This is a genomic window from Ruminococcus sp. AM31-15AC (genome assembly GCF_003462045.1).
GTDB classification, from domain to species: Bacteria; Bacillota; Clostridia; order Oscillospirales; family Ruminococcaceae; genus Hominimerdicola; species Hominimerdicola aceti.
In genome coordinates this window covers 57,672-108,075 of sequence record NZ_QTYG01000003.1, presented here as the reverse complement: position 1 = coordinate 108,075, position 50,404 = coordinate 57,672, and the positions used below count along the sequence as shown (strand labels likewise).

Annotated in this window: 41 protein-coding genes and 2 pseudogenes (1 of these 43 running past the window's edge); 30 read left to right on the top strand and 13 right to left on the bottom strand. The window is 41.9% G+C overall.

Annotated features, from left to right (window positions below; translation table 11 throughout):
* Positions 1 to 131: 131 nt before the first annotated feature.
* The 5 genes from jag to rpmH all read right to left on the bottom strand — a co-directional run bounded on the left by jag (position 132) and on the right by rpmH (position 3,460).
* Positions 132 to 1,028, bottom strand: a complete 897-nt coding sequence (gene jag, locus DW793_RS01810) for an RNA-binding cell elongation regulator Jag/EloR (protein ID WP_117863649.1) — start codon at positions 1,026 to 1,028, stop codon at positions 132 to 134.
* A 42-nt stretch (positions 1,029 to 1,070) separates the two neighbouring features.
* Positions 1,071 to 2,408: a YidC/Oxa1 family membrane protein insertase gene (locus DW793_RS01805; RefSeq protein WP_118156897.1), complete on the bottom strand. Its 1,338-nt coding sequence runs from the start codon at positions 2,406 to 2,408 to the stop codon at positions 1,071 to 1,073.
* Positions 2,409 to 2,473: 65 nt separating this feature from the next.
* On the bottom strand, positions 2,474 to 2,722 hold the full coding sequence (gene yidD / locus DW793_RS01800; protein WP_022287185.1) for a membrane protein insertion efficiency factor YidD: 249 nt from the start codon (positions 2,720 to 2,722) through the stop codon (positions 2,474 to 2,476).
* Position 2,723: 1 nt separating this feature from the next.
* Positions 2,724 to 3,098 (bottom strand): ribonuclease P protein component, encoded by a 375-nt coding sequence (rnpA, locus tag DW793_RS01795; RefSeq protein WP_038672794.1) that lies wholly within the window; start codon positions 3,096 to 3,098, stop codon positions 2,724 to 2,726.
* A gap of 227 nt (positions 3,099 to 3,325) precedes the next feature.
* Positions 3,326 to 3,460, bottom strand: coding sequence for a 50S ribosomal protein L34 (gene rpmH / locus DW793_RS01790; RefSeq protein WP_022287187.1), 135 nt, complete (start codon positions 3,458 to 3,460; stop codon positions 3,326 to 3,328).
* 538 nt (positions 3,461 to 3,998) lie between these two features.
* On the opposite strand from rpmH, the gene dnaA reads away from it, so the two are divergent.
* The 8 genes from dnaA (at position 3,999) to gyrA (ending at position 13,864) form a co-directional block, all read left to right on the top strand.
* Positions 3,999 to 5,360, top strand: coding sequence for a chromosomal replication initiator protein DnaA (gene dnaA, locus DW793_RS01785; protein WP_117877494.1), 1,362 nt, complete (start codon positions 3,999 to 4,001; stop codon positions 5,358 to 5,360).
* Positions 5,361 to 5,805: 445 nt separating this feature from the next.
* On the top strand, positions 5,806 to 6,912 hold the full coding sequence (gene dnaN / locus DW793_RS01780) for a DNA polymerase III subunit beta (RefSeq protein ID WP_117863646.1): 1,107 nt from the start codon (positions 5,806 to 5,808) through the stop codon (positions 6,910 to 6,912).
* Positions 6,913 to 6,916: 4 nt separating this feature from the next.
* Positions 6,917 to 7,141: an RNA-binding S4 domain-containing protein gene (locus DW793_RS01775; RefSeq protein ID WP_022287190.1), complete on the top strand. Its 225-nt coding sequence runs from the start codon at positions 6,917 to 6,919 to the stop codon at positions 7,139 to 7,141.
* A 1-nt stretch (position 7,142) separates the two neighbouring features.
* Entirely contained in the window at positions 7,143 to 8,273 is a 1,131-nt protein-coding gene (gene recF / locus DW793_RS01770) for a DNA replication/repair protein RecF (RefSeq protein WP_118156896.1), read from the top strand.
* The gene (gene remB / locus DW793_RS01765) at positions 8,273 to 8,479 is read left to right on the top strand and encodes an extracellular matrix regulator RemB (RefSeq protein ID WP_390624595.1); all 207 of its coding nucleotides are present in this window, start codon (positions 8,273 to 8,275) and stop codon (positions 8,477 to 8,479) included. The genes recF and remB overlap by 1 nt, the downstream gene beginning before the upstream one ends.
* Before the next feature lie 158 nt (positions 8,480 to 8,637).
* Complete coding sequence (gene gyrB, locus DW793_RS01760; RefSeq protein WP_118156900.1) at positions 8,638 to 10,566, top strand: DNA topoisomerase (ATP-hydrolyzing) subunit B; 1,929 nt, start codon at positions 8,638 to 8,640, stop codon at positions 10,564 to 10,566.
* A 15-nt stretch (positions 10,567 to 10,581) separates the two neighbouring features.
* The gene (locus DW793_RS01755; protein WP_118156895.1) at positions 10,582 to 11,271 is read left to right on the top strand and encodes a YcxB family protein; all 690 of its coding nucleotides are present in this window, start codon (positions 10,582 to 10,584) and stop codon (positions 11,269 to 11,271) included.
* Positions 11,272 to 11,317: 46 nt separating this feature from the next.
* Entirely contained in the window at positions 11,318 to 13,864 is a 2,547-nt protein-coding gene (gene gyrA / locus DW793_RS01750; RefSeq protein WP_118156894.1) for a DNA gyrase subunit A, read from the top strand.
* Between the two features lie 157 nt (positions 13,865 to 14,021).
* On the opposite strand, the gene serS is transcribed toward gyrA, so the two are convergent.
* On the bottom strand, positions 14,022 to 15,305 hold the full coding sequence (gene serS / locus DW793_RS01745; RefSeq protein WP_118156893.1) for a serine--tRNA ligase: 1,284 nt from the start codon (positions 15,303 to 15,305) through the stop codon (positions 14,022 to 14,024).
* Between the two features lie 315 nt (positions 15,306 to 15,620).
* On the opposite strand from serS, the gene DW793_RS01740 reads away from it, so the two are divergent.
* The 5 genes from DW793_RS01740 (at position 15,621) to DW793_RS01720 (ending at position 19,640) form a co-directional block, all read left to right on the top strand.
* On the top strand, positions 15,621 to 17,003 hold the full coding sequence (locus DW793_RS01740; RefSeq protein ID WP_117856982.1) for a preprotein translocase subunit SecD: 1,383 nt from the start codon (positions 15,621 to 15,623) through the stop codon (positions 17,001 to 17,003).
* On the top strand, positions 16,996 to 17,976 hold the full coding sequence (gene secF / locus DW793_RS01735) for a protein translocase subunit SecF (RefSeq protein ID WP_117863640.1): 981 nt from the start codon (positions 16,996 to 16,998) through the stop codon (positions 17,974 to 17,976). The genes DW793_RS01740 and secF overlap by 8 nt, the downstream gene beginning before the upstream one ends.
* 88 nt (positions 17,977 to 18,064) lie before the next feature.
* A complete protein-coding gene (locus DW793_RS01730) occupies positions 18,065 to 18,751 on the top strand; it encodes a helix-turn-helix domain-containing protein (protein ID WP_118156892.1) in 687 nt (228 codons plus the stop codon).
* A gap of 14 nt (positions 18,752 to 18,765) precedes the next feature.
* On the top strand, positions 18,766 to 19,329 hold the full coding sequence (locus DW793_RS01725; protein ID WP_118156891.1) for an IS3 family transposase: 564 nt from the start codon (positions 18,766 to 18,768) through the stop codon (positions 19,327 to 19,329).
* A 98-nt stretch (positions 19,330 to 19,427) separates the two neighbouring features.
* Positions 19,428 to 19,640 carry an IS3 family transposase gene (locus tag DW793_RS01720; RefSeq protein WP_181988263.1) on the top strand — a complete coding sequence of 71 codons (213 nt, stop codon included), beginning with the start codon at positions 19,428 to 19,430 and terminating at the stop codon, positions 19,638 to 19,640.
* 216 nt (positions 19,641 to 19,856) lie between these two features.
* Here the strand turns inward: DW793_RS01720 and DW793_RS01715 are convergent, their stop codons facing one another.
* Positions 19,857 to 20,552, bottom strand: coding sequence for a JAB domain-containing protein (locus DW793_RS01715; RefSeq protein WP_022287199.1), 696 nt, complete (start codon positions 20,550 to 20,552; stop codon positions 19,857 to 19,859).
* A gap of 260 nt (positions 20,553 to 20,812) precedes the next feature.
* On the opposite strand from DW793_RS01715, the gene DW793_RS01710 reads away from it, so the two are divergent.
* On the top strand, positions 20,813 to 22,147 hold the full coding sequence (locus tag DW793_RS01710) for an MATE family efflux transporter (protein ID WP_118156889.1): 1,335 nt from the start codon (positions 20,813 to 20,815) through the stop codon (positions 22,145 to 22,147).
* 252 nt (positions 22,148 to 22,399) lie between these two features.
* Positions 22,400 to 23,877, top strand: a pseudogene (guaB, locus tag DW793_RS01705) (IMP dehydrogenase).
* A 113-nt stretch (positions 23,878 to 23,990) separates the two neighbouring features.
* On the opposite strand, the gene DW793_RS01700 reads toward guaB, so the two are convergent.
* Positions 23,991 to 24,440 (bottom strand): C-GCAxxG-C-C family protein, encoded by a 450-nt coding sequence (locus tag DW793_RS01700; protein ID WP_118156888.1) that lies wholly within the window; start codon positions 24,438 to 24,440, stop codon positions 23,991 to 23,993.
* Between the two features lie 293 nt (positions 24,441 to 24,733).
* On the opposite strand from DW793_RS01700, the gene DW793_RS01695 reads away from it, so the two are divergent.
* The 10 genes and pseudogenes from DW793_RS01695 to cbiB all read left to right on the top strand — a co-directional run bounded on the left by DW793_RS01695 (position 24,734) and on the right by cbiB (position 36,209).
* Positions 24,734 to 25,285, top strand: coding sequence for an NADH peroxidase (locus DW793_RS01695; protein ID WP_118156887.1), 552 nt, complete (start codon positions 24,734 to 24,736; stop codon positions 25,283 to 25,285).
* A gap of 188 nt (positions 25,286 to 25,473) precedes the next feature.
* Positions 25,474 to 25,815: a hypothetical protein gene (locus tag DW793_RS01690; protein WP_117877510.1), complete on the top strand. Its 342-nt coding sequence runs from the start codon at positions 25,474 to 25,476 to the stop codon at positions 25,813 to 25,815.
* Positions 25,812 to 26,767: pseudogene (locus tag DW793_RS01685) on the top strand (D-2-hydroxyacid dehydrogenase). Before DW793_RS01690 ends, DW793_RS01685 begins: the two are co-directional and overlap by 4 nt.
* A gap of 108 nt (positions 26,768 to 26,875) precedes the next feature.
* Positions 26,876 to 27,583, top strand: a complete 708-nt coding sequence (proB, locus tag DW793_RS01680) for a glutamate 5-kinase (protein WP_390624594.1) — start codon at positions 26,876 to 26,878, stop codon at positions 27,581 to 27,583.
* 5 nt (positions 27,584 to 27,588) lie between these two features.
* Positions 27,589 to 28,842 carry a glutamate-5-semialdehyde dehydrogenase gene (locus DW793_RS01675; RefSeq protein WP_022287219.1) on the top strand — a complete coding sequence of 418 codons (1,254 nt, stop codon included), beginning with the start codon at positions 27,589 to 27,591 and terminating at the stop codon, positions 28,840 to 28,842.
* A gap of 134 nt (positions 28,843 to 28,976) precedes the next feature.
* Entirely contained in the window at positions 28,977 to 29,591 is a 615-nt protein-coding gene (locus tag DW793_RS01670) for a TIGR04100 family radical SAM protein (protein ID WP_242989158.1), read from the top strand.
* 140 nt (positions 29,592 to 29,731) lie between these two features.
* Positions 29,732 to 31,495 (top strand): RNA polymerase sigma factor, encoded by a 1,764-nt coding sequence (locus DW793_RS01665; RefSeq protein ID WP_118156886.1) that lies wholly within the window; start codon positions 29,732 to 29,734, stop codon positions 31,493 to 31,495.
* A gap of 237 nt (positions 31,496 to 31,732) precedes the next feature.
* Complete coding sequence (locus DW793_RS01660; RefSeq protein ID WP_181988262.1) at positions 31,733 to 33,862, top strand: RNA polymerase sigma factor; 2,130 nt, start codon at positions 31,733 to 31,735, stop codon at positions 33,860 to 33,862.
* A 90-nt stretch (positions 33,863 to 33,952) separates the two neighbouring features.
* A complete protein-coding gene (gene hisC / locus DW793_RS01655) occupies positions 33,953 to 35,014 on the top strand; it encodes a histidinol-phosphate transaminase (RefSeq protein WP_117957359.1) in 1,062 nt (353 codons plus the stop codon).
* A 223-nt stretch (positions 35,015 to 35,237) separates the two neighbouring features.
* On the top strand, positions 35,238 to 36,209 hold the full coding sequence (gene cbiB / locus DW793_RS01650) for an adenosylcobinamide-phosphate synthase CbiB (RefSeq protein WP_118156884.1): 972 nt from the start codon (positions 35,238 to 35,240) through the stop codon (positions 36,207 to 36,209).
* Between the two features lie 135 nt (positions 36,210 to 36,344).
* Here cbiB and DW793_RS01645 read toward each other — a convergent pair whose 3' ends face one another.
* Entirely contained in the window at positions 36,345 to 37,979 is a 1,635-nt protein-coding gene (locus DW793_RS01645) for a cellulase family glycosylhydrolase (protein WP_181988261.1), read from the bottom strand.
* Between the two features lie 716 nt (positions 37,980 to 38,695).
* On the opposite strand from DW793_RS01645, the gene DW793_RS01640 reads away from it, so the two are divergent.
* Complete coding sequence (locus tag DW793_RS01640; protein WP_022287226.1) at positions 38,696 to 39,436, top strand: ABC transporter ATP-binding protein; 741 nt, start codon at positions 38,696 to 38,698, stop codon at positions 39,434 to 39,436.
* Entirely contained in the window at positions 39,423 to 40,745 is a 1,323-nt protein-coding gene (locus DW793_RS01635; RefSeq protein WP_118156882.1) for an ABC transporter permease, read from the top strand. The genes DW793_RS01640 and DW793_RS01635 overlap by 14 nt, the downstream gene beginning before the upstream one ends.
* Positions 40,746 to 40,898: 153 nt before the next feature.
* Here the strand turns inward: DW793_RS01635 and DW793_RS01630 are convergent, their stop codons facing one another.
* The 4 genes from DW793_RS01630 to DW793_RS01615 all read right to left on the bottom strand — a co-directional run bounded on the left by DW793_RS01630 (position 40,899) and on the right by DW793_RS01615 (position 45,011).
* Positions 40,899 to 41,669: a hypothetical protein gene (locus DW793_RS01630; protein ID WP_118123806.1), complete on the bottom strand. Its 771-nt coding sequence runs from the start codon at positions 41,667 to 41,669 to the stop codon at positions 40,899 to 40,901.
* Positions 41,670 to 41,750: 81 nt separating this feature from the next.
* The gene (locus DW793_RS01625; protein ID WP_118156881.1) at positions 41,751 to 42,968 is read right to left on the bottom strand and encodes a pyridoxal phosphate-dependent aminotransferase; all 1,218 of its coding nucleotides are present in this window, start codon (positions 42,966 to 42,968) and stop codon (positions 41,751 to 41,753) included.
* 1 nt (position 42,969) lies between these two features.
* The gene (locus tag DW793_RS01620; protein ID WP_117877532.1) at positions 42,970 to 43,338 is read right to left on the bottom strand and encodes an MmcQ/YjbR family DNA-binding protein; all 369 of its coding nucleotides are present in this window, start codon (positions 43,336 to 43,338) and stop codon (positions 42,970 to 42,972) included.
* Positions 43,339 to 43,547: 209 nt separating this feature from the next.
* Positions 43,548 to 45,011 (bottom strand): S1C family serine protease, encoded by a 1,464-nt coding sequence (locus tag DW793_RS01615; protein WP_118156880.1) that lies wholly within the window; start codon positions 45,009 to 45,011, stop codon positions 43,548 to 43,550.
* Positions 45,012 to 45,755: 744 nt separating this feature from the next.
* Between DW793_RS01615 and DW793_RS01610 the strand changes: the two genes are divergently transcribed.
* The 3 genes from DW793_RS01610 to DW793_RS01600 form a co-directional block, all read left to right on the top strand.
* Positions 45,756 to 46,499: an ABC transporter ATP-binding protein gene (locus DW793_RS01610; protein WP_353845070.1), complete on the top strand. Its 744-nt coding sequence runs from the start codon at positions 45,756 to 45,758 to the stop codon at positions 46,497 to 46,499.
* Positions 46,492 to 47,436, top strand: a complete 945-nt coding sequence (locus DW793_RS01605; RefSeq protein WP_252969609.1) for an ATP-binding cassette domain-containing protein — start codon at positions 46,492 to 46,494, stop codon at positions 47,434 to 47,436. Before DW793_RS01610 ends, DW793_RS01605 begins: the two co-directional genes overlap by 8 nt.
* A gap of 131 nt (positions 47,437 to 47,567) precedes the next feature.
* Positions 47,568 to 50,404 carry the 5' portion of an extracellular solute-binding protein gene (locus DW793_RS01600; protein ID WP_252969608.1) on the top strand. It continues 130 nt past the right edge of the window, so 2,837 of the gene's 2,967 nt are visible here — the first part of the coding sequence; the start codon lies at positions 47,568 to 47,570; the stop codon falls past the right edge of the window.

Genomic DNA, 50,404 nt, shown 5'->3' with positions numbered 1-50,404 from the left:
CCCTTTTTTCAAGATTAGATAGTTCTTTTTTGCTGTGTGATATATTAAAGCCCGTGGGCTTCCATATCGAGGGAATCCACGGGCTTTGTTGCGCTTTTTTTACAGCGTCTTTTCTTATTGTCATTTTTAATTTAGAACTCTATCTTTGAGTAAAGACCTGAATCCTTCATTGTGTCCTCTGGCTTTGGCTTCTTGTAGTCCTTTTCAAAGCTTGTTGTTATGTCAAAACCCTTTGAGCGGCGATTGTTATTGTTTCTTCTTCTGCCACCGTTCTTCTTGTAGCCGCCTCTGTTGTCATACTTTCTAGGTGTTGTAGAGCTGATTATTACCTTTCTCCATGGCTCTTCACCCTTTGACTGAGATGTTACACCCTCGATCTCTGATACAGCAGCGTGAATGATTCTTCTCTCATATGGATTCATTGGCTCGAGAGCTGATGAACGACCACTTCTCTTTACGTTGTTTGCTATCTTTCTTGCAAGCTCTTCAAGCTGGGTCTTTCTTCTTGCCCTGAAACCATTGCAATCTGTGGATATTCTGAAATATTCTCTGTCTATCCTGTTGCATACAAGTGATGCAAGATACTGAAGTGAATCGAGGATATCGCCCTTCTTGCCGATAAGTTTCTCGAACTCTTCGCTCTTTATCTCAAAAAGTGCGCCGTTTTCAAGCTTTGTTACCTCGATCTCTGTGTCTTCTATGCCCATTGCCTTTATAACATTGAGTATATATTCCTTTGCACAGTCAGCCTTTTTCTGCAAAGTGTCGCTCCACTCTGCCTCTGCCTTGACTTCTTCCTGAACTTCTGCCTTTTCTTCAACAGCCTCTGTTTTTTCAGTTACAGTTTCTACCTTTGTTTCAGGCTCATATTCAGCTTCTACCTTTGCCTCACCCTTGATCTTTCCGAAAAAGCCCTTTTTAGGCTCTTCAAGAACTGTGAAAGTGATCTTTTCTACTTCTGTTCCAAATTCAACTGCCGCCTTGTTCTTTGCTTCGTCTACAGTTGCGGCTGTAAAGATCTGTTTCATTTTTTCTGCTCCTCTCGCTAAAAAAGTTTAGTCAACAACAGGTCAATCCTGTGAATCGTCATATTCGTCGCCATATTTCTCAGCCATTCTCTTTCTGGCTTCGTTAAGACGTCTTCTCTGCTCGTCTTTAAGCTCCGTCTTTGTTTTCTTTTTAGGCTCATCGTAATCCTCATCGTCAGAAAGTGACTTTCTGATCTCAGCAGGATCCTTACCAGCCTGTATCATCTGAGCCTCAGCCATTTTTTCAATAAGAGTAGGCTTGCCCTTCTTTTTCTGCTTTGCTATATCCTTCTGAACAAGCTCTGCAACGTGTTCAGGTGTATATATCTTATTGAGTACGATAGTCTGTCCAAGTGCAAACAGTGAAGAATAGCACCAGTAAAGACCAAGACCTGCCGGATAGCTGAAACCGATCCACAGTGAGAAGATAGGCATACCATAAAGCATTATCTTCATTCCCATTCCGCCCATATTAGCGGCGTCAGGATTGTTCTTCTTTGCAAAATGCTGTGAAACGAATGTCACTATAAGCTGCAAAAGTGCTGATACAATAGGGATAATGCAGGAAAGATCCTTCATTGTTGGTATCTTTCCAAGGAAAAGTCCGAAAATGCTGTAGTTGAAATCTTCAGCCGCAGCCTTTACGCTTGTTGGAAGCACATCTGCATACTGTCCGCCCTCTTTTTCAGTGAAAACGAAAGTCATAAGCTCAGGTCTTGACTGAATGAGGTTTGTGGAGAAGTAATTCTCGTTAAGAATAAAAGTATCTATATCATTATGAGCCTTAATAGCATCCATAACGTTCGATATCTTGTTGTCATTAGAAAGTGCCTTTGCAGACTTTGGATACTTGTCCTTGTCTGTAAAAAGCTTTTCAAGCTTATCATAAGCTTCGTCCTCAGTAGCACCGTCTTTCTCAAACTTTTCAATAAGCTTTTCTATAGTAGTATCCTTGCTTTTTACCTCAGCACTGACAACATAAAGATTTGATATCATGTTGTTTGAGTCTGTAAGCTCCTCTTTATCTGCGTTTGAAACGTAGGTAAGAGGTCCGTAAATAACAGGGATAAGAGCAAACAGAATTACCATTGTGATGACCATTGGCAAACAGCTTGCCATAGGGTTTACGCCCGCCTTGGCGTAAAGGTTCATCTGCTCTTCCTGCATCTTCTGCTGGTTTTTAGCGTATTTCTTCTTTATCTTTTCAAGCTCAGGCTGAAGCATGGTCATTCTTGCCGTGCTCTTCTGCTGCTTGACGTTAAGCGGAAATACTATAAGTCTTGTAAGGATAGTGAAAAGCAGCAGTGCTATTCCGTAGTTCTTGCATACAAAATAGCAGCCCTTCATTATCCAGCCCAAAGGGGTCGCAATAATACCCATTTAATATCCTCCAGATCAATTATTTGTCATATTGATAACCTATATATCTGATTAAGCTCTCAGGCTTATTTTTTTCTGATTTTAAAATACTCAGTGGTAAGCTTGTCAGGAACATAGTCAACCCCTCCCAGACTCCACGGGTTGCACCTAAGCAATCTCCATACAGTGAGCAGCGTGCCTTTAAAAAAGCCGTGTTTTCTGTAAGCCTCCAGCGCATATGCCGAACAGCTTGGATAATACTTGCACCTTGGTCCGAAAAGAGGACTTATAAATCGCTGATAAAACCTTATCAGCAGCTGAGCCAGTTTACTCATTTTACTTTCTCTTTGCCCTGCCTGACCTGTTATTCTTTGGAACAGGCTTATTCATCTCTTTTATGAGTCTTTTTTTTATAAATCTTTCAATATCCTGAGTTTTCTTTTCCCCTATATCATTTCTTCCCACAAAAACTATATCATAGCCCAGCGGAAATTCCGCCTCGTTAAGTCTGTAGGCGGCTCTTACTATTCTCTTTATCCTGTTTCTCGTTACTGCGCAGCCCTGCTTTTTGCCCGCCGTTATTCCAAGCCTGTTGTATGGGCTGCCGTTGGGATAAAAATATGCTGCTACAAAACTGTCTGCACAAAATCTTCCCTTTTTATAGCACCTTAAAAATGCCTTGTTATCCTTTAAAACCGTTGTGAACAGCATCTTCATTTCCCCATTGTGTACTGTTTTTACTCTTTTCGCCTTTTCACGGCAATTTTGCCAAAAAAAGATAAAGACCCAATACCATGCAAATCAATGAATGGTATATAGGTCATCTGAGGCAGCGTCCAACGACGCTTAAATACAACTGCCTAGGGACATCGATTCAGGCGTAACTAACCGCCTGAATAATGCCTGTCAGACTTATCATCAGAAACTGCCTGTATCTCTTAGTAGCTGAGTCTAGCTCTGCCCTTTGCTCTTCTTCTTGCGAGTACCTTTCTGCCGTTAGCAGTAGACATTCTCTTCATGAAGCCGTGAACTTTCTTTCTCTGAAGCTTTTTAGGCTGATATGTTCTTTTCATCGAATTCTCCTCCTTCCGCTTTCAACACTCCGTCATTTTATACAAAAAAACGTCCTCGGAGATGTTTAAACTTATAGGGTCACAGCAAATTACAATATCGCTATGAAAAAAGCCCTTGTAATTTAATATTATAGCTCATTCACACACCATTTGTCAAGCCTGTTCATAATATTTTTATATTTTTTTTGATATTATTTTTCTTTGCTTTGAGGGGCTTACTGTCCGAAAAACCTGCCGCTTACGTCCTCATTTTTTATGAGCATACAATATATTGTGTGCCAAATATAAATTTTATCTGTATTAAGTGTTTTTTCTTATCTTTGAAAAACATACTTTTTATCCTTATTTCTTTCCTTATATATAATATATAGGACTTGAAATTTTAAGTCAAGTGTGCTATAATAGTATAGAATTGATTAATTATGCCTGTTTATATATTTTTTAAAACTCTGACCTGCCGTCTGTTTGACAGGGGTCACGGCGGACAGCGGAAACACCGCACAGGCAGAGCTATTTTCTAGGAGGTTATGGAGAAACAATGGATTCCTTTAATGACGTATTTCAGGAGGTCCTGAAATATTGCCGAAACTGCAAAAGTATCAGCGAGCCGGGATACAACAAATGGATAAAGATACTTGAACCGATGAAGCTTGAAAACAATGTGGCTTATTTGCTCACTGATTCTGATTTTTCAAGAGATATCACTATGAACGCCTATGAGAATCTTTTAAAAGAAGCTTTTCTCAACACTTTGGGCTTTGAGGTAGATATAAAAATACTTGTTAAAGACAAAGAAGAAGTTAATGAAACTGAGGAAAAGGATATAGAAGTCAAGGTGGCTGACTTTTCTGATGAAGAAAACAACAATCTTACCTTTGATAACTTTATCAAAGGTAAATCGAATGATCTTGCCTATGCTTTCAGCACGGCTGTCGCACATAAGTATGACGAAGATCAGAAAACACCGTCTAACACAAATACTATATTCAACCCTCTAATCATATACGGTGATTCGGGACTTGGAAAAACTCACCTTATGAAAGCTATCGAGCATGAGGTAAAGAAAAATCACCCTGAGCTGAAAATTATTTACACCACAGGTGAATCCTTTATAAACCAGCTCGTTAAAGCTATCGAGTCAAAGGAAACTAATAAATTTCATGATAAATACAGGAATGCCGACTATCTTATGGTAGACGATATACAGACCATTGCAGGCAAGGAGCGTATGCAGGAGGAATTTTTCCATACCTTCAACGATCTTTACAATGCGGGCAAGCAGATAGTTCTCACATCGGATATTGCACCGTCAAAGATATCGAAGCTTCAAAACAGGATACTTACCAGATTTTCACTGGGCGTTCAGGTAGACGTTACACCGCCTGATTTTGAAACAAGAATGGCTATCGTAAAGAAAAAGGCTGATATGCTGGACTTACAGCTTTCTGACAATGTCGTAAGGATAATAGCAGAGAAGATAAAGACGAACATACGTCAGCTTGAGGGAACTGTAAACAAAATAAAGGCTCTTACCATTTATACAAATGAAAGCCCATCCATATCTATGGCTCAGAGGATAATCAAAGAAATAATCATTGAAAATCACCCTGCTGAGATAACGGTTGACAGGATACTTCAGGAGGTAGCGGCAGCATTTGACGTTACTGCTGACGACATAAAATCAACAAACAGACGTGCAAACGTATCCCTTGCAAGAAAAATAGCAATCTATATCTTCAAGGACGTAAAGGGCATGACTTTTATACAGATAGGAAATGTGCTTAACAAAAACCATTCAACTATGACAATACACTATCAGGACGTTGTTAAAAATCTTAAAGAGAACAAACAGCTAAAAGATACCGTTGACGACATAATCAAAAACCTCAAGGACAATTAAACGGACTATTTCAACATTTTCAACATAGTTTTCAACAATTTTGTTGAATATCCGGACTTGGATATATAAAGCTTTGCGGAATGTTTTTCAAAACTTTGCACAATGAAGTTTAAACCATGGTGTTATAAAATCAAACACCGATTTTCAGGTTTCAACATTTTTTGCGATAATAATAAACATTCAACAAACATTTTTTCAACTTTTCAAACACAAAAAAAGTTTTTGAAAACACAGTTGAAGTGATGTTAAAATAAACTTGAAAAGCAAAACAAGTCTGCAAAAGGCTTTGAATGACTTTTCAACCATTTCAACACACTCTACTACTAATACTAATTTAATATTGATTTATTTATATATTATCAGAGCAAAAAATATAAATTTGAGAAATTCATATGTTGAAAAAACAAAAGTCAGATAAATGTAATTTTTTAGAAAGGAAATTGCTATGAAAATTCTGTGTAATAATGCTTCACTTTGCGGAGCAGTAACAAATGTTTCAAAAGCAGTGTCAGAACGTGCTGCACTTAAATCTCTTGAGGGAATAAAATTCAAGCTTGAAAACTCAGTGCTGGAGCTTACCGGCTATGATCTTGAGATAGGTATAAAAACTGTTATTCCGGTAAAGAGCGACGATTCGGGAGAATTTATACTCAATGCAAGACTTTTTGCTGAAATGATAAGGAAAATGCCTTCTGAAGAGATCCTGATAGAGGTTTCTGAAAATTTTCAGGTAACGATCTCAGGAGGAGTTACCACATTCAATATCCCTGCAACGTCAGCAGAGGAATATCCTGCACTTCCTAAGAAAGAGGAAGAAAACAAGATAACTATTTCTCAGCCTGTTCTTAAGGATATGATAAATCAGACAAAGTTTGCCGTGGCTGTTACAGACCTTAAGCCTGTTCTTAAGGGCGAGCTTTTTGAGATTGAAAACGGTACTCTTACTCTTGTTGCCCTTGACGGATATAGACTTGCTGTGAGATATGAGCCTATAAAGTATGACGGAAGTCTTAAATTCGTCGTGCCTGCAAAAACTCTCTCTGAGATAGCAGCACTTCTGGGAGATAATGACGAAGAAACAGCCTCCGTTTATCTCTCAAAAAATCATGTTGTGTTTGAATTAAACGGCTATCTTGTTTATTCAAGACTTATCGAGGGCGAGTTCCACCCTTATAAGTCAGCTATACCAACTACTTGCACAACTGAGGTCATTGTTGACAGGAAAGAGCTTATTGCCGCTCTTGAAAGAAGTTTGATACTTATAAGTGACAGAACACCGTCACCTGCAAGATGCTATTTTGAAAATAATTCTATAAAAATAAACTGCTCAACAAGCGTTGGAAAGATAACAGACGAGATAAAGGCTGATATAGCAGGTCCTGTTATCGAGATAGGCTTCAAGTGCAAATATCTTCTTGACCCTCTGAAGGTCATAAAGGAAGATAAGGTCAAATTGCAGATGAGCGGAAGTCTGCTGCCTATGAAGATAGTTCCGTGTGAGGGCGATGCTTATACTTACCTCGTTCTCCCTGTAAGACTAGCAAAGGAATAAGAATATGAAATATCAACAGATAGATGTAAATATAAAATCAGAGTTTATAAAGCTCGATTCTCTGCTTAAATATGCAGGCGTTGTGGAAACAGGCGGCATTGGCAAGGAGATAATCCTCGAGGAGAGAATTAAAGTAAATGGTGAGGTCTGCACAATGAGGGGAAAGAAGATCCGCCCCGGGGATAAGGTGCAGATAGACGAGATAGCTACAGAGATAGTGGTAAAATAAAATGGTGATAACCAAAATTTCCGCAGACGGATTTAAAAATCTCAAAAAAGTCGAGATATATCCTCATGAGAAAATGAATATTTTCTGCGGAAAGAATGCTCAGGGCAAAACAAATCTTATAGAAGCTATATGGCTTTGCAGCGGAGTGAGGTCTTTTCGCAACACAAAAGACAGAGAAATGATAGATATAAACGGACAGGTCATGAATATCGACATTTCATTTAAAAACAGCTTTCGCAGTCAGGATATACATTTTGCAATGGCAAGACCTAATGTGAGAGAAAAAAACGTCACCTTGAACGGCGTAAAGCTGAAAACTCCCTCAAAGCTTTTCGGAAGCCTTGATTGTGTTATCTTTACTCCTGAAGATCTGGAGCTTTCAAAAGGCTCTCCCGAAAACAGACGGCAGTTTCTTGACCTTTCAGTGTCACAGATAAAAAATTCCTACAGCTCTGTTATCTCAAAATATGATGATCTTATAGAGCAGAGAAATATATTGTTAAAAAATATCTGTTACGGCAGATCAAAAAAAGAAGAGCTTGAAGTGTGGGATATCCAGCTTGCTCAGCTTGGGGCTTATATCTCGCTTTTAAGATATAATTATACCAAAAAGCTCGATATGTTCGCAAAAAAGCTTTATGAGGATATATCAGAGGGCAGAGAAAGGCTGGAGCTTGAATATTATTCCACTGTGTATTCAAATCTGGAGGGCAGAAAAGATTATGCAGGAGAAATGGCTGAAGAGTATCTAAGCTGTCTGCAAAATAATCTTGATGACGATATAAGAGCAGGATTTACACAGAAAGGCGTTCACAGAGATGATCTTGCGGGAAAAATAAACGGACTGGCAGTTAGACAGTTCGCTTCTCAGGGACAGCACCGCTCTCTCGCACTTATTTTGAAGCTTTCGCAGGCTTATATACTTGCCGAGGAGATAGACGACAGCCCGTGCATACTTCTCGATGATGTTTTGAGCGAGCTTGACCTATCAAGGCAGAAGTTCGTTATCTCGAAAATACACGATATGCAGGTCTTTATAACCTGCTGTGACAGGAATATCCCCTTTGACGAGAAAAGCCATGGAAAGATATTCAATATAGAAAACGGAATGATAGTTCAGGAGAATAAGTGATGTTTCTGCATTTAGGAAATAACTATTTAGTCAATACTAAAGATGTGATAGGCATTTTCGATATCGAAAATACCTCTGTGTCTGCCAACACAAAGGAATTTCTTAATTTTGCGGCAAAAAACAGACGTGTTGTGAACTGCACATATGAAATGCCTAAAAGCTTGTGGTGTGCCTTGATAAAGACTTTACGGAAACTGTGTATATAAGTCAGATGAGCTGTGCCACACTTTTGAAAAGAAGCAAAAGAATGCCTGAATGATGAATCAAAGATATAAGATGATAAGATAAAAAAACCAAGTGATGAGGGGGTTATTTTTTGGAAAATAACAACGAGATCGAGATCCAGAACACCGAGGAAATATCCATGGTGGATAAGCAAAATGATTATAATGAAAATCAGATACAGGTGCTGGAGGGTCTTGAAGCGGTAAGAAAAAGACCTGGTATGTATATCGGATCAACAGGTCCAAAGGGACTTCACCACCTTGTCTACGAGATAGTTGACAACGCTATCGATGAGGCATTGGCAGGATATTGCACTGAGATAGAAGTAGAGATACTTCCCGGGGACATTATCAGAGTTACCGATAACGGACGTGGTATCCCTACAGGTATACACCCAAAGGAGAAAATATCTGCTGCAACGGTAGTTTATACCATTCTCCACGCAGGCGGAAAGTTCGGCGGCGGCGGATATAAGGTAGCAGGCGGACTTCACGGTGTTGGTGCGTCTGTAGTAAACGCCCTCTCGGAATATCTTGAGCTTACAGTTTATGACGGAAAACATATCCACTTCCAGAGATTTGACAGAGGTAATTATTCAGAGCCGCTGAAAATAATCGGCGATACTGATAAAACAGGTACTTCCGTTCTCTTTAAGCCTGACCCTGAGATTTTTCAGGAAACAACGGTGTTTGACTATGAAACACTGCTTAAAAGACTTAGAGAACAGGCATTCCTTAATGCTGGTATAAAGATAATATTCACTGATAAGAGAAATGAATCAGAGCCTGTGGGCGAAACTCTCCATTATGAGGGCGGTATAAGACAGTTTGTGGAGCATATCCACAAAACAAGAGGCGTTACTCCGCTTTCTGAGGAAGTTATCTACGTCAACGGCATGGAGGGCGATACTTTTGCCGAGATAGCTTTGCAGTATAACGATACTTATAATGACCTTATACTTTCATTTGCTAATAATATCCATACTCCTGACGGCGGTACTCATGAAACAGGTTTCAAGAACGCTCTTACAAAGGTAATAAATAACTACGGTAAGAAGTTCGGCTATCTTAAAGACGACGATAAGCTTCTTGGCGACGATGTAAGAGAGGGTCTGACAGCTATAGTATCCGTTAAGCTCACAAACTGTGAGTTTGAGGGACAGACAAAAGGCAGACTTGGCAATCCTGAGGTAAGACCTTTCGTTGACAAGATAGTTACCGAAAAGCTTATGAACTACTTCGAGGAAAACCCTACTGTAGCAAAGGCTATATTTGATAAGTCCGTTCAGGCACAAAAGGCAAGAGAAGCCGCAAAGAAAGCAAGAGAGCTTACAAGAAGAAAATCTGCTCTTGAATCCTCTTCATTGCCTGGCAAACTTGCAGATTGCTCAGAGAGAGATGCTTCACTCACCGAGATCTATATCGTCGAGGGAGATTCTGCGGGTGGCTCTGCAAAGGAAGGCAGAGATAGAAAATATCAGGCTATACTTCCTTTGTGGGGAAAAATGCTCAACGTTGAAAAAGCCAGGATAGATAAGGTATACGGCAATGAAAAGCTTATGCCTGTTGTTACCGCATTAGGAACATCAATAGGCGAGGACTTTGACATTTCAAAGCTCCGTTACGGCAAAGTTATCATCATGGCCGATGCCGATGTGGACGGTTCTCATATCAGAACGCTTCTGCTTACATTCTTCTTTAGATTTATGCGTCCTCTTATCGAGGAGGGTCATATCTATCTTGCTCAGCCGCCGCTTTTCAAAGTCGCAAGGGGCAAACAGGTCAGATATGCTTTCTCAGACGCAGAGAGAGATCAGTATATTTCTGAGCTTTCGGGTGAAAACAATCTGAAGGTAAACGTTCAGAGATATAAAGGTCTTGGTGAGATGGACCCTGAACAGCTTTGGGAAACCACCATGGACCCTGAAAGAAGAACTATGATAAAGGTGACAATGGAGGACGCTGTTAAGGCGGACGAGATATTCACTATTCTTATGGGCGATAAGGTCGCACCGAGAAAAGAATTTATAGAGAAAAATGCAGAGTATGTAAAGGATCTTGACGTTTAAAGAAAGGATACTGCTTTGGATAACAACGAAAATAAAAATCAGGAAACAGAGCTTGAAGAGGTAAAGACAGAGGAAGCTGTTGAAACGGCTGAGAAAGCTGTGGATAATGCTGATGAGGCAGAAGAAGCACAGGTAGAAAAAGAGCCTGTGCTGAGCTTTGAGTATGATGTGAAAAACGAGGAGGAGGAAAAAGCTTTTTTAGCCTTTCAGAAGAAATTCGTTTATGCGCATAACTGGAAGATAACAGCGGCTTTCGGCGTTGTTGCGGTGCTTTTTATAGTGTCCATAGTGAGAAACCCTTCGGGATATCTTAACTGGGTGCTGGCGTTCATATGCCTTGCAATAATCGTTCTCACATGGTATAACACTAGAAGAATAAGAAAATATCTTATGCAGGCACTTAAACCTCTTGAGGACGACAAGTATGTTTTCACCCTCTATGATGACAGCTTCAAAATAGAAACGCTGCCGACAGAAGAGGAAAAGCAGGAAGAGGACTTTACTCCTGTTCCACCGAGGATAGTTGGTTTTGAGGATATCTCACTGAACGTTTTGGAAAATGACGAGATGTTTATTATAATACTCAAAAAAGAAACTATTTATGTGCTTGCAAAAAGAGTTATGAACGAGCAGCAGCAGGAAACCCTGAGAAAAACTTTTTCAGAGCTGCTTGATAGCGATTATGAAATGATAGATAATAAATAAGAACAGGATATGTTCTTTTCAAAGTAAACCGAAAGGTTAAAAAGGAGTGGATAAAGTGAGCGATTATAACGTTATTGACACTGATGTTGAAGCGATAATGAAAGAATCTTTCATTCAATATTCAATGGCGGTAATTGTATCCAGAGCCTTACCTGATGTAAGGGACGGACTTAAACCTGTTCACAGAAGAATTTTATATACCATGTATGAAAATGGTCTTACACCTGATCAAGCTTACAGAAAATGTGCAGATACGGTCGGATCTGTGCTTGGTAAATATCACCCACACGGTGACGCATCAGTTTATGACGCACTTGTAAGACTTGCTCAGAAGTTCTCAATGAGATATCCTCTTGTTGACGGTCACGGAAACTTCGGTTCTGTTGACGGCGACCCTCCGGCTGCCTACCGTTATACTGAGGCTAAAATGGCTAAGATGTCAGTAAATATGCTGACAGATATAAACAAAACAACTGTTGATTTTCAGTCAAACTATGATGACAGACTGAAAGAGCCTGTTGTGCTGCCGTCAAGATTTCCAAATCTTCTCTGTAATGGCTCTGTAGGTATCGCTGTTGGCATGGCAACGAATATCCCTCCTCATAACCTTCATGAAGTTATCGAGGGCATGAAAACTGTCATGAAAAACCCTGACTGCACACTTGATGAGCTTATGCAGAGCATAAAGGGTCCTGACTTCCCTACAGGCGGTATCATCATGGGCAGGTCCGGTATCAGAGCGGCTTACGGTACTGGCCGAGGCAAGATAACACTGCGTTCAAAGACCTCTATCGAGGAGATAAAGGGCAGAAACTGCATTATTGTCACTGAGATACCTTACATGGTAAACAAGGCAAGACTTGTTGAGTCTATCGCTGATCTTGTTAAGGAAAAGCGTATCGACGGAATACATTATATAAACGATGAATCCGGCAAGGACGGAATGAGGATCGTTATTGAGCTGAAAAAGGACGCTAATCCGCAGGTAGTTCTCAACAAGCTGTTCAGCTATACACAGCTTCAGGATACTGTGGGCGTTATAATGCTCGCTCTTGTGAACGGTATCCCTAAGGTGCTGACCCTCAAGGAAATGCTTGAGCAGTATATAGACTTTCAGGTCGATGTTATCACAAGAAGAACTAAGTTCGATCTTAACAAGGCTAAGGAAAGAGAGCATATTTTAAAGGGTCTTGTTATCGCACTTGACAATATCGACGAAGTTATCGAGATAATGAAAACTTCTAAGAATATCCCGGAGGCTAAGCAAAGACTTAATCAGCGTTTTGGTCTTACGGATATTCAGGCAGACCATATTGCAAACATGACTCTCGGACGTCTGACCGGTATGGAAAGACAGAAGATAATCGATGAGTTGGCTGAGATCGAAGTCAAGATAGCTGACCTTGAAGATATTCTTGCAAATCATCAGAGAATACTTGATATAATCATTGAAGAGGTCGAGGCTATTCAGGATAAGTTCGGTGACGAGAGAAGAACTCAGATAGAAAATGTCAGCGGCGAAGTTGATATCGAAGATCTTATCCCTGTTGAGGAAAGCGTTGTGACCTATACAAATGCAGGATATATAAAGAGAATGCCTGTTTCAGAGTATAAGGCCCAGAAGCGTGGTGGACGTGGCGTAACGGGTATGAAACAGCGTGAGGACGATTATATCGACGAGCTTCAGACCTGTTCTTCACATGACAATATACTCTTTATCTCCAATAAGGGCATAATGTATAAGCTCAAATGCTATGAGCTGCCTGAGGGCTCAAAGTCTTCAAGAGGCACAAATATAGTAAATCTTCTTGAACTGGGCGAGGGCGAGAAGATAGCCGCAATGATAAAAACTGCCGATTTTGACGAGGGCAAGTATATCGTTATGGTAACAAAGAACGGCAAGATAAAGAGAACTCCGCTGACTTCCTACAGAAATGTAAGAAAGAATGGTCTTATTGCAATCGGTCTTGATGAGGGCGACGAGATTGCAGGAGTAAGAATGACCTTTGGCGACAATGAGGTCATCGTCGCAACGCATAATGGTTATGCTATCAGGATAAGAGAAACAGATATAAGAGAGATGTCAAGAGTTGCACACGGCGTAAAGGCTATAAAACTCAGGGGCAGTGACTATGTTGTATCAATGGCAAGAGTAAGAGAGGGTGCAAGCGTTCTCACTGTTGCAGAAAATGGTCTTGGCAGACGTGTTCCGCTGGAGTCTTATAAGGTACAGAACAGAGGCGGCTACGGTCTTATGAACTATAAGAGTGGCGGCGTATGCGGAATAAAGGTCGTTGATGATGAAGATGATATCATCATGATATCCACAGACGGCATTGTTATCAGAATAAGAGCCTGCGATATCAGCATGATGAGCAGATACTCCCGTGGCGTAAGACTTATGAGAGTCGGCGAGGACGGCAGAGTGGTTTCATTCACAAGAACTGAGCATGACGATGATGTTGAAACAGCAGAGGTAGAAAAGGCTACTGCCGAGGAGATAGCAGAGGCTCAGGCTGAGGAAAATGCTGAGGTCATTGAAGATAATACCGAAAGCGTTGAGAATGAGGATTCTGAGAACACGGAAGAATAATATAAAAATCAAGTAAAAACAAAATAAACGGGCGAACACTGTTTGCACCTACATTGACTAAAAAATTAACGGACGGCTAAAAACCGTCCGTTTTTGTATTTCAGGCAACAAAAAAAGGTGAGCGGCACATGACCGTTCACCTTTTTGCATATCAAAATTACTTTGTTATCTTGTCCTTGCCGCCCATGTACATTCTCAATGGCTCAGGGATATTAACTGTTCCGTCAGCATTGAGATTGTTTTCGAGGAATGCGATAAGCATTCTTGGAGGAGCAACAACTGTGTTGTTAAGAGTGTGAGCAAAATACTTTGTGCCGTCCTCTGCCTTTATTCTTATGCCAAGACGTCTTGCCTGTGCGTCGCCAAGATTTGAGCATGAACCAACTTCAAAATACTTCTTCTGTCTTGGGCTCCATGCCTCAACGTCACAGCTCTTTACCTTGAGGTCTGCAAGGTCGCCTGAGCAGCACTCAAGTGTTCTTACAGGGATATCAAGTGAGCGGAAGAAATCAACAGAATTCTGCCACAGCTTGTCATACCATGCCATGCTATCTTCCGGCTTGCAGACAACTATCATTTCCTGCTTTTCAAACTGGTGTATTCTGTAAACGCCTCTCTCTTCGATACCGTGTGCGCCAACTTCTTTTCTGAAGCATGGTGAATAGCTTGTGAGAGTCTTTGGAAGCTCACCCTCTGGAATGATAGTGTCAATAAATCTGCCTATCATTGAATGTTCAGAAGTACCGATGAGATAAAGGTCCTCTCCCTCTATCTTGTACATCATGCCTTCCATTTCAGAAAAGCTCATAACGCCTGTAACAACGTCTGAACGTATCATGTAAGGAGGAATGAAATATGTGAAACCTCTGTCTATCATGAAATCTCTTGCATATGAAAGAATTGCAGAATGAAGTCTTGCAATGTCGCCCATAAGATAATAGAAGCCGTTTCCTGATGTTCTTCTTGCACTGTCAAGATCAATGCCGTTAAAGCTTTCCATAATGTCAACGTGATATGGGATCTCATAATCAGGAACAACAGGCTCTCCGAATTTTTCAATTTCTACGTTCTCACTGTCGTCCTTGCCTATAGGAACGCTTGGGTCGATTATGTTAGGGATAACGAGCATTCTCTCACGTATCTTAGCTTCAAGCTCCTTTTCCTTTTCAGCCATAGCGTCAAGCTCAGCACCGATAGTGGAAACCTCAGCCTTTACTTTCTCAGCTTCGTCCTTCTGACCCTTAGCCATAAGACCGCCTATCTGCTTGCTCATTACCTTTCTTTTATTTCTCAGCTCGTCAGCCTTTGTCTTGGCTGCTCTGTATTCCTCGTCAAACTGAGCCACCTCGTCAACAAGAACGAGCTTTTCGTCCTGAAACTTCTTTTTGATGTTTTCCTTGACAAGCTCAGGATTTGTACGGATAAGCTTAATATCTATCATTTTACATACTCCTTTTAGCTGACGCAAAAAAAATTCCTTACGTCGCAATATTTATCCTTTTAATAATATCACTAAAAGGAGATTTTGTCAAGACAAAGCCCCTTTAAAACAGGCTTTTGAAACAGGTTTTGAGAGAACTTTTTTCATAGATGAAATACTATCATAATATAAGTAACAGTGCGAATTTCATAAAAACTATTGACATTTTGTATCAAACGTTTTATAATTATAAGGTGAATGTGTTCGTTATGGGTGTATTGTGCCCTGACGGCAGAAAAGCCTCTGGGCTTAATAAATTTATCAGGAGGATTAAAGGTGCGAAAAGTTAAAAAACCCGTGTTTTTTATCGTGCTTTTGTGTATAATTGCATTTGGTTATCTCACTTATGCAGGAATACATACTCAGTACGGAGATATAAAAACAAGCTATATCAAGGGCGTTGAAGATATTCGCTGGGGTATCGATATTCAGGGTGGCGTAAATGCTACGTTTGAACCTGCCGATAATTACGACGCTACAAAGGAAGAAATGGACGCTGCAAAGGCTGTTATCGAGCAAAGACTTGTAAGCCTTAATATCACAGACAGCGAGGTCTATGTAGACTATAAGAAAAATAAGGTAATGGTTTCATTCCCATGGCAGGCTAACGAAGAAAGCTTTGACCCTGAGGCTGCCGTTTCTGAGCTTGGCGAAACTGCTAAGCTTGTATTCAGAAAGGGTAAAGAAGAAAAAGGCGAGCAGGTGCTTACAGGAAATGACGTTAAAAAGGCTGAGGTAAGACAAACTCAGGACGAAACTACAGGAAATATCAAGTATGTTGTAAGCCTGACACTCAATAACAGCGGTAAAAAAGCTTTTGCCGATGCTACAACTGAGCTTGCCGGAAAAGGTTCTATCTCTATCTGGATGGACGATAAGTGCATTTCTGCCCCAAGCGTAAATTCAGCTATCACTGACGGCGAGTGCGTTATCGAGGGCAACTTCACATATGATTCTGCAAAAGCTCTTTCAGATAAGATAAATGCAGGTTCTATCCCATTTGACCTTAAAACAACAAGCACAAACATCATCTCACCTACACTTGGCGAGGGTGCAAAAAATGCAATGGTCATTGCAGGACTTATCGCATTTATCGTTATCGCTGCATATATCATCGTTATCTATAAGCTGCCGGGCTTTGTTGCGTCTATCGCACTTATAGGTCAGGTAATAGGTTCTATTGCTTGTATCACAGGCTTCTTTGGAAATATCGACAGCTTTACGCTGACTATCCCTGGTATCGCAGGTATTATCCTTTCTATCGGTATGGGCGTTGACGCTAACGTTATCACAGCCGAGAGAATAAAGGAAGAGCTCAACAACGGCAAGACCCTTAACGGAGCTATAGAGCTTGGCTATAAGAGAGCATGGAGCGCCGTGTTTGACGGAAACATCACAGTAGTATTCGTTGCAATAATCCTTATGGGTGCCTTCGGACCTACAGACAGCGTTTTCGGAACACTTCTCAGCCCTGTATTCTCAGTATTCGGCGCAAGCACAGCAGGTACTATCTATTCACTGGGATATACTCTCCTTGTAGGTATCCTCCTGAACTTTGTATTCGGTATTTTCTGTTCAAGACTTATGCTTTCGTCCCTCTCAAAGTTTAAGTGCTTTAAGAAACGCAAGCTTTACGGAGGTGCTGAAATAAATGAGTAAAGAAAGAAAGACCCTGAATGTTGTGGGTCACAGCAAGTTATTTTATTCCATATCATGCGCACTTATCGCAATTTTTATCATTCTTACATTCGTTATAGGTCTTAACGTGGCTATCGAGTTCAAAGGCGGTACAGTTTTGACTTATACTTACGAGGGTGATATAAAGACTTCTGACGTTTCAAATACCGTTTCTGACAGTATCGGAGATAAATGTACAGTAACTCTTGGCGAAAACACAGGAAACGCAGGAAAGACAGTAGAAATAAAATTCTCATCAACAAAGGGTATAAGCGATGATAAGCAGAATACCCTGAAAACAGCTCTTGAAAAGGACTTTCCTGATAATAACATAGAAGTTTACGAGTCAAACGATGTTGCAGCTTCAAGCGGTATGAACTTCTTCTTCAAGTGCCTTGCTGCTTGTGCACTGGCAATGGTCATCACTATCATTTATATCGGCTTCAGATTTAAAAAGATAGGCGGTATATCAGCAGGTGTGTTCTCAGTAGTTGCCCTTGCACACGATATGTGCATGGTCTATGGCTGCTTTGTAATATGCAGATTTGACATCAACGCAAACTTTATGGCAGTTCTGCTGACTATCCTTGGATATTCTATCAACGCTACTATCATCATTTACGATAGAATCAGAGAGAATGAAAATCTCCTTGGCAACAAAATGGAGCTTGAGGATCTTGTAAACCTCTCCATTACTCAGACAATGGGACGTTCTATCCATACAACTGTTACAACAGTTCTTGCTATGGCTACAGTTTGTATCGTCTGCATAATCTGCGGAGTAACATCTATCCTGAGCTTTGCTTTCCCACTTATCATCGGTATGATATCAGGTGTTTATTCTTCTAACTGTATCGCACCTACACTGTGGGTACATTGGAAAAAACATCAGGCAAAGAAGTCACATTCAGGTTCAAAAACAGGCAGCGCAAAGAAAAAGGCTTCAAGAAGATAAAATTTTATGGACGGTATGTTATGATATAATCCCCTTAGAGTAGACACATGAAATAATAAAATGGTGTAACTCTAAAGGGGGTTATTTTATGTCAAAGAAGAAATCACTTACAAGTGAAGAACGTGTTGCAGCAGTACAGGAATACCTCGATGGTAAAGGTGGATACAAGGCAATTGCCAGAAAATACAACATAGGGGCTACAACGATGAAAAGAATGGTATGCCGAGCTAAAACCGAAGGAATCGAATTCGTTGCAAAGGCATCACCGTATCGACACTATACCAATGAAATAAAAGAAGCAGCAGTAGAAGATTACCTCAATGGAAAAGGAAGCTTAACAGAAATATGTATAAAGTATAAAATCTCAACGGATATTGTCCTCAGAAGATGGATTTCATGGTATAATAATGGCAAGAGATTTAAAGAGCATAAACGCTCAGAAAGAGGACTTGCCATGAACAAAGGTAGAAAAACCACACAGGAAGAACGTGCGGAAATTGTTGCCTTCTGCATTGAAAATAATAAGAACTACACCCTGACAGTTGAAAAATATAATATTTCTTATCAACAGATATATTCATGGGTAAGGAAATATGAAATAAATGGTGTAGAAGGACTGATTGACCATCGAGGAAAATCAAAAAAACAAGAAGACCTTACAGAAGCTGATCGTCTTCGTATGGAGAACAAGATATTACAAGCAAAGCTTAAAGATCAGGAAATGGAAATTAAACTGTTAAAAAAACTCAGGGAGCTGAGAGGGGGCGGTCACTGAACGGAGTACGAAACGTGGACAAGTATATTGCAATCAAATACATGAATGAAGCAGAGCATTATCCGATTCAGAAGCTCTGCGCTGCTGTACACGTTGCACGCTCGGCTTACTACAAGTGGCTGCATCGGACACCAAGCCATAGCCAGAAGATCAATGAGCAGCTTGTAGAATGGATCAAACAGCACTATGAGGAGCGCAACGGCATCTTAGGTTATCGTCAGATGACGGTCGTGATCAACCGTGAGCATGATGTACATTTCAACAAGAAGCGCATCTACAGACTGATGCAGATTCTTCATCTGAAATCTGTTACCCGTGTCAAGAAGAATACATATATTCCATCAACGCCGCAAATCACAGCGGAGAATATTCTGAACAGAGATTTCCACGCAGATAAGCCGAACGAAAAATGGCTTACAGATGTAACTGAATTTAAATATTACGTAGGAACAGAGATCAGAAAACTGTATCTCAGCGCAATTCTTGATTTGTATGACAAACGAATTGTAACATACAAAATTATGGAAAGCAATAACAACGAACTTGTGTTTCTACATTTGACGAAGCTGTTCGATTGAATCCTGATGCTCACCCAATCTTCCACAGTGACCGTGGCTTTCAGTATACCAACAAATTATTTCATCAAAAACTGACTGATGCAGGAATGATACAAAGTATGTCCCGTGTTGGGAGATGCATCGACAACGGACCAATGGAGGGTTGGTGGGGAATCTTAAAATCGGAGATGTATTATCTTCGCAAGTTTACGGATAAGACCGAACTGATTTCAGCGATAGAGGAATACATAACCTATTACAACACAAGGCGTTACCAGATCAAACTGAGCAGCATGACACCTATGGAATACCATGAAGCGTATGCTGCTTAGCTGGTCGGTGGGTGCCGCGGCAAGCACCTTTCTCCGTTCGTCGCTTCGCTCCTCACTCCAAAAGGTGCTTGCCATTTGCTAACAACAAAGCAGCCTGCACAAATTGCACAGACTGCTTTTAGTCACAACATAGAATATTTTTGTTTTTTGCGCTGTCTACTTGACAGGGGGCGGGTCATTAAACATATCGTCCATTTTTTATATGATATTCTATTTTTAACACTCCATATCATGGATAAGTCCGCAGTTTCGCATGGAGATAGTTCCGTTATTGCCTGTTATATAATGGTCAAGAACTGTCACGCCTAAACATCTCATATATCTCATGACCTCACGGGTGAGAGTAACGTCCTCCTGAGAGGGGGTGTTGGGTGAGTCAGGGTGATTGTGGGCAAGGATAACAATATCAGTGCCGCTGTTGAGAACGGCTTTTGTAAGCTCACGAAAATCAACAGGGGTAAATCTCGCACCGCCTGCGGATATGTCTGTTACGCTCTTTATGTGAAAGCCAGAGTCGATACAAATTACCTTGAACTTCTCCTGCTTTTCGTTTCTGAAACAATTATTTACAAAACTCAGCGCCGCAGATATGTTTCTAATGTCTATCCTGCTGTCTGTGACAGTGGAGCAGTAGTTTATAAGCTCTCTGAAAAATAAAAGTGAGTTTGCAGAGCTTTCGCCCATGTCCTTTACCGAAGAAAGCTCCTCCACAGAAGCGTTAAGAACGCTGTTTAAGCTTCCGAACTTTTTTATAAGCTCGTGCGCAATATCATTGGTGTTCTTTCTCGGCACAATGTAAAATAAAAGCATTTCAAGTATCTCATGCTCGGAAAAGCCCTTGAAATTTCCCGATTCTTTGAAACGCTTTCTCATTCTCTCTCTGTGACCGCCGTGGTCTGCTTGACTGCTCATTTTATCACCTCTTATACAAGTATAAAATATCCGCACTTTTTTGTCAATAAAAAACCATTGTGACTTTATTCTTTACAGATAATTTCAGCAAGAGGGTAAGCCAATAATATTTAGAAAATTTTATTAATAGATCACAAATAGCGTAAAATGCTAAAAAAACCTTCAGAAATATCAAAAGTGTCTGTGCGAAATGACGTTGAAAAAGGTTGTTTTTTTATGATATAATGAAATGGTAACTATTATATTATGGAGATGTTTTTATGACAGACCTGACGGTGGGAAAACCGTGGACCGTGCTGTGGAAATTTTCCCTGCCTATGTTCGTGAGCGTGATATTTCAACAGATGTATTCCATTTTCGACAGTATCATAGCAGGAAAATTTGCAGGCGAAGACGCTCTTGCGGCAGTTGGTGCGTCTTATCCTATAACAATGATATTTATGGCGTTTGCAGTGGGAAGCAATGTTGGCTGTTGTGTGGTGATATCTCAATTCTTTGGTGGAAAAGAGTTCTCAAAGGTAAAAACTGCGTCAACTACTACTATAATTTCATGTACGGTACTTGCGACAGTGCTGACAATCTTCGGACTTGCGTTCTCTACTCCTCTTATGAGAATGATAAACACGCCCGATAACATCTTCCGTGACGGCGAGCTTTATCTGAAGATCTATATCGCAGGTCTTATCTTCCTGTTTCTTTATAACGTGGGTACAGGTATTTATAACGCAATGGGTGACTCGAAAACACCATTGTATCTCCTTATCGGCTCATCAGTTGGAAACGTTGTCCTCGACTATGTGTTCGTGAAGTTCTTTAAATGGGGTGTGGCAGGCGTTGCATGGGCTACTTTTATCGCTCAGGGAGTGGCTTGCGTGTTCTCACTGCTTATTTTGGTGAAGAAAACCGCAGAAATTAAAACAGAGGATAAACCACCGCTGTTTTCAGGAAAAATACTTAAAAAGATAACGCTCTATTCTATACCTAGTATTTTACAGCAAAGCTTTATCTCAGTGGGAAATATCTTTGTGCAGTATCTTGTAAACAGCTTCGGCTCGTCTTGTATCGCAGGATATTCTTCTGCAATAAAGCTAAATACCTTTGCTATAACAAGCTTTACAACGCTTTCTAACGGGCTTTCAAGCTTTGTTGCACAGAATTACGGTGCAGGAAGGAACGATAGGATAAAAAGCGGATATAAAGCAGGACTTGTTATCTCGGCTATCGTGGCAGTGCCTTTTATACTCTGCTTTTTCTGTATGCCAAAAACTATGATAAATCTGTTTCTTGACGACGGCGGAACAAAAGCCGTTGAGATAGGCACAACATTTTTGAGAATAATATCGCCTTTCTATGTGTTTGTGGGCATAAAAATAATGTCAGACGGAGCACTCCGTGGTAAAGGTGCAATGCAGTATTTTATGATATCAACTTTTACGGACTTGATACTCAGAGTAGTGCTTGCGTTCGTGTTGGCAAGACCATATGGGTCAACGGGAATATGGCTGTCATGGCCGATAGGTTGGCTTGTGTCAACAGTGCTGTCAGTGGTGTTTGCGAGAGTGAAAGTGATGAAAAACGAATTGAATGAGGAATGAGGAGTGAGGAATGAGGAATGGCAAAGCCAAACTGAGCTAAGCACCAATACAAAGTAAAATTCGCAAAGAGCGCAGTGATTTTGCGGCATAACAAACCATGGCGTAAACCTTGGCTAAAACAACGTAACTCCGATTAGCAAAGACTAAATTAAAAAAAAGTTCTCAATAATGATGTTGACAAGTTTAATTAAATGTTGTATGATTATAAGAATAATAAATTAAGAATTCAAAATGTTTGCGGGAGGTTAATTTATGCTGGATACTAATGTAAACAATAAGTTTGGTAAAGAGGGTCTTACCTTTGATGACGTTCTCCTTATCCCGGGCGAGTCGGATTGTACACCTGATATGGTGGATATCCATACACACCTTACTAAGGATATAGTCCTCAATACACCTATAATGACATCTGCTATGGATACAGTCACAGAGTCAAAAATGGCTATCGCTATCGCAAGAGAGGGCGGTATCGGTATTATCCATAAGAATATGACTATCGCTCAGCAGGCAGAAGAGGTGGATAAGGTAAAGCGTTCCGAAAACGGCGTTATCGTTAATCCTTTCTCTCTTACAGCCGATAAAACTGTTGCTGAAGCTGATAAGCTCATGGGCAAGTATAAGATCTCCGGCGTGCCTATAGTCGATAAGGAAGGCAAGCTTGAGGGTATCCTCACTAACAGAGATCTTAGATTTATCACTGATTTTGAAAATATCAAGATCGGTGACGTTATGACTAAGGAAAACCTCGTTACTGCTCCTGTTGATACGGATCTTGAAGGCGCTCAGAAAATACTTATGAAGCATAAGATCGAGAAGCTTCCTCTTGTTGATGCAAACGGCGTTCTTAAGGGTCTTATCACTATCAAGGATATTGAAAAGGCTGTTCAGTATCCAAATTCCGCAAGAGATAAAAAGGGCAGACTTCTTTGCGGCGCTACTATCGGCATGACTAACGATATTCTTGAAAGAGTTGCCGCTCTCGTTGAAGCTCAGGTAGACGTTCTCGTTCTTGACTCTGCTCATGGTCATTCTATGAACGTTATAAATTGTCTTAAAAAAGTTAAGGCCGCTTTCCCTGATACACCGGTTATTGCAGGTAATATTGCTACTGCCGAAGCCGCCAGAGCGCTCTGCGAAGCAGGTGCTGACGCTATAAAGGTCGGTATCGGCCCTGGTTCTATCTGTACTACCCGTGTAGTCGCTGGTATAGGTGTTCCTCAGGTCACTGCAGTTTATGATGCTGCTTGCGCTGCTGCTGAGTATGGCATTCCTGTTATTGCTGACGGTGGTATCAAGTATTCAGGCGATATCGTTAAGGCTCTTGCCGCCGGTGCAAACGTTGTAATGCTTGGTTCACTCCTCGCAGGCTGTGACGAAGCTCCGGGCGAAACTGAGATCTATCAGGCAGACAGTTCAAGGTATACAGAGGCATGGGTTCTCTTGCCGCTATGAATAAAGGCTCAAAGGACAGATATTTCCAGACAAACTCAAAGAAGCTCGTTCCAGAGGGCGTTGAGGGTCGTGTGGCTTATAAGGGTCCAGTTTCAGATACTATCTTCCAGCTCGTTGGCGGTATCCGTTCAGGTATGGGCTATTGCGGTTGTCATACTATTGCAGAGCTTGGCGAAAAGGCTAAGTTCATCAGAATAACAGGCGCAGGTCTTAAGGAGTCACACCCACACGATATTTATATCACAAAGGAAGCTCCAAACTATTCCGCAGGAATCTAATAGAATTTTATATACAAAAAGAGCAGAGATCTCGTTTCTCTGCTCTTTTTTTGCCTTATTTTGTAGGGGAAAACAGCGTTCGCCCACAGTTTCAAAGTTTTTTTCTGAAAAAACTACTCCATAAATTCTCCTAAAAGACCACTTGCAATTGCTACAGTTTCAGGACATGGACGCTTCTGATAGTATTCTTTTGTGCGCTTTGCAGGGTCAGGGTCACTAGGTCCGCTCAGACCAAGAAGCTCACGGCAGATGATAGTGTCAGAGCCAAGCTCTTCCTTGAAACGCTTTGCAAAAAGCTGAACACGCTCATAATCTTTGCCCTTTGCCGCTCTGTCACTGCCTATGGTGTTGCCAAATTTCAATCCAAGCACCATGACTGCACCTGTAAATGCTCCGCAGACCTCTCTCATTCTGCCTATTCCGCCGCCAAAGCCCGAAGCTATCTTGTATGCAGTTTTGCTGTCAAGTCCGATATCCTCAGCCCATGCGCCTACCACCGCCTGTGAACAGTTGTAGCCCTCCATGAAAAGAGCTTTTGCTGCCGCTGCTTTTTCCTTATTCATTAAAAAAACTCCTTTTTTGTCATATATTGATCTTCATTATAGCACAGCTTTAAGTTTTTTTCAAGACGTATTATTGGTTAGTATAGTCTACGTCAAATTGCATAAAATTTTGCCATAAAATTTTGCAATATTTTTATATTGTTAGACGAAACTAACCTATTGACAAATGTACACTAATGTGGTATACTTTAATCACAGCAAGGGAAAAGCTGCAAAGAATAACGCAGATAAAGCGAAAACGCTGGTCTGTGGAAAAGTAAAAAAATGATATCTAAATAAGGAGGACAAAAATTATGTCAAAGTTTGTATGTTCAGTATGCGGTTATGTTTATGAGGGCGAGGCTGCTCCAAAGGAGTGTCCAATCTGCCACGCACCAGCAGAAAAGTTCAATAAAGTAGAAGAAACAGCTATCACATGGGCTGACGAGCATAAGGTAGGCGTTGCAGAGGGTCTTGACGAGGAAGTAGTTGCAGGTCTCAGAGAGAATTTCAACGGAGAGTGCTCTGAGGTAGGTATGTATCTTGCAATGGCAAGAGTTGCTTACAGAGAAGGTTATCCAGAGGTAGGTATGTACTATGAGAAGGCAGCCTACGAAGAGGCTGAGCACGCTGCTAAGTTCGCAGAGCTTCTGGGCGAGGTAGTAACACCTTCTACAAAGAAGAATCTCGAGATGAGATATATGGCTGAGAACGGCGCTTGCGAGGGCAAGATGAAGCTTGCTAAGAGAGCAAAGGAGCTTGGCTATGACGCTGTACATGACACTGTTCATGAAATGGCTAAGGACGAAGCAAGACATGGATGCGGCTTCAAGGGTCTGCTTGACAGATATTTCGCTAACAAGTAATTTATCTTAAAATAGTATAAATTAAAGATTACGACGAATTTTTCCCGAAAAAGGCGGAGGTATTTGAAAAAATACTTCTGTCTTTTTGTTTTATAAAGCCGTTATAAAGGCTCAAATCTATTGCAAATGACGTAAAACTGTGGTATAATATTTTAGTATGATAAAATAACGCTTTAGGAGATGATAGTGTGATAGAAACACTGGCTGCGGAAACTGCGACCTTGCAGAACGTTTATGCCCCCTTGCCTTTCAAGGTGCATATGATATTCTGCGTTATCGCTACGCTTTTATATATAACTCAGTTCATAAGGAAAGGCTCTTGTCATTATCTTACATTAATGATAGCTATCGACCTTACTATAGTTACTCAGTTTACCACAAAAAGCTTTGTTATCGGTATGCTTTTCGGCGCAGAGGTAGCGCTTCTTGCGGCAACAGCTTTTATTTCCCATAGGTTTGCTAAAAAGCAGAAAGCTTTGGAGAATGCCGGGGAAAAGTCGGAAACTGCTCAAAAGGAAGATGAAGAATGAAAATAGTTATACTTGACTCTGAAACAGTTTCAAGAAACGATGTGTCGCTGGAGGGAATAACAGTCCTTGGTGAAAGCATTGTTTATGGTTTTACACCAAATGAACAGGTCGCAGAAAAGATAGGTGACGCTGACGCTGTTATATGTAACAAGTGCCTTATAACAGAGGAGGTATTCTCAAAGTGCAAAAACCTGAAATACGTCGGTCTTTTTGCAACGGGATATAATAATGTTGACCTCTCTGCCGCAGACAGGCATGGTGCGGTGGTCTGCAATGTGCCTTCCTATTCAACAAATGCGGTGGCACAGCATACTTTTGCACTTATCCTCAACTATTTCAGCAAGATAAGAGAATATGCCGAGAAAGTTGACGAGGGCGGCTGGGTGAATTATAAGCTGTTTTCATATTTTGGTATCCCTACCTATGAGCTTGCTGGAAAAATCATTGGTATAGTAGGCTATGGCGACATAGGAAAGAAAGTTGCTGAGATAGCAAGAGCGTTCGGCATGAAGGTCATCACCTTTACACGCTCACCCCAGAAAATTATTGACGGCACGCCTGCGGTAAGCCTTGAAGAACTTCTAAAGACCTCTGATATAGTAACTCTCCATTGTCCTCTTACAAAGGATAATGAGAAAATGATAAATGCCGAAAGCTTGGCATGATGAAAAAGTCAGCCTTTTTCGTCAACACTGCAAGGGGCGGTCTTGTGGACGAAAAGGCTCTTGCACAGGCTCTTGAAAATGAAGTCATTGCAGGGGCAGGAATTGATGTTCTCACAAACGAGCCAATGGGTGAAGACTGCCCTCTCAGAAACGCAAAGAACTGCACTGTTACCCCGCATATAGCGTGGGCGCCAAAGCAGACGAGAGAAAGGCTTCTTGAAACTGTTGCGCAGAACTTGAAAATGTGGATAGAGGGTACGCCACAGAATATTGTCAACGGAAAATAACAATAAGGACATGATAAAAATGATAGATATGACAAAAAAGAAAAGAGTTGTGGTAAAGGTAGGAACTTCTACTCTTACTCACAGCACGGGCTTCTTAATATACGCCGTGTGGAACAGCTCGTTAAAACTCTTGCCGATCTGCAAAATGCAGGACATGAGATAATCCTTGTATCAAGCGGTGCGGTGGGTCTTGGCAGAGCAAAGCTGGGCATAAAGGAAAGACCCAAGGACACTCCCACAAGACAGGCTTGTGCGGCGGTGGGTCAGTGTGAGCTTATGTATCTTTACGATAATCTTTTCTCTGAATACAGCCTTAATGTGGCTCAGCTTCTGCTTACAAAGTATATTCTTCTGGAAGACAGAAAGATAAACGTGCAGAACGCCCTTAACCGCATCATAGAGCTTGGTTCTATCCCTATTGTGAACGAGAACGATACAGTATCTATAGATGAGCTGGAGCTTGAAATGGGCGAGAACGATTCTCTTGCGGCAAATGTTGCGGTGCTTGCTAATGCAGATCTGCTTATAATAATGTCTGATATCGAGGGACTTTTTGACAAAGACCCTCATAAGTATGATGACGCTGAGCTTATCCCTGTTGTGCCAGAGATAACGGAGGAGATAAAGGCTATTGCAGGGGGTGCAGGTTCTTCACTTGGCACAGGCGGAATGGCGACAAAGATAAAAGCCGCTGAGATATGCAAAAATGGCGGAATAGATCTTATCATAATGAACGGCAGAGATCCAAGACATTTGTATAAGGTATTTGAAAATAAACCTATAGGAACACTTTTTACAGCTAACGGGGAGGTATAGTAAAAATGAGTTACATCGATATTTTGGGACAGAAAGCAAAAGCTTGCAAAAAGGATATCGCCTTCGCTTCAACAACACAGAAAAATGACGCACTTCTTGAGATCGCACATATCCTGAGAGTTTGCAAGGACGATATTATCGAAGCAAACAAGGTGGACCTTGAAAACGGCAGAATGAGGAAAATGTCAGAAGCAATGCTTGACAGACTTGCACTTAATGACAGCCGTATAGAGGGCATGGCAAAGGCTTGCGAGGAGCTTGCACAGCTTGACGACCCTGTGGGCGAGGTAGTTTCAGGCTCAACAAGACCTAACGGCATGAAGATCGAGAAAGTAAGAGTGCCAATGGGCGTTATAGGCATTATTTTTGAAGCCAGACCTAACGTTACTGTAGACGGCGCTATACTTTGCCTTAAAAGCGGAAACGCTGTTATACTCAGGGGCGGAAAGGAAGCAATAAACTCAAACAAAATGCTTGCTGACCTTATGAGAAAGGCTGTCGAAAGGGCAGGCTTCAGCCCTGATATCATTCAGCTTGTGGAGGATACTGACAGAGGCATCGCTCTTGATATGATGAAAGCCAATGATTATATTGATGTCCTTATCCCAAGGGGAGGCGCACAGCTTATAAAGGCTGTTGTACAGTCTGCCACTGTGCCTGTTATCGAGACCGGCACAGGAAACTGTCACGTTTATGTTGACGCAAGTGCGGATATAAAAATGGCTGTGAACATTGTTGATAACGGCAAGACCTCACGTCCGTCTGTATGCAATGCAGTTGAAAGCTGTCTTGTTCACAGGGATATTGCGGAGGATTTTCTCCCGAAGCTTAAAGAAAGACTTGACAAGCACCACGTTGAGATAAGAGGCTGTGAGCTTACAAGGCAGATACTTGGTCCTGAGAACGTTACTCCTGCTGATGATGACGATTATGCAACAGAGTTTCTTGACTATATAATCTCTATCAAGGTCGTTGACGACATGGCGGAAGCCCTTGAACATATCGACAGATTTTCTACAGGACATTCTGAGTGTATCGTTACGGAAAGCCTTTTTGCCGCACAGGAATTTCAAAAGCGTGTTGACTCAGCGGCAGTATATGTAAACTGCTCAACAAGATTTACAGACGGCGGAATGTTCGGTCTGGGTGCTGAGATAGGCATTTCCACTCAGAAGCTTCATGCAAGAGGTCCTATGGGTCTTAGAGAAATGACCACCACAAAGTATCTTATCTCTGGAAACGGACAGATAAGAGAATAGATATTAATGAGGAGTTAGGAGTGAGGAATGAGGAATGAAGGTATCGCCTGCGGCGATGATTTCTCTGTATGGGCGACCTTTGGTCGCCTGTCTGCTCTGATACTTTGATATATTACAAAAAAGAGGTAATTATAATGATAAAAGCTATGAATATTTCTTATGAGATAGGCGATAAGCTTTATCTCAACATCACAAACAAGTGCCCATGCAACTGCACATTCTGTATTCGTCACAACGGCGACGGTGCATACGGCTCTGACCCACTGTGGCTGGAACATCAGCCTACTGCCGAAGAGGTAATAGACAACATCAAAAAGCGTGACCTTGACAGCTACAAGGAAATTATTTTCTGCGGCTATGGTGAGCCTACCTGTGAGCTTGAAATACTCAAAGAAACTGCAAAGTATATAAAATCTGTTACAAAGACACCTGTAAGGATCAACACAAATGGTCTTAGCGACCTTATCAACAAGCGTGAAACTCCTGCTGAGTTCAAGGGACTTGTTGATATAATCTCAATAAGCCTTAACGCTTCTGACGCAAAGGCTTATGACGAGGTAACAAGACCGTCATTCAAGGGCGTGAACTGCTTTGAAGAAATGCTCTCTTTTGCAAAAAGAGTAAAAGAGTTCGTGCCGGAGGTAATGCTCACTGTTGTGGATATAATCGGCGAAGAGGAGATAAAAAAATCTCAGGCGGTTGCTGACAGCGTGGGTATACATCTCAGAGTCAGAGAATATGTTGATTAACATTTTGTAAACAATATATTAAGTTTTATATTTGCTCAATATTCCGTTTTCAGCAAACATCTAAGTGATGTCGGAACAATAACCGAGTGCTGAAAACGGATTTTTTTGTTCGATAATAAAAAGAAAGCTTGGTAGAAAAAATGGAAAAGGAAAAGATAAGACGTCTTGTTTTGCAGGCAGGACAGGGTGACAGAGCAGCTTTCGGCGAGCTTTACGAAGAAATGGGCAGGTCGGTATATTTTAACTGTCTTAAACTTCTTGGAAATGCTCAGCAGGCAGAGGATATAACTCAGGACACTTTCATGAAAGCTCTTGAAAAGCTTGACAGCCTTAAAGAGCCTGAGAATTTCTCAGCATGGGTAAACCGCATTGCAATAAACAACTGCAAAATGTATTTCAGGAAAAATCCCCGCATTGCGGAGGAGGAGTCGGAAAAGATAATCGACGATACGCCCGACAGCGAGCTTATCCCTGACGATTATGCCGACAAAGAAGAAAAACGCAGGATAATAATGAACATTATCGACACCGCTCTCACTGACGAACAGCGTCAGACAATAATACTTTTCTATTTTGATATGATGAGCGTGGCTGAGATAGCAGAGATAATGGAATGTTCTGTTGGCACTGTCACTTCCCGTCTTAGCGCTGCAAGAAAGAAGATAAGGGAGGCGGTGCTTATTTACGAAAAGAAAAACAATGATAGGCTTCATGCTGTTATGCCTATACCTGTTCTGTCAAAGATATTTATGCAGGAATGTCAGCATTTGAAGCTGCCTGAATTATCCGTTTTCAGCAACACGGCAGCCGCCGAGGATATTGTTTCCGAGAAAAAACCAACAATGAGAAGATCGGGAGGAAAAGGTATGTTTTCAACAGTAAAAGCAAAAGTGATAGCAGGAGTAGTTGTATTGGCAGTAGTTGGCGGAGGTATCACAGCGGCAGTGCTTGCAAACAGAGATAGGACGGCAGATACTGATAAGCCAAACACAGCCGTTCAGACAGACGCACAAGGTGACGTGAATGAGCAGGAGATAGAGAATAAGCTAAACGAACTTGATGAAAATACTGATAATGAAGATGATGTTACTGGCGATGCTGCAAGCGGTGTAGATTCTGACGGAGAGCCTGAAATGGCTGTTTACACTGTTTCTGACGAGATAAAAAACGCCGGCCTTTCGTCAGGTCTTGTTCAGCTCAACGGTGATATCATGCAGGTTGGCGGATATGAAAAGACCTCTGACTTCTGTGCAAAATATGCCGATGAATATGACATTATGTACAGCGACGGCACATACGAAGAGAAAAAGGACGAGATGCTTAATTATTTTGTGGGCAAAGACGGTCTTTTAACTGGCGAATGGTGGGATATATATTCCCTTACTCTTATCCCAAAAAATGAGCCGAAGGGCGACCAGATAACTGTCTATGTGACAAATCTAACAGCCCCAGACGGTCAGGTATCTCTGGCAGACAGCTATGTGGTATGGGCTGAGGAAAAACCTATGTCAAAGGATATCTACACCCCTGCGTGGATACCGACCGGTATGCCTGCAAGATTGAGCAGTGATGTGTTGAGCACCAAAAAGCTCGATGAGATATATGACAACATAGACGATTACTCAGCACAATCAGTGCAGGATATGCTTGCTTCTCAGGGCATCTCAAAGGGCGAGAACAGCATTTCAGGAAACTATCTTTCCTATGTTTACTCACAGGGCGATATGTCAATGAGCGGAACATACTGTGTGAACAGCGACACTGACCCTGATGTTTTCGTTGCATATGTTGCAGGAGAGAAAAATGCCGCAGGGCTTACACCTCTCTACAGATATCATTTTGCCTTCGATACAAATTCAAAAAAGCTTTATGAAAGCAGAATGTATCTTGCAGGTATGTTCTGAAAAAACTATCCCTCACATTTGTGGGGGATATTTTTTTGCTCGTTGACAGGCATTTTGCTATGTGATATAATTATTTCGGCAATATTATAATAATAAATATTAATTATATGTAAACTATGTATGAAGATTTTGAATTTGCTCAACAAATCGTCTGCGTTTTGCATCTAACTAATGTCGGGACTGATAAAACAGCGGACGAGAAAACGGCAATTCGGAAAGAAAGAGCAGGTCAAAAACATGGAAAAAGATGATATCAAAAAGCTTGTATTGCAGGCGGCACAGGGAAACAAGGCGGCGTTCGGTGCGCTTTATGAAGAAACGGGCAGAACAGTGTATTTTAGCTGCCTGAAGCTTCTTGGCGACCCACAGCTAGCAGAGGATATCACTCAGGAAACTTATCTTACAGCCCTTCAAAAGCTTGGCACTCTTGCACAGCCTGAGAATTTTCCAGCATGGGTAAATAGGATAGGGATAAATCTCTGCAAAATGCACTTTAGAAACAATGCCGCCCCTGAGGACAACTCAGAGGAGATAATAGAGGAAATCCCTGACGAGGGGCTTATCCCTGAGGAATATGTGAGCAATGACGCTAAAAGAAAGATAATAATGGATATTATCGACACTGTTCTCACAGAAGAGCAAAGGCGTTCGGTGATACTGTATTATTTCGATATGCTCACAGTGCCTGATATAGCAGAGGTAATGAACTGCACCACAGGTACAGTAACTTCCCGCCTTAGTGCCGCAAGAAAAAAGATAAAGGAGGCGGTGCTTATATACGAGGAAAACAACAACGACAGACTTCATGCTGCCGTGCCTGTATTTATTCTTTCAAAGCTTCTTAATAAAGAGGCTTCAAACACCGTTCTTCCGAAACTTACCGTTTTCACAGGCTCTGCCTCAGCCGCTAATGCAGTTCCCGATAGCGTAACATCAACAAAAACTATATCGGGAGGAAAAGTAATGTTTTCAACAGTAAAAGCAAAGGTAATAGCAGGCGTTTGTGCCGCAGCAGTTGTGGGCGGAGGTATCACAGCGGCGGTCGTGCTCAGCTCAAACGGCAGTAAGGATAATGATAATGATGACGGCGTGGTCGTTGTGACTGAGTCACAAAAAAGCAGTGAAAGCAGTTCGGCTGCCGATAATAAAGCTGATACGGCAGGCAATAACAGTGATAAGTTCTGGATAACAGGCTTTAAAGGGTCTGATCCGTCAGATACTTTGCCTCAGGATATTTTCGGAAGCAAAATATCAGTGCCTGTTGACCTTAGTGCCATAGACGGCGGCAATGCTGCTATGGAATTGTACGGCGACGATATTGGCAAATCCGGTGATATTATGAGCATCGATAAAATGGTAGGTGAAAACACTAACGTTGAGATAACCTTCGTTTCATCAGATGAGAGCCAAACAAAATACGACCTTATCAGTGGAAACCCATTTGACCGTGACGCAAGCGTGGCTGACATTTTAAAGGAAAACAGCTGGAGCGTTACAATACCTTTGGAAGAGGCTGTTGATACCTCCGACTGGGAGTATGAAAGCTACGGCAGCTACAGCAATAAAGAAGATCTTGATAAAATAATCGACAAAATGGGCTGTCCTACAAGCATTTATATGAACAGCGAATATGACGGCATGGACGATTACAAATGCTATACAATGTATTGGGAGAATGTTGACTATACAATTTCACTTACCGTGGTGGAAACATATAGTAATTATGAAGAGTATGACGTAGTGCTTGATGACTTCTCGGTTTCCGATTTCACATACTACAGCAAAAACTATCCGCAGGAAGAAATACACGAAAAAGACGGAGAGGCTGTTTTCACATCTGAGTATACAGGCATAACAACACCGGGCGAGAGCACTGTAAACACTGATGAGAACAGAGTAAAGGTATATGATGACCTCAAGGCACTTGACCTTACTTCAGACGCTGTTCTGCCAAAGGATATAAGCGTAAGCTATAAGGGCATAGACCACGTTTTCACAGGCAATGAGCTTATTGATGATGTAAGAGCAGAAATGGTGGATACCCCTGACGATGAATACGATTCTGCTCTTTGCTACGGAAAAACAAGCTCGACTGTGGATAATATCATCATCTTCGACTTCTGGCTCAACAGCGATCATACCCTCCATAAGATAAGAATGAGTTTCACCACCGAAAGCGACTGCTCAATATTCGGTATAACAAAAAATTCAACTCCTGAGGAAATGGCTGCGATCCTAGGCACACCTGAGGTCAGCGACAGAAACGGCAAAGATCAGTTTCTTGATTGGAAGAGCGATTCCATGAGCGTGAACGCATATTACTATGACGGCGTTTTGCAGTCTATACAGGCTTACTTTGAAAGCTAGGCGGCTCATATTTGACAACATAAGCGGTATGTGCTATAATATTTTATATTAATGCTTTACTATGATAAAATATAGAGAGGATAATGTAAAATGAGCGAAAAGCTTTGGAGAAAAAACCTTATAAATATAGAGCCATACGTTGCAGGGGAACAGCCTAAAAACGATAAGATAATAAAGCTCAATGCAAATGAGAACCCTTATCCGCCTTCACCAAAGGTAAAAGCGATACTTGAGGGGAAAACTATAGCAGAGCTTAGAAAATACCCTAGTGCTGACGCTTCTGTTCTTAGAGCGGCACTTGCAGAGCGTGTGGGGCTTAAAAGCGAGAATGTTTTCTGCGGAAACGGCTCAGACGATGTGCTTGCCACAGCTTTCAGAGCGTTTTTCAACTCTGATAAGCCTATACTTTATCCTGATATAACTTACTCTTTCTATCCTGTGTGGTGTGAGCTTCTGAAAATACCATACAAGACTAAGAGCGTTGACGATGATTTTGTAATAAATATCGAGGACTTCAAGGAGCCTAACGGCGGCGTTGTTATCCCTAACCCTAATGCACCCACAAGCCTTGGTGTGGGTGAGAAATTTATAAGAGAACTTCTTGAAAACAATCAGGACAGCATTGTTATAATCGACGAGGCATATGCAGATTTCGGCAGATATTCCTGCGTGGGGCTTGTGAAAGAGTATGACAACTTGGTTGTAACACAGACTTTCTCAAAGTCACGTTCCCTTGCAGGCATGAGAGTGGGCATGGCTTTCGCAAGTGCCGAGCTTATCAGCTATATGCAGGCTGTGAAGGACTCATACAATTCCTATCCTCTCGACCAGATAGCCATAGAAACTGCCGTTGCAAGCCTTTCTGACGAGGATTATTTCAAGGCGACAGTTGAAAAGGTCAAGGCAACAAGGGATAGAACAGCGGAAAAAATGCGTGGAATGGGCTTCAACGTCCTTGACAGCGAAACGAATTTTCTCTTTGCACAGCACGAAAAGCTCTCTGCAAAGGAGATCTTCACATATCTCCGTGAAAATGGTATCTTCGTGAGATATTTCAACAAGCCGAGAATAGATAACTTCCTGAGAATCACTATCGGCACAGACGATGAAATGGATCTTATGCTTGAAAAGCTTTCGGAGATATGCAAATAATATAGTTATCACAAAAGCTTATGGATATATCTATTCAGTGTAGGGGCAAACAGTGTTCGCACCTTAGTTTCTGATTTTTTTGAAAGACTTTTGTTCGGGCGGCTCTGACCGCCCTTTTTTGTGCCTTATCCCTTAAAATCAGAGCATAAAGGTATTGAAAATCAGAAAATGTTGTGATATAATTATCATAAGTAATTATTGCCTGAAGAAAGGATATGTATATATGTTGATAAATTCACTGGCGGCGCTTGCGCTTGGCTTTGCGCTGGATATGCTCCTTGGCGACCCTGAAGTAGTGGTCTATCCTCAGTATTTTATAAAAAAACTTGTGGCAAAGCTTGATAAATCTTTCAGAAACAGCTATAAAAACACCCCCGAAGCACAGCGCATGGCAGGTCTTATGATGACTGTGATAGTGCTTCTTATAGTTGCCGCTGTGACATTGCTTCTTCTATTCGTGGGTTATAAGCTAAATGCCGCACTTGGCATTTTCCTCGAGGGCATAATGTGCTGGTCAGCACTTTCTGTAAAGTCCCTTAAAACTGCGGCAGGGGGAGTGATGCGTGCTGCAAGGGCAGGCAATCTTTCTTCTGCACAGCGCAAGGTAAAAAAAGTGACCTTCCGTGACACCGACGATATGAACATTGACGCTGTTATAAAAAGTACGGTGGAGTCGGTTGCAGAGAACACCACAGATTGGGCGGTCGCACCTATTTTTTGGTCTGCGATATTTGGCGGCCTGGGCGGAATACTCTACAGAACAGTGAATATTATCGACAACACAGTGGGCTATAAAACAGACACATACATAAACTTTGGCAAATTCCCTGCAAAGCTGGACGACGTTCTCAGTTTTATACCTGCAAGAATAGCCGCCCTGCTTATGAAAATGAATGTTTCTTATCTTCACCTTGACAGCAAGAACGCTTCTCAGGTATACAAAAAAGACAGAAGAAAATCCCCTAGTCCTAATTCAGCGCAAACTCAGTCGGTGTATGCAGGTGCATTGGGTATCCAGCTTGGCAGTGATGAGTATTACGGCGGACAGCTTGTAAGAAAGCCTGTTATAGGCAGAAATCTAAAGCCATGTGAGCCTAACGATATATTCTGGGCAAATCAGCTTTTGCTTGGCACATCGTTCTATGCTATGCTTTTTACAGCCATTATAAGAACAGCACTGTTCTTTGTGATATGATATAAAATAACAATAGCCGAGAGGTAAATGCCCCTCGGCTGTGTTTTTATAGTGTAGAGGCGTCCTTGGGTCGCCCGCTTATCGTTAATTTCTGTGCAAAAAAAGACCTCCCACCAAGAGAGGTCTTTTGTGTTATCAGTGGTTTCTGTACCAATCACGAATGAACTTGCCGCTTGCTGTGAGCTGTGAAGTACCGCTCTTTATAGCTTTGAGGTTCGTGCCGCTCTTAAATGCGGAAGCCGTTTCGCTCTTTCCGCAGGCTGACCAGTTTATGTAGCCCACTTTTAGTGAGTCGAGAAGCTTGAGCCATTTTGTGCTTTCTGCTGAGTTATATCCGCCGTTTCCGCTTGCGTCGCAAGTTCCGAACTCAGATACAAGAACAGGAAGTCCCTTTTTGTAGCAGTTCTGAAGTCTGTTTCTCAGCCAATCTCTGTGAGTGTTTGCATAGAAGTGAAGAGCATAAACGCAGTTTTTGTCTGAAAGCCTGTTGCCAAGCACCTGATCTATGTCCTGACTCCATGTGCCTGTACCGCAGATTATGATAGCGTCACTGTCGTATTTTCTGATAGCGCTTACAACGCTCTGGCAGTAACTTTTTATGCCGCCTGTCCATGTTACACCGCCGTTAGGCTCGTTGCAGATCTCGTAAATAACGTTATTGTAGTCCTTGTAGGTCTTAGCCATTTCTGTGAAGAACTTGACAGCGTCATTTTTGTGATTGTTAGGGTTTTTGTCATTGAGAACGTGCCAGTCGATTATAGCATACATTCCAAGAGACTTTGCGTTCTCAACGCCTGTCTTGACTTTCTGCTTTGCCTGTGCCTGATACTTGCCGTTCTCGGTGCAGTAGCCACCCCATTCTTCTGTGTACATTGCAATTCTTATGGTGTTGACCTTCCAGTCATCTCTCAGCACTTTAAGAGAGTCCTTTGTAAGGATATCGGAAAAATCTTCCCACATGATGCCGTGAGTTGACATACCCTTTATCTTGAATACCTTGCCGTTCTTGTCAACAATATTCGCACCCTTTACAGAAAGCTGACCATGCTGTGAAACCGGGGTCACAACAGCAGGAGCTTTAGATGTGGTAGCCGATACCTCTGCAGAATATTTTCCGTAGTGGTTGGCTTTCTTGTCGTCTGTCTTGCAGGCTCTTATCTTGAACTTGTATGTGGTCTTCTGGCTGAGATTTTTTACAGTGTAGCTTGTGCCTGTGGTCTTCGCTATCTCTTTCCACTGACCATTTTTAAGCTGAAATACTCTGTAATTTGTGCATCCTATCTTTGTCCATGAAAGCTTTACGCTGTTATAGGAAACGCTTGATACTTTAAGACCCTTTGCAGGCTGTGGGTTCGTGGCGGTGTTCCAGTTGTCGGAATATGCACCATATACCTTTTTTCCTTTCACGGTCTTGTAGGCTCTTACCTTGAAGTTTTCACGGGTAGCATTTGGCAGATTTTTCACAGTGTATGTGAGGGTCGAGCCACTTTTTACGTCTGCGATCTGCGGATATTTACCGTTTTTTCTCATACAAACTGAGTATCCCGAAGCTCCGCTGACCTTTTTCCAGCTAAGCTTTATCTGGCTGTTGCTAAGTGTTTTTGAAGTAAGCCCTGTGACTTTTCCAACGCTTGCAGCCTCAACAGTTATCGCCGTCTGCGAAAGAAGCGGCGTTTCGTCCACAGCAGGCAGTGCCGCTGCAGCCGACATGAGCGTTACCGAAGTCAGCAGCACAGCGGCGGCTTTCTTCAGACTGGTTAAGTTTCCCATAATTTTTCCTCCTATAATGAACATTGTAACGATTCATTCATACTTATTATAAGTTTAACATATTTTCGTTCTTTTGTAAACCATAAAAGCCAATTTTAAAGCTCAAATACTTCACAAATTTTAAATTCGTTCATTGGTGAAAATGTAATAAATCCTCCCTATTTACTATAGAAGTACGAAAAATGAATAAATTACAAATGATTAAAAAACGGTAACAAGAGCTTTTTTGGACAGTTGAAAACTACAGTTGAAAACTTTTGAAAATGTTGAAAACTATGTTGAAAATGTTTAAAACTCATGCTATAACAGCAATTTGGTGTTGAAAATTATAAAGTTTTCAACAATCGTCCGTTTTTTTACCCTTGTCTGTAACCAAAATGTAATCAAATCATTACATTGTGATATCCAAAAAAACGTACTTGAAAGAGTTGAAAATGTACAGAATATTATTTGATTTGTAATCATTGTGTAACGTGGTTTACTTTATCTCACAAAGTAAGTGAATTTTACATTCTAACGCATAAATAATAAAAATCATGCCTGTTTTAGTGAAAACCGCTATTGACATCGTGTCATAGACAGTGTATACTGTTAGTAAATCATATTTACATAACAACACATGACAAATGTCAATTGACAGTTGGAACGTGGTGTGCTATACTTGATTTATTCACAAAAAATACAATGATACAGACAAAGAAAGGAATGGGGAAACGATGGAAACCGTTTTACAGGTCAAAGGGCTTTCAAAGCAGTACAAAAAAGGCATTTACGCTTCCCATAATGTCACTTTTGACGTTGGAAAGGGCGAGATATTTGCGCTGATAGGTCCAAACGGTGCAGGAAAGACAACGACCATAAGAATGATATCAACACTTTTGCAGGCAACAGAGGGCGACGCTATCGTGGCAGGTCATAGTATTCTCACTGAACCTGATATGGTAAGAAAAAGCATTACATACCTCCCTGACGAGGCTGGTGCGTATAAGACAATGACAGGCAGAGAATATCTGGAGTTCATGGCTTCTATATATGCCGACAACGGAGAACAGGCTTACGAGTTTGTTAAGCGTGGCTGTGAGATATGCGAGCTTGGTGACAGGCTTAACGATAAAATATCAAATTATTCCCGTGGTATGGCAAGAAAGCTTCTCCTTGCAAGGGCGATAATGCCGCTCCCTGCGCTGGCTATCCTTGACGAGCCGACTTCGGGACTTGATATAATAAACGCCCTTGAAATAAGAAGAATGATAAGAAAGCTTGCTTCCGAGGGCATGAGCTTTCTGCTTTCTTCCCACAATATGCTTGAAATAGAGTATGTTTCAGACAGAGTGGGTATAATTGCAAAAGGCGAGTTGCTGGAAGTAGGCAAGCCTGCGGAGCTTATTGAAAAATATGGCGCTCAGAACCTTGAAGAAGTCTTTGAAAGGGTGGTGCTTGACCGTGAAGTTTTATAGTCTTTTCCGCAAGGAATTAAAGGAAATGCTCAGCCTGCAAACTATTATAACAATGATAGTCACAGTAGTGGTGCTTGTTATGGCGGGTCAGGCAATGTCAGGGGCAATAAGCGACAGTTCTGAAAAGGCTTCCGACCTTACTATCTGCGACCTTGACAAAACAGAGTTCACAGAAAACGTTTTAAACTCTCTGAAAGCTACTGCAAAGGCTGGTGACGGCAAGATAACAGTTGTAGATATAAAGTCTGACGACTATGCCACAGAGCTTAAAAGGCTCGATCAGGACAGCGTTGTGATAATACCAAAAGGCTTTACAGAGCAGGTAAAACAGCATAAAAAGGCGGACGTTGGATATGTTCAGAGAATGACCTCTCTTGCAACCATGTCAAATATAAACACAGGCTCAGACACTGCCCTTGCAGTTATACAGCAGGCAGTAAAATCAACTATCTATCAGGATAAGCTTTCAAGCGGCGCAATGACAGAGGACGAAATGAATCAGCTTGAAGACCCTGTACTGCTTTCTGAAACAACGGTTGTTGGCGACAAGGCAGATAAAGTGAGCAGTTCTATAGTGATGTCGCTTTGCTCGGCACAGAGCATGGTAGTGCCTATAATAATGTTCGTTCTTATAATGTTCTCAGCTCAGATGATACTTAGCGCGATCTCTACCGAGAAAATAGACAAGACCCTTGAAACGCTTCTTTCCGCACCTGTTTCAAGACTTTCAGTCCTTGCGTCAAAAATGCTTGCCGCAGGTGTTGTTGCGGCTTTGCAGGCTGTGGTCTATATGTTCGGCATGAGCAAAATGACAGGCGGTCTTACTGAGGGCATGGGAGATACCTCAGCATATGAATCTGCAATGGAAAACCTTGGTCTTACTATGAGCGTCGGACAGTATGCTCTTGTGGGAATACAGATGTTTGTGTCTATCCTTATCTCATTGTCACTCTCAATGGTATTAGGAGCACTTGCAAAAGACGCAAAATCTGCCCAGACAATGCTTTTGCCTATAACCTTCTCCGCAATGATACCATATCTTCTTGCAATGGTAGTTGATATCAGAACGCTTTCACCTGTTATAAAGTATATCGTCTATGCTATACCATTCACTCATACCTTTATGGCAAGCGAGAACGTAATGTTTGGCAACTACAGCCTTTATGCAGGGGGACTTATCTATCAGATAGTGCTTCTTGTAGTGTGCATGACTGTCGCACTGAAAATCTTCATGAGCGACAAGATATTCACAATGTCAATAGGCGGAAAGCAGAGAACAAGAAAGTCATTTGCTTTTAAGAAGAAATAATATCACATAAAAGCGTATAATTACGTCACTTATATGTAGGTGAGCGACTCAATTTCTGTTTTACAGAAATACGACGTCCCACCATATAGGTTTTATCGCAAAACAAAAAAACCGCTGCGGATTTTTCTCCGTGGCGGTTTTGCTTTGTGCTATTTAATTTTCTGAAGTTTTAAGCCCAGTGTCCTCGTCAACAATGCCGTTATCCTGCGTGATGTTGAAAATGCACCATTTTCCGCTGCATTTTCCAACATAGATGTAAAGCTTTGCGTCCTCACTGCCCTTTGAGCCTTTGAAAGTCACGTTCGTTACTATTTCATAAGCCTCTGAAACATTCGGTGCAGAGCCGTAAAAGCTTTTGTATTCGCTCAGGCCATATTCAGACTCTTTAAGCTTTGTTTCTCTGCCAAAAGATACGTCGATAGTGTAATCAGAACCATAGCTTTCAATGAAATCACCGTAAAGGACTTCTTTCATGACCTGCTCTTTGCCATATCCGCCTTCGGTTCGCTGCTGTTCATATTCGTTCTTCATCTCTTTCGGAAAGCACTCCACGAATGAGTCGAAATCGCTTGTCTGTATGGACTTGAAGTATTTTTCTATTACCTCTGTCTTTGTGGAGCTGAAAATAACTCCGCTTTTGTAAAGCACAGCCACAATAACGCCTATAACAACTACCGCCACAATGGCAAGGGTCTTTTTGCCTGCATTTGGGTCATAGTGACGCTTTATCTCAGTGTCCTCTTTTTTCTCCTTTTCCCACTCGGCGTAAAGCTCTTTTTCCTCCTCCGTCCTGAAACGTTCAGGCTTTGTGGGCTTTTTGTATTTGTCGGCGGCGTGGGTCTTTAAGTTTGGGTCGCCATAGCCGCACTTGTCGCAGTGATCTCCCTCATAATAGTTTCCACATGATTTGCAAAGTTTTGACATTTTTGTACCTCGTGTCTGTGTTTGTAGATGTATGGTATGAGCATAAAAGCATATTGGGCGAACACTGTCCGCTCTACAGTTTTACTTCTGCTTGTAGTCTTTGAGAAAATCTCTCATTTCATTCATGGAGTATTCAAGATCTTCAAGCTTAGGAAGATAAACTATCCTGAAATGGTCAGGCTGTTCCCAGTGGAAGCCGCCGCCATGAACAAGAAGTATCTTCTTCTCACGGAGAAAATCAAGCACGAACTGCTCGTCATTTGTGATGTTGAAACGCTTTGCGTCTATCTTTGGGAAGATATAGAATGCCGCCTTAGGCTTTACAGCCGACAGACCGTCAATGCTGTTAAGTGCGTTGTAGATATACTCTCTCTGATCGTAGATACGTCCCCCCGGCAGGAGAAGATCGTCAGTTTTTGTGTAATCACCAAGAGCATATTTGATTATATACTGGCTCGGTACATTTGAACAAAGCCTCATGCTTGAGAGCATATTAAGACCCTCTATGTAGCCTTTTACTCTGCTCTTATCACCGCTAAGGGTCATCCAGCCTACACGGAAGCCTGCGATACGATGTGACTTTGAAAGTCCGTTAAGAGTGATGCAGAAAACGTCAGGGCAAAGTGAAGCGATAGAAGTATGCTCAACGCCGTCCATAAGAAGTCTGTCATATATCTCGTCTGAGAATATGATAAGCTCATGACGTCTTGCCATGTCTGCTATCTTTTCAAGTATCTCTTTTGGATATACCGCACCTGTCGGGTTGTTAGGGTTGATGATAACGATAGCCTTTGTCTTGTCTGTTATCTTCTTTTCCATGTCCTCAAGGTCAGGATACCATTCGGAGCTTTCATCACAAATATAGTGAACGGCAGTACCGCCTGCAAGAGTAACGGAAGCTGTCCACAGCGGATAGTCAGGGGCAGGAACAAGCACCTCGTCACCGTTGTTGAGAAGACCCTGCATTACCATTGTGATAAGCTCGGAAACACCGTTTCCGGTGTAGATATCGTTAAGATTTTCAACAGGTATGCCCTTAAAGTGTGCATAATCATAAATAGCCTGTCTTGCTTCTGTTATGCCCTTTGAGTCGGAATAGCCCTGAGCGTTTCTCAGATTGTCTGTCATTGCCTGTATTATCTCGTCAGGGGCATTGAATGCGAACGGAGCAGGGTTTCCGATATTGAGCTTGAATATCTTCTCTCCCTTTGCTATCATTTCATTTGCTTCGTCCATAACAGGACCTCTTATATCATAACACACGTTATCAAGCTTGCTTGATTTTGAAAAAGTTCTCATTTTATAAAGCTTCCTTTCGCTTTTTGGTTTTCTTTTTATCTTTACTCTTTGTAAGCTCAAAGCTTCTGAGGGTAAGATCTTCTATCTCCTCTGTTGGCACGTCGCTGTCGAGATACAATGTTATCCAGTGGACCTTGTTCATGTGATAAGCTTCCGTCACGCCCTTGTAGATATCCCTGTAAAACAGCACTTCTTCGGGTTTTAGCTTTAAGTTTACTATCCACCTGTCATTGTGGAGCATCAAAAGCCCGAACCATTTTTTCGTGTCCCAGTGGCGTAGTGCAGTGGTCTGAAAGTCCTCGTTGAAAGGCTGGTCATATGTCGCACCTGCAATAGAGCCGCAAAAGTCAAGATATTCTTCTTTTGTCATAAAATCACCGACCTTTGCAAAATAAAGAAGTGTACTCGTTTAAGGCAAAGCCGTCAGGCGGGCTTTGCCTTAATAGTATACCTTATTATAATAACACTGCTTTGACCCTCTGTCAAGAAGAAAGTCAAGAAAAAAGCTGTCCCGATCTCTCGGAACAGCTCTTTCCCTGAAGTAAAAGAATATGAAAAATATGAAGAAAGCTTTGTTATTTAGAAACCATAGCCGTAGTCGTATCCGCCAAGACCGTTTCCATAGTAGCCGTTGTAGCCGTCGTTGTTATTGTTATTATTATTGTTATTGTTGTTCTGGTCGTTGTCATTTGACTCAGAAGTGTCCTCTGTGGACTCGCCGAGAACAACGTCAACATTTATCATTTTCTTGTTTCTGTATATAGTAAGCTGAACAGTGTCACCGACTTTGCACTTGTTCTTTATCTCATTCAGCTCGCTGATGTTTGATATAACAGTTCCGTTTATGCCTATAACGATATCATTTTCCTGAATACCTGCCTTTTCAGAACCGCTTCCCTCAGTAACGCTCTTTACAAGGAAGCCCTGTGGGATACCATAGTATGATGAATATGCGCTTGTGATGTCTGTGCCTGAAATTCCAAGGCTAGGTCTGCCTGTAACGTAACCGTTCTTCATAAGGTCCTCAACAATAGGGAGCGCCTCGTCGATAGGGATAGCGAAACCAAGTCCTTCGCCCACGGATGATGATACCTTTGCAGAGGTGATGCCTATTACCTGACCATATGCGTTGATGAGCGGTCCGCCTGAGTTACCGCTGTTGATAGAAGCGTCTGTCTGGATAAGATTCATTGTCCTGTCCTCAACAGTGAGCGTTCTGTCTGTTGCGGAGATAATACCTGCTGTTACAGAGTTTGCAAGTGAGAAGCCAAGTGGGTTGCCTATTACGATAGAAGCTTCACCTACCTGAAGATCTGCAGATGTGCCGAACTCAGCAGCTGTAAGTCCCTTTGCGTCTATCTTCAAAACTGCGATATCAGTCTGAGTGTCTTTGCCTACAAGAGTAGCTGTGTATGTGAGGTTGTCCTCATCGTCATCAGAGCTGCTGTCAGAGCTTGATTTGCTGTCATCTGATTTGCTTGAAGTATCGTTGTAGCTGTCAGGAAGCACAACTGAAATAGACTGTGCACCGTCAACAACGTGTGCGTTGGTTACGATGTAGCCGTCCTCGCTCATTACGATACCTGAACCTGTTGCAGTGCCGTTTGAAAGGATACAGGAGATGCCTACAACAGAAGGTGACACCTTCTTTACTATCTCAGGGATAGTCAGTGCGTCGGACGGAGTTGAGAGCTGCTGGATAGTTGGCAGATTTGAACGGTCAACAGTGCTTTTTGCACTGTTTGATGAGCTGTCGTCCTTTGAAACAACGGTGCCGTTGTTTGAAGAACCTACAGCGTTCTTTCCTGTAACAAGATTGTAGCCTACAATGGAAGTAGTTCCGATAGCTGCAACGCAAAGCACTGCAATAATGCCTGAAAGCACCTTCTTGCCCTTTGACTTTTTCTTATTAGGATTGTATGTGAACTCATTCACGCTGCCTGCCTGAGCCTGATATTGATTATATCCGTTTTGCTGTGTATAGCTGTTCTCAAAGTTGTTATTATTGTTATCATTGAAGTTGTTGTTTCTGTATTCATTCATGATGAAAACCTCCTGGTATGTCAGCGGCGTGAGCCGTGGTAATCAATTTTAACCGCCCCTTGTGGGGCTTTCTTGTTTCGTTATCTAATATTATACTTGTTTATGTGAAAACTGTATGATAAATAGGACAATGTTTAATGTTTTTTACGGGAATATTGCGTCATATTGCAGGCTTATTTCTTTCACATTTGGCTTTTTTTATAGGTTCAAATTGCACAAATGCCTTTTTGTATAGTTTTTTTTGCCTCCTTTTACATAATGTTAAGAACAGTTTTGCTTTTGCATATTTTAAATAAATATATCAAATGTTTTTTGTGCATATCGGTAGAAAATTTTCGGATTTTATTCTTTAAAATGTAAAATTATTATTAATTGAAAGCTAAAATCTTGACGGCTACAGAGTTTTCAACCTTTTTTGACAAGATTTATTGCGAAATGCACAAAAAATGATTTTATAGTTTGTTTAAGGTGACTAAATCCTCCGCAAGCCTCGTTTTTATGTTATCTTAAACGTTTAACATCCTTGACAAAATACAGAGAAATTGATATAATTAAGATTAGCTAAATAAGCCCATTTTGGCATTTTACATAAAATTGTGGGCTGATTTGCATAATTTATTGCCCGAAATTTGAACATATTGTACAAGAAATACAATATGTTGTGGTCGTTGTGTGCTTCTGACACGATATGTGAATAATGCACAAATATTTTAACCTTTGTTTGAGTATATTACATAGGTCAAAATGACCAATACAGTGGATGAGATGAGGGCGATGATCCTGTTTGATGTGATAAAGGAGCCATGCGGTATGGACACTATACTTTCAACTGAAGATCTGTGCCGTGACTTTAAGATCGGCGACGGAAGCGTTGTGAATGCGCTGAAAAATATCAACATTGAAATAGAAAAGGGCAAGCTGACGATCCTTAGAGGACGTTCAGGAAGCGGTAAGACTACTCTTATCAATATTCTTGGAGCACTTGATAAGCCAACAAAGGGCAAGGTCATGTTTGGCGGACGGGATATTACAAGGCTTTCTGAAAGAGCCAGAGATGATATACGACGGTATAAAATGGCGTTCGTGTTCCAATCTGTGGCACTCATGTCGGGAATGACCGCTTATGAAAACGTTGACTTTGGTCTGAGACTTGCGAAATACCCTTATGAAGAAAGGGATAAGCGCACAAGGGAATGTCTGCGAAGCGTGGGACTTGAAAAGCGAATGTTCCACCGACCGGGGGAAATGTCCGGCGGTGAACAGCAGCGAGTTGCTATAGCAAGAGCTATCGCACATAAGCCTGACATAATTTTTGCGGACGAGCCTACTGCCGAGCTTGATACGGCAACTGCGCTCCACGTTGTAAAGCTTTTTAAAGAGCTGGTGGCGAGAGATGAGATGACAATTATAATGACCACTCACGACCCCAGCATGATAGATATAGCCGATAAGGTATATACATTAGAGGACGGTGAGATAGTTGAGTGATGAACTTGATACTATTGTAGCTGCCGACAATGATAAATATATGATACGGTGTGAAAATCTGGTGAAGATCTACAAAACTTCTGATGTTGAGGTGGTGGCGCTCCAAGGACTTGACCTGGATGTCGAGCGTGGAGAACTTATGGCGATCGTCGGAAACTCAGGAAGTGGTAAATCGACGCTGCTCAATATGCTTGGAGGACTTGATAAGCTCGGCGGGAACCTTTATGTGGACGGTAAGGATCTTCTGAAGTTTACTGATAAGGATTATATGGAGTATAAAAGGAACACTGTAGGCTTTGTGTGGCAGAATAATGCAAGAAATCTTGTGCCGTATCTTACGGCTGTGCAGAATGTCGAGCTTCCTATGCTGCTCAACGGCGAGCATAAAAGACGGCAGAAAGCACTGGAGCTGCTTGACAGAGTGGGACTGCTGAAAAGAAAAAACAGCAGGCTCGACCAGATGTCGGGAGGCGAACAGCAAAGAGTTGCAATAGCTATTGCATTGGCAAACGATCCGAGATTACTGTTGGCTGATGAACCTACAGGCTCGGTGGATACAAAGACTTCCAATATGATACTTGATATATTCAAGGAGCTTAATAAAGATGAGAAGATCACTATAGTGATCGTTACCCATGACCTTAAGCTTGCCGATCATATCGACAGAGTGGTGGCTATCAGAGATGGAAGAACAAGCTCTGAGATCGTAAGAAAGCGTTCTTATGTGGAGGAGCTTAATGAAATGGGAGATATCGTGCTGGTTGAGAACAGCGAGGAAACGGCTCATGAAGAGCTTATCGTCCTCGACAGATCCGGACGGCTGCAGCTCCCGAAGGACTTTATGGACGCTCTTGAGATAAAAGGCGGCGATAAGGTCAAGGTCGAACTTGATGAGAACGGCGAAAAGCTCGTGCTGTTCAGATCGGGGGGGACATAAGTTTTATTTTCTTTATTTCCCGTGGGGGATCACATAATGAAGAGGTTCTATACTATTTATATTAGAATGTAATTAAGTAGGCTTGATTCTCGCAAAACCAAAAGCAATTTATTTAGAAAGGTGGATTCATAGTGAAAGACAAAATGTTTAGGCGTGTTATTGCTTCCGCATTGGCACTTGCTCTGTGTGCAAGCGCATCAGTTCCGGCATTTGCAGACAGTGAAGCGGCGGACGACAGCACTCTAGGCACGCAGGCAACTGCTGATGATTCTGCAACAGGCGACGGAAGCTCCGCTGCCACGACGGGTACCGATTCGATCCGTCAGACTTCTTATACTAACTATGTAAAGAAGTATGCCGACGCTGCAAGACCTGACCAGACAGTCGAGGTCTTGGGAAAGGATTACGATCCTGCTTCAGTAACAGACGCTCAGATCACTGTAACTACAGTAGATGGAGAGAATGATGTTATGCAGTGGGCAAATCAGGAGGGTTCAGTTTCTTGGACGGTGAACATTCCTGAAACAGGCGTCTACAATATCAAGATGATATATGAGGCACTTGAAAGCAACACAAACGACGTTGAGTTTTCGTTGCTTATCGACGGCGAAAGCCCATATGCAACAGCGTCAAGAATCACGCTGAGCAAGAGATGGATCAACGAATCTGAGATCAAACAGGATTCAAGACAGAACGATATCCGTCCTGGACAGGTATCGACTCCATGCTGGCAGGAAACTCCTCTGGAGGACATCGACGGACTGTTTAACGAGCCGTTGGAGTTCTATATGGAGGCAGGCGAACATACGATAACATTTGAATCTGAAAAGGCTGAGTTTGCTGTCAAGAGCTTTACTTTCTATCAGTATGAAGCACCTGCTGCTTACACAGCACCATCAGACAGCGATCTGACACAGGCTCAGGGACAGAAGATCACTCTTGAGGGTGAAACTGCTGCCTACAAGTCATCAAGAACTCTTTATCCTACATCAGATAAGAGCTCTTATCTCACATCTAGCGCAAACGGCTCAAGCCCTACTAAAACAAGATATAATACTATTGGTTCAGGAAGCTGGTCGCAGTCAACTCAGACAGTAACATGGGAGTTCAATGTTGACAAGGCTGGCTACTATAAGATAGGTATAAGAGGCAGACAGGATCAGATGAGAGGTATGTACTCCAACAGACGACTTTATGTCAATGGCGAAGTACCTTGCCTTGAAGCTAATCAGATAAAGTTCTACTATGATACAGACTGGAGCATCACAACGCCAAAGTCTGAAAATGGCGATGATCTTTATTTCTACCTCCAGGCAGGCACAAACACTATCTCTCTGGAAGCAGTTCCTGGTGAGATTGGTGAGATCATGGGCAATCTGGACGAGCTTGTTTATAACATAAACAGCTACTACAGACAGATCAGACAGATCACAGGTCCTGATCCTGATGAATACAACAACTACATGATCGACACAGCTATCCCTTCTATCGTTCCGGATTTCAAGGAATATGCTCAGACATTGAGAGATAAGAAGGCTGAGATCGAGAAGCTTTCAGGTTCAGGCGGAACTGAGGCTGAAACTCTTGAGAAAATGGCTATCGTTCTTGATAAGTGTATAAAGAAGCCTGACCTTATCCCTGAGATGATGTCACAGATCAAGGATAACATCACATCGGTTTCTTCTTTCGTAAACCAGTATCGTGAGCAGCCTCTTGAGGTCGATATGATCGAGGTAGCTACTTCCGATCAAGATTTCACTTCATGTGACAAGTCATTCTTTGGATCACTTGGCTTCGGCTTCAAGGGCTTTATCGGTTCATTCTTTGAGGACTACAACGCACTGTCTGAAGAGGACGAAAGTGCTATGGAGTGCTGGGTAATGCTCGGCCGTGATAACGCTGAGGCTCTCCAGCAGCTCATTTCAAGTGAATACAATCCAACAGCTAAAACAAAGATCAATCTTAAGCTCGTTCAGGGTGGTATCGTTGAGGCTACATTTGCAGGCAAGGGTCCTGACCTCGCTCTCTTCATGGGCGGCGACTTCCCTATCCAGCTTGCAGCCCGTGGCGTTCTTACAGATCTCACCACATTCAGCGACTTTGACGAGGTAAAGACACGTTTTGCAGACGACGCTACTGTTCTTTATCAGTACAACGGCGGTACATACGGTCTTCCATGTGACCAGTCCTTCCCGATGCTGTTCTATCGTTCTGATATCCTCAGCGAGTACGATATCGACCCGGCAACAGATCTTAACACTTGGGACGGACTTCTTAACTGTCTGCCAACACTTCAGAGAAACTACCTTGAAGTTGGTCTTATCCTCCCTGTTATGACAAGTACAGGCGGAACAACTCAGGTATCTGCTATCACAGAGCCTGGTAACACATTCGCTATGCTCCTTCTCCAGCAGGGACTTAACTACTATAACGATGAGCAGACAAAGACAACATTCGATACTCAGGAAGCCGTAAATGCTTTTGATACTTGGACAAAGTTCTATACAACATACAGCTTCCAGCAGACTTATGACGCATTCACACGTTTCAGAACAGGTGATATGCCAGTAGTTATCCAGAACTACACATTCTATAACCAGCTTTCTGTAGCCGCTCCTGAGATCAAGGGCTGCTGGGGATTCCAGCCGGTTCCTGGTACTGTTCAGGAAGACGGAACTATCAACCACGCAGCAAACTCCAATGGTTCAGGTGCTATTATCTTCACAAAGGCAGCAGATCAGGAGGGCGCTTGGGACTTCATCAAGTGGTTCACCTCAACTGACGCTCAGGTCAAGTACGGTAACAACATCGAGTCTATCCTTGGTACAATGGGTAGATACGCAACAGCTAACGAAGAAGCTCTTCAGCAGTTGTCTTGGACAACTTCAGAAGTAAATCTTCTTCTTGACCAGCTTAATTCACAGGTAGAGATCCCGATCATTCCTGCATCTTACGGTGTAACAAGAAA

What these genes read in the sequence shown, in the direction of transcription:
- jag (WP_117863649.1), bottom strand. Translation starts at nt 1,028, where the DNA reads ATGAAACAGATCTTTACAGCCGCAACTGTAGACGAAGCAAAGAACAAG.
- DW793_RS01805 (WP_118156897.1), bottom strand. Translation starts at nt 2,408, where the DNA reads ATGGGTATTATTGCGACCCCTTTGGGCTGGATAATGAAGGGCTGCTAT.
- yidD (WP_022287185.1), bottom strand. Translation starts at nt 2,722, where the DNA reads ATGAGTAAACTGGCTCAGCTGCTGATAAGGTTTTATCAGCGATTTATA.
- rnpA (WP_038672794.1), bottom strand. Translation starts at nt 3,098, where the DNA reads ATGCTGTTCACAACGGTTTTAAAGGATAACAAGGCATTTTTAAGGTGC.
- rpmH (WP_022287187.1), bottom strand. Translation starts at nt 3,460, where the DNA reads ATGAAAAGAACATATCAGCCTAAAAAGCTTCAGAGAAAGAAAGTTCAC.
- dnaA (WP_117877494.1), top strand. Translation starts at nt 3,999, where the DNA reads ATGGATTCCTTTAATGACGTATTTCAGGAGGTCCTGAAATATTGCCGA.
- dnaN (WP_117863646.1), top strand. Translation starts at nt 5,806, where the DNA reads ATGAAAATTCTGTGTAATAATGCTTCACTTTGCGGAGCAGTAACAAAT.
- DW793_RS01775 (WP_022287190.1), top strand. Translation starts at nt 6,917, where the DNA reads ATGAAATATCAACAGATAGATGTAAATATAAAATCAGAGTTTATAAAG.
- recF (WP_118156896.1), top strand. Translation starts at nt 7,143, where the DNA reads ATGGTGATAACCAAAATTTCCGCAGACGGATTTAAAAATCTCAAAAAA.
- remB (WP_390624595.1), top strand. Translation starts at nt 8,273, where the DNA reads ATGTTTCTGCATTTAGGAAATAACTATTTAGTCAATACTAAAGATGTG.
- gyrB (WP_118156900.1), top strand. Translation starts at nt 8,638, where the DNA reads ATGGTGGATAAGCAAAATGATTATAATGAAAATCAGATACAGGTGCTG.
- serS (WP_118156893.1), bottom strand. Translation starts at nt 15,305, where the DNA reads ATGATAGATATTAAGCTTATCCGTACAAATCCTGAGCTTGTCAAGGAA.
- secF (WP_117863640.1), top strand. Translation starts at nt 16,996, where the DNA reads ATGAGTAAAGAAAGAAAGACCCTGAATGTTGTGGGTCACAGCAAGTTA.
- DW793_RS01730 (WP_118156892.1), top strand. Translation starts at nt 18,065, where the DNA reads ATGTCAAAGAAGAAATCACTTACAAGTGAAGAACGTGTTGCAGCAGTA.
- DW793_RS01720 (WP_181988263.1), top strand. Translation starts at nt 19,428, where the DNA reads ATGTCCCGTGTTGGGAGATGCATCGACAACGGACCAATGGAGGGTTGG.
- DW793_RS01715 (WP_022287199.1), bottom strand. Translation starts at nt 20,552, where the DNA reads ATGAGCAGTCAAGCAGACCACGGCGGTCACAGAGAGAGAATGAGAAAG.
- DW793_RS01710 (WP_118156889.1), top strand. Translation starts at nt 20,813, where the DNA reads ATGACAGACCTGACGGTGGGAAAACCGTGGACCGTGCTGTGGAAATTT.
- DW793_RS01700 (WP_118156888.1), bottom strand. Translation starts at nt 24,440, where the DNA reads ATGAATAAGGAAAAAGCAGCGGCAGCAAAAGCTCTTTTCATGGAGGGC.
- DW793_RS01695 (WP_118156887.1), top strand. Translation starts at nt 24,734, where the DNA reads ATGTCAAAGTTTGTATGTTCAGTATGCGGTTATGTTTATGAGGGCGAG.
- DW793_RS01675 (WP_022287219.1), top strand. Translation starts at nt 27,589, where the DNA reads ATGAGTTACATCGATATTTTGGGACAGAAAGCAAAAGCTTGCAAAAAG.
- DW793_RS01670 (WP_242989158.1), top strand. Translation starts at nt 28,977, where the DNA reads ATGATAAAAGCTATGAATATTTCTTATGAGATAGGCGATAAGCTTTAT.
- DW793_RS01665 (WP_118156886.1), top strand. Translation starts at nt 29,732, where the DNA reads ATGGAAAAGGAAAAGATAAGACGTCTTGTTTTGCAGGCAGGACAGGGT.
- DW793_RS01660 (WP_181988262.1), top strand. Translation starts at nt 31,733, where the DNA reads ATGGAAAAAGATGATATCAAAAAGCTTGTATTGCAGGCGGCACAGGGA.
- hisC (WP_117957359.1), top strand. Translation starts at nt 33,953, where the DNA reads ATGAGCGAAAAGCTTTGGAGAAAAAACCTTATAAATATAGAGCCATAC.
- cbiB (WP_118156884.1), top strand. Translation starts at nt 35,238, where the DNA reads ATGTTGATAAATTCACTGGCGGCGCTTGCGCTTGGCTTTGCGCTGGAT.
- DW793_RS01645 (WP_181988261.1), bottom strand. Translation starts at nt 37,979, where the DNA reads ATGGGAAACTTAACCAGTCTGAAGAAAGCCGCCGCTGTGCTGCTGACT.
- DW793_RS01640 (WP_022287226.1), top strand. Translation starts at nt 38,696, where the DNA reads ATGGAAACCGTTTTACAGGTCAAAGGGCTTTCAAAGCAGTACAAAAAA.
- DW793_RS01630 (WP_118123806.1), bottom strand. Translation starts at nt 41,669, where the DNA reads ATGTCAAAACTTTGCAAATCATGTGGAAACTATTATGAGGGAGATCAC.
- DW793_RS01625 (WP_118156881.1), bottom strand. Translation starts at nt 42,968, where the DNA reads ATGAGAACTTTTTCAAAATCAAGCAAGCTTGATAACGTGTGTTATGAT.
- DW793_RS01620 (WP_117877532.1), bottom strand. Translation starts at nt 43,338, where the DNA reads ATGACAAAAGAAGAATATCTTGACTTTTGCGGCTCTATTGCAGGTGCG.
- DW793_RS01615 (WP_118156880.1), bottom strand. Translation starts at nt 45,011, where the DNA reads ATGAATGAATACAGAAACAACAACTTCAATGATAACAATAATAACAAC.
- DW793_RS01610 (WP_353845070.1), top strand. Translation starts at nt 45,756, where the DNA reads ATGACCAATACAGTGGATGAGATGAGGGCGATGATCCTGTTTGATGTG.